The following is a 54,099-nucleotide window of genomic DNA, read 5'->3' as shown; positions in this document are numbered from 1 at the left end:
TCGCGGCCGAGCGGCGCGCCCGGGTCGCCCTGCGCCACGGCCTCGAAGTCGGTCGCCCCGTCGCCCACGACGAGCCCCAGCGGCAGGTCGGCGGCGATCACCTTCCACACCGCGCGGGACCGTGCCAGCTCCCGCTTCAGCCAGCGCAGCTGCTCCGCGCCGAGGATGCCCTGGGCGTCGGACGGCTGCCGACCGGGGGAGTTGGCGTTCCGGAACGTCCGCATGTCCAGCACGAACACGTCCAGCATCGGACCGTGCCGCACCACGCGGTGCATCCGGCCGCCGCGCGGGCTCTGCGTGGAGACCGGGAAGTACTCGCGGAACGCGCGCATCGAGCGGGCGGCCAGCACGTCCACGTCCTTCTCGGTGTAGCGCGCGTCGTCCAGGATCTGCCCGGGGTACCAGTTGTTGCGCACCTCGTGGTCGTCCCACTGCACGATCGAGGGGACCTGGGCGTTGAAGGCCCGCAGGTTGTGGTCCAGCAGGTTGTAGCGGAAGTTGCCCCGGTACTCGTCGAGGGTCTCCGCGACCTTGGACTTCTCCGGCGTCGTGACGTTGCGCCACACCCGCCCGTCGGGCAGCGTCACGCTGGGCTCGATCACGCCGTCCGCGTAGATGTTGTCGCCGCTGCACAGGAAGAAGTCCGGGTCGAGACGGCGCATCTCCTCGTACACCCGGTAGCCGCCTATGTCCGGGTTGATGCCCCAGCCCTGTCCCGCGATGTCGCCGGACCACAGGAACCGCGCTCCGGCGCGCCGCCGCGCGGGAGCCGTGCGGAACGTCCCGTACACCGGCTCGCCGGAGCGGCGCGGGTCGTAGGGGTCCTGGAGGGTCACCCGGTAGTGGATCTGCTCGCCCGAAGGCAGGCCGTGCAGCGGGACCGTCCCGGTGAAGTCGGTGCCGGGCCCGAGCAGCGGACCGTGCCACCGGCGGGTCCTGCGGAACGACTCGGTGGCCGAGGTCTCGACCGTCATCAGGGCGGGCCGGTCGGACCGGACCCACACCTCGCCCGACGACGAGGTGACGTCACCGACCTGTACGCCCCACGCGGCGCGCGGCCGTCCGGAACGGGCGAAGGCCGGAGCGGCGGTCGCCGCGGTCGCGGTCGCCGCGGCGGGCAGCGCGAGTACGGCGGACGCGGCGAGCGAACCGCGCAGGACGGAACGGCGGGGGAATTGCATCGACATCGACTGCGACACCTCTCGGGTACGGGCTGTTGTGCAGTGCCATGACTAGCGCCCGCCGGCGGCGCCCGTACGAACCCCGGATGAACAACCCCGCACGCCCCTCAACGCCCCGCCAGCAGGCGCACCCCCCGTGCGATCTCGGAAGGCGCCAGGTGGGCGTACCCGATCACCAGCCGTACGGCCCCGTCGTCGTGCCGTGCGGTGCCGCATTCCGACAGCGGCCGCAGTGCCACCCCTGCCGCCTTCGCGCGCCGCAGGAAGGCGTCTTCGGGACCGTGCCGCGCGGGCAGCGTGACGATGAGGTGCAGGCCCGCCGCGATCCCGCTCACCCCCGCGCCGGGGAAGTGCTCGGCGAGCGCGTCGATCAGCGCGTCGCGCCGCTCCCGGTAGGCGCGCTGGCAGCGGCGCAGCTGCCGGTCGTAGTCCCCGTGCTCGACGAAGTCCGTGAACAGCCTCTGGTCCAGGACGGGATGGCCCAGGTCCATGTACCGCTTGCGCTCGACGACCTCCGCCAGCAGCCGCTCCGGCACGAGCAGCCAGCCGAGCCGCATCCCGGGGGCGAGGGACTTGCTGACCGAGCCGGCGTAGGCGACGTGCTCCGGATCGAGGCCCTGGAGGGCGCCGACGGGGGCCCGGTCGTAGCGGAAGTCGCCGTCGTAGTCGTCCTCGATCACCAGCCCGTCCGTGTCCCGCGCCCAGTCGAGGAGTTCGGCGCGCCGGGCGGCCGAGTAGGCGATGCCGGAGGGGTACTGGTGGGCGGGCGTCACCACCACCGCGCGCACGTTCGAGCGGTGCAGCTGCTCGATCCCGATCCCTTCGGAGTCGATCGGCAGGTCCGTCGTGCCCAGTCCGGCCGCCGCGAACAGCGGGACGTGCCCGGGGCTCCCGGGGTCCTCCACACCGATGGTCCGCAGCCCGTGACCGTGCAGGACGGAACCGAGCACCGTCATCGCCTGGGACACGCCCGAACAGACCACGATCCGCTCCGGGTCGGCGACGGCGCCGCGCCGCCGGGCCAGCAGCGCGGCGAGCGCGGTCCGCAGCTCGGGCAGCCCGCGCGGATCGGGATAGCCCAGGGCGCGGTGTTCGAGGCGGGCGAGAGCCGTCTTGTGCGCCGCGGCCCACGCGGTGCGCGGGAAGAGCGCCAGGTCGGGCGTCCCGGGGAGGAAGCTCACCAGCGCGCCGGGAGCACGCGGCGCCAGGTCCCGCGCCCCGCGCGCCGCCCCGCGCACCGCACCGCCCACCCACGTGCCGGCGCCCCGCCCGCTGCGCAGGTAGCCCTCGGCCGTCAGCTGTTCGTACGCCTCGGTGACCAGACCGCGCGACACCCCCAGATCGGCGGCGAGTTCACGGCTGGAGGGCAGCCGGGTCCCGGCCGAGAGGCGCCCCGACCGTACGGCGTCGCGCAGCGCGGACTGCAGGGCCCGCCCCCGCTGTCTGGCCGGTGCGGACGCGGCGGGCAGCAGCAGCTCCCAGGCGGCGTTCCACCCGGGACGGGACGCCCAGCCCTCGCCACCGTCCTCGTCCCTGCCCCCGGCGTCCGCCCCGGCCGTCGAATTGGTCCCCGATGGAGTCATGGAAGTGGACCTTAAACCGGACCGCCGTGCTGCCTAGCGTCGACCCCATGAACGTCAACACCCTGCGCGGGGCGCTCCTCGTCACCGTTGCCTACGCCCTCGTCGGGGCCTCCTTCACCGCCAACAGCGTCCTCGGCGACTACCCGTACGCGGGCGGCCAGGCCGTCCGCTACGCGCTCGCCGTGCTGCTCCTGCTGCCGCTCCTCGGGGGCCGTGCCGCCCTCGCGCCGCTCCGGTCGCTGGGTGCCCGCCTGTGGTGCCGTGTCGCCCTGCTCGCCGCCGTCGGCATGGTCGGCTTCAACCTGGCGATCCTGGCCGCGGAGCGCACGGCCGAGCCCGCCGTGCCCGGTGTCTTCGTCGGCTGCGCGCCGGTCATCGTCGCCGTGCTCGTACCGCTGTTCGCCGGCCGCAGGCTCGCCGGGCCCGTGCTGTACGGCGCCCTGCTCGTCGCCGTAGGGGCCTTCGTCGTCCAGGGGTGGGGCCGCACCGACGGGCCGGGCATCCTGTGGTCCGTCGCGGCCCTCGGCGGAGAGGTCGGCTTCGCCGTACTGGCCGGTCCGGTGCTGAAGGAGCTCGGCCCCCGGCTGATGACGGCCACGGTGTGCGCGGTCGCCGCCGTCGAGTCGACGCTCGTCGGACTGGTCGTGGACGGCGGCGCGTTCGTACGGATGCCCACCGGACAGGAGGGCGTGGCGCTCCTGTGGCAGGCGGCCGTCGTCACCGTGGTCGGTTTCGTCCTGTGGTACATGGGCCTCCAGCGCATCGGCACCGAGCGCGCCACACTCTTCACCGGCATGATCCCCGTCGCCGCCGCCCTCACCGCACCCCTCGTCGGCACGGGCACGTTCGGCGCGGCACAGGCGGCGGGCGGCGTACTGGTCGGTGCGGGCGCGGTGCTGGGATCAGGACTGTTCGGCCGGGCGACTGCCGTCCAGGACGACGCGGGCGACGAGCGCGGGGTCGTCGTGCATGGGGACGTGGCCGCATCGGGGGAGGCGGACCAGGCGGGCGGCGGGGATCACGTGTTTGGCCCTGATCCCTTGGCGGCGCAGCAGCAGCCGGTCCCTGGTGCCCCAGGCGACGGTGACCGGGATGTCCGGCAGGTCGTCGGTGAAGCGCACCGTGTGCCCGGCCGCGAGGGTCTGGTGGAAGCCGGTGGCCCCGCGCAGTGCGAGGGTCTCCGCGACGGCGGCCTGCGGTGAACGCTTCGCGGGGCGCGCGTAGATGGTGCTGGTGAGCGCGGTGCGGCCGGCGGCCGAACGGGACAGCCACTCGATGAGCGGCACCGGCATGGCCGTGGCGGCCGCCCGCATCCCGCGCAGCGTCGTGAAGGCGTAGCGCCGCTCCGCCTCGCTCCAGAAGCCGGCCGGGGACAGCGCGGTCACCGACCGTACGAGCTTCTCCCGGCCCAGGCCGAGCGCGAGCAGCCCGCCGAGGGAGTTGCCCGCGACGTGCGGGCGCTCGACGCCCAGGGCCGTGCAGAGCGCGGCGAGCACGGGCACGACCGTCGCCAGGTCGTACGGGACGCCCTCAGGCAGCCCTGGGGACTCGCCGAAGCCCGGCAGGTCGACGGCGATGACGTCGCGCTCGGCGGCGAGGATCGGGAACACCGGGTCCCAGGCCTGCCGGTGGTGCCCGATGCCGTGGAGCAGCAGCAGCGGCTCTCCCGTCCCAGCCCGTTCGTACGCCACGGACACCGTGCTGCTTCCCCGGGGGGAGTCGATCGCGAACGAGACCCGCGCGGCCATGATGCTGCTCCCAGTGGTCGGGCGATCCTGCCCGGCGTGCCGCTCGCACACGCTCCGCGCAGAAGCTGTCTAGACACTCCGTCAATAACAATTACCCTTCAGTAGCTTCGAGTTCAAGGGGTCGGCGGGTCCTCCTGGACACCGGCGGTCCCCTTCGGTTGGGATGGACGGGTGAGCGTCGAAACCGTGACCGATGTCTTTGAAGAGCACCGGCCCGTACTGACCGGGGTCGCCTACCGGATGCTCGGCCGGATCGCCGACGCGGAGGACGTGGTGCAGGAGGCGTGGCTGCGCTGGTCGGCGGAGGGCCGTGCGGACGTCCGCGAACCGCGCGCCTTCCTCGTGCGGATCACCACCAGGCTGGCCGTCGACCGGCTGCGCCAGAGCCGGGCCCGCCGCGAGGCGTACGTCGGCCCCTGGCTGCCCGAGCCCGTCGTCACCGACTTCGGGCCCACCGTCCCGGACGCGGCCGAGCGGGCGGTGCTCGCCGAGTCGGTCTCGCTGGCCGTCCTCGTCGTCCTGGAGTCCCTCTCGCCGCTCGAACGCGCGGTCTTCGTGCTGCGCGAGGCGTTCGGCTTCCCGTTCGCCCAGATCGCCGCCGCGCTCGACCGTTCGGAGGCGGCCGTGCGCCAGCTCGCGGGCCGCGCCAGGCGCCACGTCGAGGAGCGCAGGCCCCGCTACGACGTCGACCCGGCCGAACGCCGCGACCTGACGCTGCGGTTCCTGGCCGCTGCGGGCGGCGGTGACCTCGACGCGCTGCTGTCGATGCTCGCGCCCGACGTACGGCTGGTGGGCGACAGCGGCGGCAAGTCCCGCGCCCCGCGGCGGGTCATCGAGGGCGCGGACAAGGTCGGACGCTTCATCGCCGCGGTCTCACCGGACGGCGCGCGGGGCGCCGAAATCCGCCTCCTGGAGCTCAACGGCGCGCCCGGGGTGCTGGTCCTCGTCGACGGGAAGCCGGACAGCGTCCTGCAAGTGGAAGTGCGGGACGGCGTGGTGCAATGCGTCTACATCATCCGTAACCCGGACAAACTCGGGGCATTCGCCGCCGTGTAGTCCTCGGTGACCCCTCCTGTCCCACCGAACCCCGCGTCCGCGCCGGACGCGGGGTTTTTCGTTCGCACGCTCTTCACCAGCGTACGAACGTCTCGTGAACGCTCTGCGGATCAGGGCGGTTCCACTCCGTGACGGGTCGATGATTGGTCTTGACCAAGGGGGTGCGCCGCCTTATCGTCGCGAGTTAAGGCAGGAACCTTTAATAAACAAGGGCACGAAATAGCCGCCGGGGACACGGCGATTGCGGAGGATCAGGGTGGGGACCACGCAGCTGGGTTCGGTGGCGGAGCCGAAGTACTGGCACCTCAAGACCGTGCTCACCGAAGCACTGGACACGGACTTCTCGGTGGGAGAGATCCTGCCCAACGAGCGCGACCTGGCGGCCCGGTTCGGCGTCGCCCGCGCCACGCTCCGCCAGGCGCTCGAACAACTGGAGCTGGAAGGCCGGCTCCAGCGCCGCAGGGGCGTCGGTACCACGGTCGCCCCGCCGCGCGTCGGCGTGGCCGTCCCCACGGCCAGGCCCGACTGGACCGGCGCCGTCGGCGAGGACTGGCAGCCCGTCGACTGCACGGCGACGGCGGTCCCCGCGGCCGTCGCCAAGCTCCTCGACCTCGACATCGAAGCGGTCGAGGCGGGCACGCCCGTGCACACGGTCCGTCGCATCAGGCTCAGCCACGGCCAGCCCGTCGCCGCCGAACTGCTCTACGTCCCCGGCTCCTCCGTGCCCGACCTGAGCGCGATCGACGCGCCCGCGGGGCCCGTCAGGGCGCGCAGCGTCCTGCGCGAGCTGGAGCGCGTCGGCCTGGAGGGCCAGGACCGCGCCGTGGAGCTCGGCTCCGCGAGCGCCGACGACGCCAAGGAGCTCGACCGGCTGCCCGGCGCCCCCGTCCTGGTCGTCACCACCCGCTACTTCGCACGCGGCGGCACGGCGGCGGTCTCCGTCGCCACGTACCGTGCGGACACCTGCCGCCTGACCTTCGGGGACTCCGGCGCGGTGGAGATCAGCCACGAACAGGAGCGTCGCGCTTCCTGAAGCCCGGTACGCGAACCGCGCCGTCGGCCCGTCGCACTCAGCGCCGGGCCGTCGCCGTTCCCTCGACCGCGAACAGCTGCTCCTCGACGTGGTCCAGCGCGAGCCGCAGCGCACCCGTCGCCACCGCCGCCTCTCCGAGCAGCGAGAGCGCCACCCTCGGGGGCCGCAGGCAGTACCGCGCCAGCTCGCTGCGCAGCGGGTCCAGGACGCCGTCCAGACCGGCCGCCCAGCCACCCACGACCACCAGCTCGGGGTCCAGGGCCAGCACCAGCGCCGCCACGTCGTGCACCAGCCGCTGGATGAAGCGCTCGACCGCGGCCTGCGCCCGTACGTCGCCCTCCTTGGCCAGCGCGAAGACCTCCGCCACCGCCTGCTCGTCCAGCGGGTGCAGCGGCTCGTCGGTGGTCGACAGCAGGTGCTCGGGCGTCACGTCGCGCCCCAGCAGGTGCAGCGCCCCGATCTCGCCCGCGCCGCCGCCGAACCCCCGGTGCAGCCTGCCGCCGATCAGCGACCCGGCCCCGGGGCTCAGCCCCGCCAGCACCATCACGATGTCGTCGGAGTCGGTGGCCGCGCCCTTCCAGTGCTCGGCGACGGCCGCCGCGTTGGCGTCGTTCTCCACCAGCACGGGGCAGCGGAACGAGCGCCGCAGCCGCTCGCCCAGCGCGAGCCCCGTCCATCCGGGCAGCGCCGTGCCCAGCCGTACGGTCCCGTCGGCCTCCACGATGCCCGGCGTGCCGACGCCCACCGCGCGCAGCGAGGAGCGCGGCACGGAGGCCCTGCGCAGCACGTCGGCGACGACGCCGCGCATCTTCTCCAGCCGCTCGTCGGCGGACGCGGTCTCCGACACGTCGCGGGACTCGGCGCCGACGATCCGCCCGTCCAGTCCTGAGATCAGCGCGGCGACCCGGTGCGGACCGATCTCGATGCCCAGCAGGTAACCGGCCTCCGCACGGAACCTGAACCGGCGGGCCGGGCGGCCCTGACGCCGGGTCTCGCCCTCCTCGGGGCCGGTCTCCAGCACGAGGCCCGCCTCGATCAGCCCCTCCATGACCCCTTCGACGGTGGGCCGGGAGAGTCCCGTGACGCGGGTCAGGTCCGTGAGAGTGGGGGAATCGGCGCTCCGCAGCGCGTGCAGCACCACGGCGGAATTGATCCGCCGCAGCAATGAGGGATCCCCACCGGTCAGCCGCCCCACGGTGTGTCCTCCCAGGTCGTGGCGTGTCTGCCGGATCGTACTCGCTGGCCGCGAGCACTGCGAGTCACTGTTGCGCAACCCCGCGCTCAAGGGGTGGCCGGCGCTCCGCGGCCGGCGCTCAGCTCGGCGACACGAACCCCGACTCGTACGCGGCGATCACCGCTTGCGTACGGTCCCGCGCACCCAGTTTCGACAGCACGGCACTGACGTGGGTCTTCACCGTCTCCGTCCCCACGATCAGCTTGGCGGCGATCTCCGCGTTGGACAGCCCGCGCGCCATCAGCCGCAGCACCGCCCCCTCGCGCTCCGTGAGCGCGGCGCGCTCCATGGCGGCCCTGGCCCCGCTGCTGCCGTACTCGGCGGCCAGGGACCGCACCGCGGCGGGGAACAGCAGCGACTCGCCCTCGGCGACCACCCGCACCGCGTTCACGATCTCCGCGGGGCGCGAGCGCTTGAGCAGGAACCCGTCGGCCCCCGCGCGCAGCGCCTCGTACACGAACTCGTCGTTCTCGAAGGTCGTCACGACCAGGATCTTCGGCGGCTCGTCCACCGAGCGCAGCACCACCCGCGTCGCCTCGATGCCGTCCATCAGGGGCATCCGCACGTCCATCGCGACCACGTCGGGCCGCAGCCGCCGCACCAGCGGCACCACCGAGGCGCCGTCGGCGGCCTCGCCGACGACCTCGATGTCGGGCTGCGCCTCCAGGACGGCGCGCAGACCCGCGCGCACCAGGGGCTCGTCGTCGACCAGAAGAACGGTAACCGGCATCGGGTCACCCTATGCGGTCCACCGGAAGGCTCGCCCGTACCGTCCACTCGCCCCCGAAGGGACCGGTCTTCGCGCTCCCGCCCAGCAGCGCGGCCCGCTCCCTGATGCCCCGCAGGCCGCTGCCGCCGCTCGGTCCCGGTACCGCCGAACCCTCCGCACCCAGCGGATTGGTCACGCTCAGCTCCAGACGGCCGTCGCCGACGGCGATGCGCACGCGCGCCGGTACGGGCCCCGAGTGCCGCACGACATTGGTGAGCGCCTCCTGGAGGATGCGGTAGCCCTCCCGCGAGACGGGACCGGGCACATCGGGCAGCGCGCCCGTCACCTCGGTCTCCAGCCGCACGCCCGAGGCGCGCGCCGAGTCGAAGAGCCGGTCGGCCTCGGCGAGCGAAGGACGTTGGGACGTGGGTTTCCGCTCCTCGCGCAGCACCCGCAGCACCCGCTCCAGGTCCTCCAGAGCCTCCCTGCCCGTGTCCTCGATCGCGGCCAGCGCGCGCTCGGTGAAGGCGGGGTCGCCCGCCGCCCTGGCCGCGCCCGCCTGGACGACGGCCACGGTCAGCGCGTGCCCGATCGAGTCGTGCAGTTCGCGCGCGATGCGGTTGCGTTCCAGGAGCTGTTCGGTGCGCTCCTCCAGTGCGGCCAGCCGGTCCTTGGGGGAGGGGCCGAGCAGCCGGCACGCCAGGGCCGTGATCAGGTCGCCGAGCGCGGGGAGGGCGAGCAGTCCGGCCAGCAGGGGCACGGGGGCCGCCAGCGCCCACGCCGGGTGGGGCGGCAGGAAGGTCAGGTACTCCGCGTCGGACGGCGGCCCGCCGTCCGCCATAGCGGCCAGGTCGAACGCGACGATCGGCAACCACACGCTCACGGCCACCGCGCCGAGGGCCAGGAGCACGCGGGCCTCGATCCACAGCACCATCCGGCCCCGCTCGGCCCAGGTGACCGCGCGCGTCGTGGAGATCCGCGCGTCGGGACGCCCCCGCTCGTCGGGAGTGAGCAACAGCTGCGCCTGCACGCCCTCTTCGATCCGCAGGGCGGGGATCAGCCCGACGGGCATCAGGAACAGCAGGGGGACGTACCAGCCGTTCGGCGCGATGTAGACCCACACGCCGTACAGCAGCACGGGCAGGCACAGGTGGATCCAGCGGGTGTACGTGACGGGCTGGGCCAGCCTGCGCAGATAGCGGAGCATTCCGTCATCGTGCCAGGTGGGACCAGGGGCCCGGCTCCCCCGTGCGGGGGAGACGATCTCCACGGGCGGGGGAGGCCCGGAACCCCTGCCTGCGGCCAGGGTTGAGCCATGACCAGCATCCACGTCCAGGACCTCACCAAGGACTACGGCGCCAAGCGCGCCGTCGACGGCCTCACGCTCACCGTGCGGCCCGGCCGGGTCACCGGGTTCCTCGGCCCCAACGGTGCGGGCAAGTCCACCACCATGCGGCTCGCCCTCGGCCTCGACCGGCCCACGTCGGGCACCGCGACCATCGGCGGCCTGCCCTACCGGGAACTGGCCGAACCGCTGCGCACGGTCGGCGCGCTGCTCGACGCACAGGCCGCCCACGGCTCGCGGACCGCCCGCGACCACCTGCTGGCGCTGGCCGTCAGCAACCGGCTTCCCGCGCGGCGCGTGGACGAGGTGCTGGAGGAGGCGGGCATCGCGGGCGTGGCCCGCAAGCGGATCAAGACCTTCTCGCTGGGCATGCGCCAGCGCCTGGGCATCGCCGCCGCGCTGCTCGGCGACCCCGAGGTGGTCCTGCTCGACGAGCCGTCCAACGGCCTGGACCCCGAGGGCATCATCTGGATCCGCGAACTGCTCAAGCGGCTGGCGGGCGAGGGCCGCACCGTCCTGGTCTCCAGCCACCTGATGAACGAGACGGCGTCCTTCGCCGACCACCTCGTGGTGCTCGGCAGGGGGAGGCTCCTCGCGGACACCCCGCTCAAGGAGTTCCTGGACGGCCGCAGCCGGCCGCGCGTCAGGCTGCGCACCACCGAGCCTGGCAGGCTGTGCGCGGCGCTGCTCCGCAAGGGCTACGAGGCCCGTCAGGGCGACGACGGGCGCTGGACGGTCGACGGGGCCAGGGCCGAGGAGATCGGCGCGCTCGCGGCCCGCGAGGGCGTCCCGCTCGTCGAACTCACCGACGAGCAGGCCACGCTGGAACAGGCGTACCTGTCCCTCACGTCGGACGAGGCCGAATTCACGACGTCCACCGCGCCGTTCACTGCGCCCTTCACCGCGCCATCCACCACGACCACGAACCCGGAGGGCTGACCGATGTCCACCACCGCCGTGCTCCACTCCGAGTGGATCAAGCTCAAGTCGGTCCGCTCCGTGGCCGGATCACTGGTCTCGGTCTTCGCCGTCACGCTCGCCGTCACCCTGCTCGCCTTCTCCACCATCGGGCAGGCCGAGGCCGACAACGAGGGCTACGACCCCGTGTTCGGGGCCTTCTACGCCCTCAACTTCGGCCAGATCGCGGCCATCAGCTTCGGCGCGACCGCCCTGTCGTCCGAATTCCTCGACGGCGCCCTGCGGATCTCGCTCGCGGCCGTCCCGCGCAGAGGGCTCTTCTTCGCGGCCAAGACCGGCGTCGTCGGAGCGCTCGCGCTCGCGGTGGGCCTCGCCACCGGCTTCGGCACGTTCCTCGTCGGACAGGCCTTCATGGGCGAGTACGCGATCGGGCTCGGCGATCCGGGAGCGCTGCGCGCCTGCGTCGGCAGCGGCGTCTACCTGGCGCTCATGGCACTGTTCGCCGCCGGACTCACCGCCGTACTGCGCAGCGGGGTCGCCGTGTTGAGCATCCTCATCCCGTTCGTCCTGATCGTCTCCTTCGTCGTCGGCGACGTCGCGGGCGGAGCCGCCCAGTACTTCCCCGACAAGGCGGGACAGCAGGTGCTGCGGCTGCACCCGGAGGGGGCGCTCGGCGCCTGGACGGGACTCGGGGTGACCGCGCTGTGGGCGGCGGCGGCGCTGCTCGCGGGCTGGTGGACGCTGCGGCGCAGGGATGCCTGATCCGCCGCACTGCCCTTCGACGGACAGGGGTCGATTGTCAGTGCCCGGCGGTTTACTGACGACATGACCGCAGCCCAGTACGCGCGTCTCATCGACCGGCTGTGCTCCCGGGGCTTCCCCGCGGAGCGCGGCCCGTCAGGCCTGGGCCTCAGCGGTCCCGGCTACCACACGGCGTGCCTCAGCCACGACGACGAGGGGCGGCGCGGGGACGCCGCCGACCGCCTCGCGCGGCGCGCCCAGTGCCTGGCGGAGCACGAGGCGCTGCTCGAACTGCTGGGCAGGCGCTGGGGCGAGCCCCGGCTGGTCAGCCTCTGGAGCGCGCAGGCCCGCTTCCTCGCGGGGGACGCGATCCCCGACCCCTGGGCCGAGTTCGCGCTGGGCTTCGACTTCCTGCACCTGTGGCGGGTGGAAGGGCACTGGATAGCCGTCGGCATGGCCCTGGACGAGAACGGCCCCGGCTGGGAGCTGAGCGTCGCCGTGACGGAGGTCGCCCCGCCGTAGCGACGCCCGGGCTCGCACTCTCAGCCGGGCGCCGCGCCTTGGCTCGCCCCTCAGGTTGCCGCGCCTCGGCTCGCACCCTCAGCCGGTCGCCGCCGCGCGCAGCCGCGCGTACTCCTCGGCCATCGTCTCCACCGTCCAGTGCGCGTTGAGCCCGCTCAAAGCATTGGAAACTATGCCCAACATAGTACAATTAGGGCATAGCAGATGAAAGCGGACATAAACCCCATAATCGTTGCCCCGTACGCCCGTATCTCAGATACGGATGAGGAGCGTGCTCCCGGTCTTGACCGGCAGCTTCGTACTGTACTGCCACTCATCGAAACGCGCGGCGGTACAGCAACACGCGAGTACATCGACAACGACAAGTCTGCATATAAGCCGGAGGTCATCCGTGACGAAGGATTTGAACCCTGGCTTCAAGACTTCACCGCCGGTAGGAATGATGGCATTGCTGGTTGGGATCTCGACCGCATCTTCCGTCAGCCCTCCGACCTTGAACGCGTAATCAAGGCGTACCTCCACGCGTACGTAGCAGCCGCCTTCCTCCTGTCGGGCTTCTTGAGGAGTAGCGCGCCGCCGCCCAATGCGACGGCGCCAATCGCCCACGGAGAGATGCCAGTCTGCCGCCCCAGGAGCTTGACCAGCCCCACCGCGCCCCTCGCCGGAAGAACGGCAGTGTTCACCGTGACGGCCTGGTCCCTCACGCCTTCGGCAATGTCGAGGACTGACTTCGCCGCTCGTTGCCAGTCCTTCGGGGCGAACCCAGGCTTCTTGAGGTGCCGGTCATCAGAGAACACGACGCATGGCGCAATGAGCTTGGCCAGCCACCCTGTTGGCACGTCGTCGGTGTCGGTGATCGCCAAGACCTGTTCGTCGGGGCCGTCGACGTCCGACATCGTGACGAACCGCAGCGCCGGTAGGTACTCGGCTTCAAAGTGGGCACGGAGGGTGGCAAGCGGCACCAGGCCGCGCTTGGCCATCTTCGAGAGGTGTTCGTACGTCTCATCAAGGACGTGGTCGGCAGCATAGAGAGTGGCGGTGCCGTCATCGCTCATCCGCAACAGCCGCGACCGGAACCCCTTACGGCAGTCGTTCTCGATGCTGCTCAACAGCGCGTTGGTGTCGACGACGGCGACCAGATGCGGCGCGCTTGAACTGTAGGGATCAAGCGGCGTGCGTCTCGCAAGTGGTGGTATCTGGTCGTCTGTCATGGACCAACGGTAGTGGTCGGATGGGATAGCGTCATTGGGTTTCACGCGGGCTGAAGAACGCGTCGTAGCCGCCGCCGGGGCCGGACAGACAGCGTTCAGCCCCGGCGGTCGAACCCCCGTCAGTTGATCGTGAACGACCTTCGGTTTTTGAGGAGGGCGTCACCGTTGTTGAACAGGGCGAAGAAGTCACCAAAGGCCGGGACCACATGGCCCGCGCCTCGCGCTGCAAGTCCTCGGTCGCGAAGCACCTCGATCACGTACCTCGCCAGCGCCGTACAAAGGAAGGTGCCCTCTTTTGCTACATACTCACTGTTGTGCTCGGCCATAGCCGCTTCTTCGACGCTGCTTACCGGGGTACCGTCCTCCGTCATGGAGCGGATCAGCATCTTGTTGCCCAGGAGCTCCGCCACCGTACTTACCTTGGCCGCAACTCGAACTGTTCGCCGCGCAGGCCGCTTGGCGAGCAACGGCTGCCCTACGACCTGAAACCAGCGAGCTACCGGGTCAAGCGAGGGAGCTTTTCCTGAGAGGACATCAAGGTTGTAGTACCGAGTCGTCTTCGCGAACTCGGCAAGGAACACCACCGCGTCGCCGATGATGTCCGGGTGCGGCAACTGCCAATCAAGTTCGCTCTGATCGAGCTTCGCCCGGATCGCTTGTACGGCATCAAGCAGCTTGCTCAAGTCATGACCGTAGGCACTTCTAAGTTGCTGGTCGCTCGGGAACTTCCCGTCTTCCACAAGGGAGTCGAGCAAGATGGTCAATTTCATGACCCGCTCCAGCCCGATCGTGTAGTTGAAGAACCCCCCGTAATACTTCTCCGTCTGCTGGTAATTGGCCTTTCTCAACGTGGTGAGCCCAACACACAAGGTCTGGGCTGCAAGCCCCGCCTCGTGCAGTAGCGGTTGGAAAATCGGCGAATCCCACGGACTTGCTACCGACTTGGTGTTTGTCATGAGGCGTGCCTCTCGTACGTCAGTCCCTATCCTGGCCAACCGTAGCGACTAGATACGCGAGGATTCACCTGATTTTTTGGACTCCTACGGGAGGACGAAAGCCACGCTGTACTTGGCCCGCGTCACCGCGACATAGAGCTTCGCCTTGTCCCCTGCTTGGTCGGGGTCTCTCGTCTTGTAGTACTTACCCATGGGGACCGTCGGGAAGATGAGCACTCGGTCGAAGGTGCTGCCCTTCGCAGTGCCCATGTTCATCGCGGCCAGCCCACACGTATCGGAGTTCTTGTTGTAGCGCAGCACGACCGGCGCATACTGCTCGGCGTACTCTCGCACCTCCGACTTCTTGATCGCGAAGACTCCATCGTGTCCGGTGACTTCGGTGTTCTTGGAAACCGTACGCGCAAGGTCTGGATACAAGTCATCCGCGAAATCGCAGATATCTTGGTGACAGCGGTAGCTCTCTACGCGGTTTTCCACAAGGCACAGGTCGGCTCGCTCGCCCAACCACTCAACGATTCCACTTCCCTTGAACTTCTTATTCTTGGCGGCGTTGTTGGTCGCGAAAGTTGCCTGACGCGGGTCACCCACGACGGTGACAGCAATCGGCGACTTCATCAGAAGCTCTAGGAGTTCCAGGTCGTACCCAGCCATGTCCTGGATTTCATCAATATAGATGTGGTCGTACATCCGCGAGAGGCGGTCGACGACCATGCCCTTACTCAGCCTATTGGCCTCGAAGGAAAAAGCTGAAACGCCATCCCTATAGGCAGCCTTACTACGGTCTAGGTAGTACTGCGCGGGTTTACTCTTCGGGATGTACCTTGAGCGCTGCCCCACGAAGTTGAGCCCAGCCATCATCCCTGCTTCACCGAGGACAAAGCTCTGGTACGGGCGGGCGCATTCGTTCAGAAGAAAGGAGAACCATCCCATGACCGTGACATGGCCTGGAAGTACCCCGGTGCCTGCGCTCAGTCGGTTCACGATCTGATGCAGGTTCTCGTTGGTGTAGGTCGTCACCAACACGCGCTTGCTCGGATCTGCAACGACGCAGTCGATGATGTGCTGGGTCTTCCGAGAGCCGGCCGCCGCGATGACGGCCAGGTTATTAGGCGACTGCATCCCTGATGTACTCCGGCATATTGATGGTCTGGTCGCTGGAGAAAATCGTTAGAGCACAGGTTGTCTTCCGGTCCTCCATGTGCTCAAGAAGGTCTGCTTCGGAAGTGAAATTCTCCCCGAGGATGGCGTTCATTGCGGCGAGACCGTTCGCCTTTAGAAGCTGCGGCTCAAGGGTCTTGTACGCCTTATCCTGTCCCACGTGAACAGAGATGTTCGGGAAGGCAGTGTGAGCGGCGTACTTTTGCTGAACATCTGCGGCCTCTGTGCCGTCGTTGTCCCTCACAACGGCGACCACATTGCCGGTGAGTGATGCGATATCCAGGAACCGACGAAATGCCAGTCCACGAACGCTGATTACGTCTACGCCGTCTTCAATGGGCAGGCAACCATGAACGTCCTTGTAGGCCCGCTGGACGATGAGTTCATCGGATGGGCCTTCTACAAGGATTGAGCGTCGAGCAAGCACAAGGCGTAGGGTGTCGTAGCCCGAAAGCTTGCGGAAGTAGTCCTGTGTGTCGACAGGAAGGCTGTCGAGCCGGAAGCCTTCCGTCTCTGACAATAGGACGAGCTTTTCGAGCCTAAGCTTGTTGAGTACGTACGAGCTGTGTGTGGTAATGAAGACCTGCTTACCCGCGCACTTGTCGCTGATCTTTTTGACCAGCTTGCCCAAGTTGGAGAATGGCAGGTGATTCTCCGGTTCCTCGACGAGAACGATGTGAGCGTCTTCCACCTTCTTGTTAAGAGCAAGGAGGATCTTGAGCGTGCTCTGCTCACCCTTGCCGACATACTGAAAGGGCAGCTCGTCGAGATGCGGAATAATACTGCTTTCCCAGCTCGACTTCTGTGACACGTCGATGCCAAGTGTCAGCTCGCGGTCACTTACGTCACTGGGAGCGCCACGCAGTTTCTCATTGATCTTCACGATTGAGTCATCCGCTGCAAAATTCTCACGGAGACTGCGATAGGCGCGTGTTAGCTTTACGCGTTCGTCCGGCGCAAGGTGCGAGTTGATGATTCCGTTTAGATAGTAGTCGACACCACTCTGAAGATGGATGTTAGAAGCGTCGATCAGGGAGGCCGTGGCAGGAATGCTGCGGAAGGTGATGCCATTCCCCGAGAAGGCCAGCCAGTCAACCTTGTAATACTCCGTGGGAACCAATCGAACCTGAGTCGGGTCTTTGATGAACTCCTTGTACTCAGGCTCGTAATCCGGGTTAAGTGCGACACGGATACGCACACCCGACTCATTGGCCTTCAGGAGATTATTGGTTCCCATCAGCTCAGCAGGAGCCGTCTTGCTGTCGAGGAAGAGGTCAATGATGATTTCTGGCGGCCTGGCTTCTCGCCCCTCCCGCAGGGCGGCGATGTACTCGGCAGCGGCATCTTGATGGAACAGGTACGGCGACAATTCCTGGGCAAGCAGTCGGCTTCGAAGCCTGCCAGTGAGCGTAAGGCTGATCGCTTCCAAAATCGTCGACTTACCCGCGTCGTTGTCGCCCACCAAGATGTTCATCTTGGGGTCAAAATCAAGCTTGAAGCTGCGAAATGCGCGGTAGTTCTGGATGACGATTTTTGAAAGCATATATCCCCCATTTTAAATCTTTCATCGTTCAAAGGCGAGCATTAACTCAATCGACGGAATCGCTCCGTCGCTCGCGTCCCCACCGCTGCGCCTTCGAACAAGTGGCGAGGATCGTAACAGTCGCCACGACAGTTGCAGGAGTAGAACCGACAAACTTCTTAGTGATACCTACCCTTTTGGAACATGAGTGCGAATCGCAAGTCGGGTGTCACTTGAGCCACTCGTCTACTACGCAGCAAGACGCCACCCAGATCAAAGGATCAAGGCGGCGTCTTCGCGTGCGGGGTAAGTGAGGGTTCATCCGGCGTGGGCCCATCCGTAGATGTCGCTCGCCTCATACAGCAGCGCCCCGGCATCCTCCGTGATCGCCTCCAAGACAAGGAGCTGCATCAGCGGATGCTCCGTGATCTGCTCCAGGGACAGCATGATCACGTGGTGGATGTTGTCGCGGATAAGTCGACGTACCAACCGGCTCGGCGCTATGCCGGGGCCTTCTTCGTAGTGGGTGTGTACCAGCCGCAAGTCGTGCGCCTCGGCGAACTTGATGATCCCGTTCTCGATGAGCGCCAACTCGTGGTCGTCAGTGTCGTGGCGCAGGCGGATGTATCCGAACGCCTTCAGTGCATCAGTCATGGGGAGCCCGTTCTACGGCGTCAGTTCAGAGGAGTCGACAGAGGCCATCAAGGACGCGCTGCATCAGCGCGATGGACGCCTGGTCCTTCACGGGACCGTCCTGCGGCTTGAGGTCATCCGGCACACGCAGTTGAAGCGTGGAGCCATCAAGGGCGGGATTCGGGAGCTGAGCCGTCGCGATCATCGCCCAGACGATCTTGCCTCCGGCCGGCGGTCGGTAGATGCCCCAGTTCTTCGAGAGCGCCTCGACGAGGTGAAGTCCGCGCCCACCTTCCGCCTCCGCGGTGACGGTTTGCTTCACCGGTTCATCCGAACTGCGGTCCCACACCTCGACGAACAGTTCATCGCCCACGACTCGCAGCTGTATGGCCATGACGTGCTGGGCGGTGATCTCCCAAGGTTTCGGCTGCCGACCGGGGAGACCCGTCGCCTTGACGGCGTTGCTGACGAGCTCGCTCATCATGAGCGCGGCGTCGTCGGCGAAGTCGTTCAGCTTCCAATACTCCAGCGTCTGGTAGACGAACTCACGCGCAACCGGTACGGCGGAAGCAACGGCAACAAGGTGTAGTCGGGACACGTGCAGCGTCCTCACGGTGGAAGCTGTCGCGGTCATCGGTCGCCGCCGTTCTTCACCACGGTCGGCGGGTATGACGACGGCTCCTCCATCGGCGCGACGATCCAGACCTGACCACCGATGTCCTGCTCAAGCACTTCCTTGGAAAGATCCGACAGTACGGGTAGTTGGTTGAGGTGTTCGCTGGTCGGCACGATCACGTGGCGGATGTCGTGACCTTGGCAGTAGGCCATCAGAGCGTTGAGGGCGAGCGTTCGTTGCCATCGCTTCTCGACGAACACCATCGACAGCGCAAGACCTTCGCGTTCAGCGAAGGCCGCCATGTTCGCGACGTGCTGTTGTTCAGATTGGTCGTCGTCTGACATCCGAAGCCGCAGATACCCGACGCACAGCGGGGCGGGTGTAGTCACGGCGTCTTTGCCCCTTGCACGATCCACAGCCGCGCACCGAGTTCCTTTTCGATGTGTTCGCGCATGGCTGCTTGCAGTCCAGGCAGCCGGGCGAAGTGCCACAGCGACGGCACGATGACGTGTTTGACCTCGGTGGTCTTGAGTGCGTCCACGAGCGTGAAGAACGCCGACTCTTCCTCGGCACCGAGCCGTTCGATGAACAGCCGCTCCAACTCAAAGCCCTCGCGGCTGGCGTGCGTTTCCAACTCCCGCCTGACTGCCTCATTTTCGTCTTGGCCGTCATCACTTGGCGTTAGCCGCATGTACCCGTACATGGAAGGTGGCATCCGTTCCTCCTGGGGGACTGGAACGGCTGGCGAGCAGCGGCACGGGGATTCCATCTGCTCGCCAACCTGTCCGCTAGAGAAGCGGTTTGACCTGCAAAGACACCACAGCAAACGTGCGGCACTCCTGCCGCATCCATGAGGGATTCACAGTGCTGGCCTGCACGGATGCCACTTGCACGGTTATGGTGAACACTCGCCCCCGCACGGAGGGATGGGCGATGGCAGCGAAGCGGATGGGTCTCGTCCGGAGTCGTAAAGCGGCAGGCCACACGCAAGAGAGCCTGGCCGAGATTCTTGGTGTCGAGCGCTCGACGGTGGGTCGGTGGGAGTCTGCCGAGACGGAGCCGCAAGCTTGGTTACGGCCAAAACTTGCTCGGGCACTCAAGGTGTCGAACGAGGAGCTTCAAGGGCTACTCGACGACATCACCGTCACCGACTCACGCCCCAGCGAGCGGATGACGTATGCGCTGGAAAATCCAGCGGCGGCCGATCTCATGGTGGTCGCCTACCTCCACGAGCAGTTGCGGAAGCTGGATGAGGCATACGACCAAGAGACGTCAACCGCCCTGCTAGGTCGTGCCGGTCAGCTTCACGGTCAGGTGCGCTTCCTCCGCGAGAACGCCGCCAACCCGCGTGTGCGTCGGGCGCTGTACGAAGTTGAAGCCGACTCGGCCACGATCATGGGGCAGCTCTGTTGGGACGTTTCCCAACGTCGCGACCACCATGCGCCGGTTCAGTACTTCAAGGAAGCCGTCGAAGCTGCCCGTCATGCCCGCGACCCACTGACGGAGTCATACGCCATCCTCCGCATGAGCTTCGTTGCGCTCTACGGAGAGAAGAACGCCGAGCGTGGCGTGATGCTCGCCGAGCAAGCAGCTGACGCCGCCCGGATGGTCAGTCCGGCGCTGACTGGGTTGAGCCTGCTTCACGTTGCTGAGGGGCACGCCATGACCGGCGCACTCTCTGAGTGTGAGTCTGCACTGAAGAAGGCTGACGCTCAGTTTGACCGTGTCCACCCCGATGATCTGGCGGCACCCTTCTACACCGTCAACGAGTACAACCGCCTCGCGGGCTCCTGCTACCTCTTCCTCGACCTCCCCGAGCGGGCCGAACCGATCTTGCGTACGACCTCACGAGCACTCGCCAGTAAGAAGAAATCTCAAGCCATCGCACTAGGGAACCTGACCCTGGCACTCATCCGTCAGCGGAAGCTCGACGAGGCGGCGAGCGTCATGCACCGCACTATTGATGCCGTCGAGCTGACGCGTGGTGGGGGTGGTCTTAACCTGGCCTTCTCTGCTGGGCGCGAGTTGCGGCAGTGGCGAATGGAACCATGGGCAGCAGACATTCATGATCGACTGCTCGCCCTGATGTAGAACGGGTGGGACGTTGACGGACATCGACCAGGCGAAGCAGGCCGTACGCGAGCGGGTGTGGCGACGACTCATTGACGGCGGCGGTGCACCGGCTGACTCGTACGGGAAGATTCCCGGCTTCTACGGCTCGGAGGCAACGGCCGAGCAACTGGCGACGCTGGATGAGTGGAGCCGAGCTACCACCGTCAAGGCCAACCCAGATTGGGCACAACTTCCCGTACGCGTCCGCGCCCTGAAGGACGGCAAGCTCCTTTACATGGCAGTGCCGCGCATGGCGTCGCTCGAACCCTTCTACCTGCTCGATCCGAAGGACCTCGGGCTTCCGCCGGAGGAAGCTGCCGAGAAGAAGGGCGCGGCTCAGGTTGCCCGCCGGCTTGCGCCAGAGTCGATGGAATCTATCGACGTGGTGGTGTGTGGCAGTGTCGCCGTGAACCGCTCGGGGGCGCGCATCGGGAAGGGTGCCGGGTACTCCGACCTTGAGGTTGCGCTCTTGATCGAAGCGGGTCTCGTGACGGATCAGACGGTGATCGTCGCACCGGTTCACGCGCTTCAGGTTGTCGACGACGACATCCCCGAGACCGAGCACGATTTCTCCGTGGACTACATCGTCACGCCCGACGAAGTGATCCCGTGCGGTAACCGGCGTCGGCCGTCGGGGTTGGTGTGGAGCGACCTCACCGCCGAGAAGATCGCGGCGATTCCGGCGCTGGCAGCACGGGCCGGGCGGGGGTAGCCGTAGCTGTCCCCGGGGGGCACTAGACGGCTAAACTAGCCCTCGGGGCCACCCGCACACGACGCGTCGGGTAGCCCTGTGACCAGCCGAAACGCACGAAACGCATCCGTCAGTTTGGGTGTAGTCCACAGCGCATTGAGCCCGCTGGGGTTGGGCAGCGCCCAGAGCCGGGTGGTGCCGATGGTCCGCTCCTGCGGCCCTATCCGCGCCGTGCGGTCGCCGAAGGCCGTGCGGTACGCGGTGACACCGGCCACCGCGAGCCAGCGGGGCCGCAGCCGCTCGACCTTCTCGACCAGGATCCGCCCGCCCTCGCGGAACTCCTCGTCGCCGATCTCGTCGGCCCGCGCGGTCGCCCGCGCCACGACGTTGGTGATGCCGAGCCCGTACGACGGCAGCTCGTCCTGCTCGGACGGGAGCAGCAGGCGCGGCGTGAAGCCCGACAGGTGCAGCACGGGCCAGAAGCGGTTGCCGGGCCTGGCGAAGTGGTGGCCCGTCGCGGCGGTCATCAGCCCGGGGTTGATGCCGCAGAACAGCACCGAGAGGCCGTCCGCGACCACGTCGTCGACGAGGCGGTCGCGGGCGGCCTCCAGCTCCTCACGCGTGAAGCGGGGCACGTGCGGTGTCCGGCGTCAGAGGATCGCGCCCGGCGCGTACCCGGCGGCGTCGGGGTGCTGCTTGGCGATCTCCTCGATGCGGGCGACGACGGACGCGACCTGGTCGGCGGCGGCGCCCGTGAAGGAGAGCTTGTCCGCCATCAGCTCGTCGAGCTGCGCCCGGTCCAGCGGGATGCGCGCGTCGGCGGCCAGCTTGTCGAGCAGTTCGTTGCGCTCGGCGCCCTGCTCGCGCATGGCGAGCGCGGAGGCGACCGCGTGCTCCTTGATCGCCTCGTGGGCCTCCTCGCGGCCCACCCCGGCGCGCACGGCGCCCATCAGGACCTTCGTGGTGGCCAGGAACGGCAGGTAGCGGTCCAGCTCGCGCGCGACGACGGCGGGGAACGCGCCGAACTCGTCGAGCACGGTCAGGAAGGTCTCCAGGAGGCCGTCGAACGCGAAGAACGCGTCCGGCAGCGCGACCCGGCGCACCACCGAGCAGGAGACGTCGCCCTCGTTCCACTGGTCGCCCGCCAGCTCGCCGGTCATCGACGCGTAGCCGCGCAGGATCACCATCAGGCCGTTGACGCGCTCGCAGGAGCGGGTGTTCATCTTGTGCGGCATCGCGGACGAGCCGACCTGGCCGGGCTTGAAGCCCTCGGTCACCAGCTCGTGCCCGGCCATCAGCCGGATCGTCTTGGCGATCGAGGAGGGCGCGGCGGCCAGCTGCACGAGCGCGGTGACCACGTCGTAGTCCAGCGAGCGCGGGTAGACCTGGCCGACCGAGGTGAAGGCGTGGGCGAAGCCGAGGTGGCCCGCGATGCGCTGCTCCAGGTCGGCGAGCTTCGCCGCGTCGCCGCCGAGCAGGTCCAGCATGTCCTGGGCGGTGCCGACGGGGCCCTTGATGCCGCGCAGCGGGTAGCGGCCGAGCAGGTCCTCCAGGCGCGCGTACGCGACCAGCAGCTCGTCGGACGCGGTGGCGAAGCGCTTGCCGAGGGTGGTGGCCTGGGCGGCGACGTTGTGCGAGCGGCCCGCCATGACCAGCTCGGCGTACTCGGCGGAGAGCTTGCCCAGGCGCGCCAGGACGGCGACCGTGCGGTCCCGCATCAGCTCCAGCGAGAGCCTGACCTGGAGCTGCTCGACGTTCTCCGTCAGGTCGCGGGAGGTCATGCCCTTGTGGACGTGCTCGTGGCCGGCGAGGGCGTTGAACTCCTCGATGCGGGCCTTCACGTCGTGGCGCGTGACCTTCTCGCGCTCGGCGATCGACGCCAGGTCGACCTGGTCGACGACGCGCTCGTAGTCGGCGATCGCGGCGTCCGGCACCTCGATCCCGAGGTCCTTCTGGGCGCGCAGCACGGCGAGCCACAGCTGGCGCTCCAGCTTCACCTTCTGCTCGGGGGACCACAGGACGGCCAGCTCCGCGGAGGCGTAGCGGCCGGCCAGGACATTGGGGATGCGGGGCTTAGCAGCAGTCACGTGACCAGATTCTACTGGCGATACGTGCAGGCCAGCGCCACGGTCCCGATTGTCGTTTCGTACGAGAGTGCTAGCGGAGATCCTCGAAGGGCGCCAGGTCGGGGCGCTTCGCCGGGCGGCCGTCGCCCGACGACCTGCCGGTGAGCCGGCGTCCGATCCACGGCACGAGGTGCTGCCGCGCGAACCGCGCGTCCGCCGTCCGCCGCGTCAGCCAGCCCGGCGGCACCGCGGGCGGCAGCGGGGCCCGCCAGTCCTCCTCGGGCGGCAGGCCGAGCGCCTGCCAGACCGCCTCGGCCACCCTGCGGTGCCCCTCCGCCGTCAGGTGCAGCCGGTCCACGTCCCAGAGGCGCTGGTCGCCGAGGACTTCCGCGCCGTACAGGTCGACGACGACCGCGCCGTGCCGGGCGGCCAGTGCCTCGATGAGGCCGAACAGCTCCTCCATGCGCGGCCTGAACCGCTCCATCACCGGGCCGTTGCGCCCGGGGCTGCGCATCAGCACCAGGCGCCCGCAGGACGGCGCCAGCTTCTCGACGGCCTCCTCCAGGCGGGCGCGCACCAGACCCATGTCGCACTTGGGCCGCAGCGTGTCGTTGAGCCCGCCCACCAGCGTCACCACGTCCGCGCCCATCCCGGCGGCGGGGTCCACCTGCTCGTCGACGATCTGCCCGATGAGCTTGCCGCGCACGGCGAGGTTGGCGTACCGGAAGCCGGGCGTGCGGGCCGCGAGCCTGGCGGCGAGCAGGTCGGCCCAGCCGCGGTACGAGCCGTCCGGCAGCAGATCGGACATGCCCTCGGTGAACGAGTCGCCGACCGCGACGAGACTGGTGTAGGAGGCATTCGGTTCCATGGCGGTGCGATGGTACAACGCGCCCCTGTCGGTGGCCCGGGTTCCGCGGTATGCCGGGTGCATGGCCACAAGCTCAGAGCTGTTCGAGAAGAAGTTCTGGATCGCGACCACCGAACGCGCGATCCGCACGTTCGCCCAGTCGCTCGCCGCCGTCCTGCTCGCGGGCGCTTCGACCCTGCTCGACGTGGAGTGGACCGCCGCGCTCGCGACGGCCGGTCTGGCGACGCTGCTCGCCGTCCTGACCGCGGTCGGCGCCTCGCAGGTGGGCCCGAGCGGGCCCGGCCTGGCCGAAACCGTACGGTCCAGGCTCAGCCCCGCGCCCGCCACGGGCGCGGAGCCCGTCGCCGCTCCCGCCGCGGAAACGGCCCCCGCCACGGAAACGGCTCCCACCGCGGAAACGGCCCCCGCCACGGGACCGGCGCCCGCCGCGGAAAAGGCCGCCACGGGAACGGCCCCCGCCGCGGGGGCGGGGGCCGCGGACGCGCCGGACTCCGGCGCGGCAGGACAGAGCGCGGTGACCTAGGAGGGCCGGCCCACCAGCTCCCGCAGGACGTCCTCCATCGCGACCAGGCCCACGGGCCGGCCGTCCTCGTCCAGGACCGCCGCCAGGTGCGTGCGGCTGCGGCGCATCGCCGTCAGGACGTCGTCCAGCGGCGTCTGGGCCCGCACCCGGGCGATCGGGCGCATCGCGGACGCCGGGAAGGGGACGTCGCGCGGGGCCGCGTCCAGTGCGTCCTTCACGTGGAGGTAGCCCAGGATCTGCTTCTCGGGGTCGACGACGGGGAAGCGGGAGAACCCGGACTCCGCCGAGAGCCGCTCCAGCTGCTCGGGCGTGGTGCCCGCCTTCGCGTACACCACGCGCTCCACCGGCATGACCACCTCGCGCACCGGCCTGCGGCCCAGCTCCAGCGCGTCGTGCAGCCGCTCGGCCGCCCGGTCGTCGAGCAGTCCGGCGTCCCCGGCGTCCGTCACCAGACGGGCCAGCTCGTCGTCCGAGAACGTCGCGGAGACCTCGTCCTTGACCTCCACCTTCAGCAGCCTGAGCAGCGTGTTGGCGAAGGCGTTGATGGTGAAGATCACCGGGCGCAGCGCCCTGGCCAGCGTCACCAGCGGCGGGCCGAGCAGCAGCGCGGTCCGCGCGGGCTCGGCCAGCGCGATGTTCTTCGGCACCATCTCGCCGAGCAGCATGTGCAGGTACGTCGCCACGGCGAGCGCGATCACGAACGAGATCGGGTGCACCAGGCCGTGCGGCACGCCCACCGCGTCGAACACCGGCTCCAGCAGGTGCGCGATCGCGGGCTCGGCGACGATGCCGAGCACCAGGGTGCAGAGCGTGATGCCCAGCTGCGCGGCGGCGAGCAGCGCCGAGACGTGCTCCAGACCCCACAGGACGCTGCGCGCCCGCCGGTTCCCGGCCTCGGCCTCGGGCTCGATCTGGCTGCGGCGCACGGAGATCAGGGCGAACTCCGCGCCGACGAAGAAGGCGTTGACGACCAGCGTCAGGAAGCCGACGAGGAGTTGGATCGCGATCATCGTCCGGCCTCCCCGGCGTCGTCGGGCGCGTCGGCCCGTTCCTGCGGTGCGTGCATCAGGACGCGCGCCGCCCGGCGCCCGGAGGCGTCCACCACGTCGAGCCGCCATCCGGCGAGCTCGACCGAGTCGCCCTCGGCCGGGATGCGGCCCAGCTCGGTGGCGATCAGCCCGGCCAGGGTCTCGTACGGGCCCTCGGGCACCCGCAGTCCGACCGTCTCCAGCTGGTCGGTGCGGGCCGCGCCGTCGGCGGACCACAGCGCGCGGCCCTCGGTGTCCTCGCCGGTCCGTGCCAGGTCGGGGGTCTCGTGCGGGTCGTGCTCGTCGCGGACCTCGCCGACGACCTCCTCGACGATGTCCTCCAGCGTGACGACACCGGCCGTGCCGCCGTACTCGTCGATCACGACGGCCATCGTGGCCTTGCCCGACAGCCGGTCGAGCAGCCGGTCCACGGTCAGCGTCTCGGGGACGAGCGGGGGCTCGCGCAGCAGGTCGGCGACCGGGAAGCGGTGCCTGCGCTCGGCCGGAACGGCCAGCACGTCCTTGATGTGCGCGATGCCGACGACCGTGTCGAGGCTGCCCCGGTAGACGGGGAAGCGGGAGAGTCCCGTGGCGCGGGTCGCGTTGGCGACGTCCTCGGCGGTGGCCTGCACGTCGAGCGCGGTCACCTGCACGCGCGGGGTCATCACGTTCTCGGCCGTCAGCTCGGCCAGATTGAGGGTGCGTACGAACAGCTCGGCCGTGTCGGGTTCGAGGGCGCCCTCCTTCGCGGAGTGCCGCGCGAGCGCCACCAGCTCCTGCGGGGAGCGGGCGGACGCCAGCTCCTCGGCGGGCTCCATGCCCAGGCGGCGCACCAGCTTGTTCGCCGTGTTGTTCAGGTGGCCGATGAGCGGCTTGAACGCGGCGGTGAACGCCCGCTGCGGGGTCGCGACCACCTTGGCCACGGCCAGCGGGGACGAGATCGCCCAGTTCTTCGGCACGAGTTCGCCGACCACCATCAGGAAGACGGTGGACAGCGCAGTGCCGAGCACGAGCGCGAGCGACGAGGTCACGGAGTCGGAGAGGCCGAGCGCGCCGACCGGGCCCTTGATGAGCTTGGCGATCGAGGGCTCGGAGAGCATGCCGACGACCAGGTTGGTGACGGTGATGCCGAGCTGCGCGCCGGAGAGCTGGAACGTCAGGCCGCGTACGGCCTTCAGGGCGCTCGCCGCGCCGCGCTCGCCGCGCTCCACGGCCCTTTCGAGGTCGCCGCGCTCGACGGTGGTGAGTGAGAACTCGGCCGCGACGAAGGCGCCGCAGGCGAGCGAGAGCAGTACCGCCACGAGGAGCAGGAGCACTTCGGTCATCGGTTCACCTCCGTCCCATGATCGGGCAGGGCCGGGCGGTTCGCGCGATGTCGGGTACTGGGAGGCTCGCCCATGGGCGGACGCTCACACCTTTCGAAAGAGGAGACGAATGTTCCACTCATGGTAAAGGAGCGGCAAAGCGACCCGCCCGTCGGGAAGGCATCTGCGTACGGCGGGACGGCGGACGCTACAGCGGCTTCACCCAGCGCCGCCAGTGGTCCTGGCGCTCGTACCCCGCGGCGCCCCAGGCCGCGTGGGCCCGCTCGTTCGCCTCCAAGACCATCGCGTCCGCGCGCCGCCCGCCCAACTCCGCGAAGCGCCGCTCGGCCGCCGCGAGCAGCGCCCGGGAGATTCCCCGGCGGCGGTGCTCCGGATGGACGGCCAGCCGGTAGAGCGAGCACCGCCAGCCGTCGAACCCGGCGATGACGGTGCCCACCAGCTCCCCGTCCAGCTCGGCCAGCAGCAGGGCGCCGGGGTCGGTGGCGACCAGCCGCTCGACGCCGCCGCGGTCGTCGCTGATGCTCGTGCCCTCGGCCGCCGTCTTCCAGAACGCCAGCACGGCATCGAGGTCGGCGGGGACGGCGGCCCGCATTCGAAGGTCGTCCATGAGAGGCATCCCACCACCGGGCGGCCGGCCGCGTCGACGGGTTTCCACCGTGCGGACGCCCCGCCGAGCCGTGCGCACGCCCCGCCCCGCCGTGCGCACGCCCCGCTCAGGGGTGTCCGCACGGCCCCGGAGCGGTGCCTCACTCGCCGGACAGCTCCGCGATCGCCGGTGCGAAGGACTCCATGGAGTGCTCCAGCACGGCGAAGTACGTGAAGCCGTACCGCTCCCGCCGCTCCCGCAGCTGGTCCGCGACGTCGCCCGCGCTGCCGAGCGCCAGCATCGGCAGCGCGGCCACCTGCTCCTCGGCCAGGTGCGGGGCCAGCGCCGCCAGCTCCCGTACCCTGGCCCGCCGGTCGTCCGTGACCTCGGCGAACTGGAGCAGCAGGTTCAGCTCCACGGGCTCCGGCCGGCCCTCGGCCAGCTTCCGGAACGTCTCGACGCGCTCCGCCAGCTCCTCGGCGGTGTGCGCGACGAGCGCCCCGTTCCTGTCCTCCCGGCCCCCGGTGAAGGCCATCGTCCGCGCGTGCTCGGCGGCGATCCGCAGCACCCGGTCGCCGTTCCCGCCGATCAGCAGCGGCGGGCGCGGGCGCTGCACGGCCGCGGGGACGTGCCCCTCGTCGCGGGTCAGCCGGTCCCACTCCTCGACGGTGTGCCGCAGCCGGTCCACCCGCCCGCCCGCCGACCTGAAGGCGATCCCGGAGCGTTCGTGCTCCTCGCGCACGTAGCCGGTGCCGAGGCCCAGCTCGAACCTGCCGTCGGTGAGCGCGTCCGTGCCCGCGGCCTCCCTGGCCAGCAGGTGCGGGTTCCAGAAGGCGGCGTTCAGCACGAACGTGCCGAGCCTGGGCCGCTCGGTGGCCTCGGCGGCGGCCACCAGGGCGGGGAAGGGCGCGGGCATCCCCAGGTGGTCGGGCACCAGGATCACGTCGTAGCCCAGCGCCTCCGCCCTGCGGCACTTCTCGCGCCACTGCGCGCCCCCGGCGGGCGTCATCAGGTTGACTCCGAAACGGAACGGCCTGCTCATGCGGTCTCCTCGTCCTGAGGTCGGCGGGGCCGGGGCCGGCCGCGCTCACTCGTGCGCGATCGCGGCCAGTACGTTCATCCGCGAGGCCCGCAGCGCGGGCAGCACCGCCGCCACGAGCCCCACCACCACCGAGCCCACGACCACCGTCACCAAGGTCCACCACGGGACGGCGAAGGCGGTCAGTCCCTGGAGCGCCAGGACCTGCTGGATCGCCACGCCCCACACCATGCCGAGCGCCAGGCCCAGCACGGCGCCGAACACCGCGATCACCACCGACTCCAGCCGGATCATGCGCCGCAGCTGCACCCGCGAGAGCCCGATGGCGCGCAGCAGCCCGATCTCCCGGGTCCGCTCCACCACCGACAGGGCCAGGGTGTTCACCACGCCGAGCACGGCGATCACGATCGCCAGGCCCAGCAGCGCGTACACCAGGTACAGCAGGACCGCGATCTGGTCGCGGATCAGCTCCTTGTAGTCGGCCTGGTCCCTGACCTGCACCTGCGGATACGGGTCGAGGGCCCGCTCCAGCTCGGCGCGCAGCCGCCCGGCGTCCTCGCCGCTCCTGGCGTTGACGTACACCGTGGCGTCCTCGCCGCCCGGCAGATGGCGCTCCAGCGTGGCCATCCCCATGAACAGCCCGCCCCGCGCGGCGAATCCGCCGCCCTGGGGCATGTCGGTGAACGCCGTGACCCGCAGCCGGGCCCTGCGGTCGGACGGGAACTCCACCGCGACCGTCGAGCCGATCCGCACGCCGTGGTCGGCGGCGAACTCCTCGTCCATGCCGATGGTGTCGCGGCCCAGCGCGTCGGCGGTCGAGCCGCGCGCGTAGGTGAGGTGGGCGACCTCGTCGAGCTGGGGGTCGTACGCGAGGGCCGTCGTCTCCACGCGCTTGCCGTCCGGCAGCGTGACCGCGAGCGGCGCGAACCGCTGGCGCACCACGAGCCCCGCGCCCTCGACTCCCCTGATCTTCTGGGTGACTTCGTTCGGGAAGGGCAGGAAGTTGCTGTTCTGCACGGTGAAGTCGGCGCCGAGCGTCCTGTCGATCTGCTCGTCGAACGAGGCCGTCATCGACGCGCTCGCCACCGAGAGGCCGCCGACCAGCGCGAGCCCCACCATCAGCGCGGACGCGGTCGCCCCGGTGCGCCGGGGGTTGCGCAGCGCGTTGCGCTGGCTCATCCGGCCCACGGGCCCGTACACCCGGGGGAACGCCCCGCCCAGCACCCGCACCACGGGCCGCACCAGCAGCGGCCCCGCCACCACCGTCGCGACCAGCGTCAGCAGCACCCCGAGGCCCAGCAGCGAGGAGGCGGTGGCCGTGTCCCCGCTCACCGCGCACCCGGCGAGCGCCGCCGCCCCGGCCGCCGCCAGCAGGGTGCCCGCCGTGGCGCGGACCTTGAGCGGCCGTCCCGTGCCCGCCACCTCGGCGTCCGCGAGCGCGGCCATGGGGGAGACCTTGGCGGCGCGGCGCGCCGGGAGGTAGGCGGCGACGAAGGTGACGCCGACCCCGACGGCGTACGCGGCGATCGGCGTGACCGCGGAGACCACCATCTCGGTCGCCCGCAGGTTCATCCCGAAGGTGCCGATCAGCTCGATCAGCCCGGCCGCGAGCCCCACGCCCGCGGCGAGGCCGAGCGTCGAGCCGACCAGGCCGAGCAGCAGCGCCTCAAGCAGCACCGAGCGGCGCACCTGGCGGCGGTCGGCGCCGAGCGCCCGCATCAGCCCCAACTCACGGGTGCGCTGGGCGATCAGCATCGAGAAGGTGTTGACGATCAGGAAGATCCCGACGAGGACGGCGACCCCGGCGAAGCCCAGCATCACGTACTTGATCACGTCGAGGAAGCCGCCGAGGTCGGACGCGGCGGACTCCGCGGACTCGTCGGCGGTCTTCAGGTCGTACGTGTCGCCCAGCGCGCCCGCGACCTCGCGCTTCAACTGCTCGTCGCTCGTGCCGTCCGTCGCGGTCAGCGAGATCGAGGTCGCGGCCGCGGGGTCGCCGAGCAGCTTGCGCTGGGCGGTCGGGGTGTCCAGGAACAGCAGCGCGGCACCGGGGTTGGTGGTGGTGAAGGTGGCGATCCCGACGACCTCGACCCGGAACGAGCCGGGCTTGGCCAGCACCGTCAGGCCGTCCCCGATCCCCACGTGCTTCTTGTCGGCGGTGTCCGCGTCGAGCATCGCCTCGCCGGGGCCGCGCGGTGCGCGGCCGCTGGTCAGCTCCACCGGACTGCGGTCGGTGGGGTACCAGTTGGTGGCGATGGTCGGGGCGCCGCTGGTCGGCCCCACCGACTCGTTGTCGCGGTCGACGACCGTGACGTTGTCCACCGACACGTCGATGCTCACCTGCGCCACGCCCCGGACCGCGCGCAGCCGCTCGGTGAGCGAGGCGGGCACGGTCCGCAGCACCCCGGACGGCAGCCCTTCGTCGATGTCGTCCTTCGGGGCGACGGTCACGTCGGCCGACGTGGAGGCGAAGAGCCGGTCGAAGGTACGGGAGACGGTGTCGGAGAAGATCAGCGAACCGGCCACGAACGCCACCGACAGGATCACCGCGAGCGCGGACAGCAGCAGCCGTCCCTTGTGCGCGAAGAAGCTGCGCAGAGTCGCCTTGAGCACCTCGGGCCTCCCGTCAGCTCTTGCGGAGCGCGTCGAACCGCTTCATCCGCTCCAGCACCGCGTCGGCCGACGGCTTCGGCATCGAGTCGACGATGCGGCCGTCGCCGAGGAAGAGCACCAGGTCGGCGCGGGCGGCGGCGCCCGGGTCGTGGGTCACCATCACCACCGTCTGCGCCAACTCGTCGACCGCCTCCCGCAGGAAGCCGAGCACTTCGGCGCCCGCGCGGGAGTCGAGGTTCCCGGTCGGCTCGTCCGCGAAGATCAGTTCGGGCCGCGCGGCCAGCGCCCGCGCGCACGCGACGCGCTGCTGCTGGCCGCCGGAGAGCTGGGCGGGCCGGTGCTTGAGCCGGTCGCGCAGGCCCAGCGTGTCGACGACCCGGTCCACCCAGGCGCGGTCGGGCCTGCGGCCCGCGATGTCCATCGGCAGCGTGATGTTCTCGGCGGCCGTCAACGTCGGCAGCAGGTTGAACGACTGGAACATGAATCCGATCCGGTCCCGCCGCAGCCGGGTGAGCTCGCGCTCCTTCAGCCCGGTGATCTCCGTGTCGCCGAGCCAGACCTGCCCCGCCGACACGGTGTCGAGCCCCGCGAGGCAGTGCATCACCGTCGACTTGCCGGAGCCGGACGGGCCCATCACGGCGGTGAACCTGCCGCGCGCGACGTCCACGTCGACGGAGTCCACCGCCAGGACGGTCGTCTCGCCCGTGCCGTAGGCCTTGGTCAGACCGCGTGCCCTGGCCGCGAGCGGGACGCCCGCCGCGAGTCCGTGTGCGGGCGCGGTCGCTGGTGTGGACAAGGCTGCCTCCCGGGGCGTGGACGTACCAACTCCCGTACAGAAGGCGAGAGTAGAGGTGGCGCGTCGCTCCCGGTATCCCTCGCCGGTACCGTCCCGGGGTCGGCGGCCGGACCGGTGCGCGGGGCACGGAGCGCTCGCCTTGCCGGTGCTAGCGCGTGGACGCTAGCGTGTTGGAGTGCCGAAGACTCAGTTGAACGTACGAGTGGAAGAGGCCACCGCGGAGGCCGCGCGCCAGCGCGCGTCGCAGCGCGGCATGAGCGTCAACCGCTACATCGAAGAGCTGGTCCAGCAGGACGCGGGAGAGCTGGGCCGCACCTTCGTCGACGCCGCCGCCGACTTCATGCAGCGGTACGGGGCCGTCTTCGCGGGCGAGTCCGGGGGGAGACCGGAGTCGTCCGGGGGGCCGGGGACGGCCGGGGAAGCCGGGCGGGACGGTGCTGGTCCGCGTTGAGCCTCTCGATCGACATCTCCTGGCTCCTCGTGGTCGCCGAGCACAAGACTCCGGGTGACCCGCAGGTCACCGACTGGGGCGCGCTCGTCGCCGCCGTCAGCCGCCACGAAGCGGAGATCTTCGGCGCGCCCGTCTACGGAGATCCGTACACCAGGGCGGCGGCCCTCCTGCAACTCCTGCTCCACGTGCCCGCGTTGGAGCACTCCAACGCGATGTTCGCGAGCGCCGTCGCGTACGGCTACCTCGTCGCCAGCGGGGTCAAGGTCGTCACCTCGCCCGAGCGGGTGCGCGATCTGGCGCGGCTGGTGACGGAGGGGAAGGCGGAGGTGCGGGCGATCGCCGGGGAGCTGCGGCAGTGGAGTGAGTGAACTTCCCTCCTGGTGAGGAGGGTTGTGTGGGTAGTGTGCGCATCATGATGCGAATACATGTGCGACGCATGACTGTTGCGGTGGCCGCGGCCGGTGCCGTGGCCGTGATCGGGATCGGCGGCGCGATCGCCGCGAGCGACGGCGGGCGAGCCCCGGCGGCCGCCGCGGCCGCGGTCGACCCCACGCCCGATCCCACGCCCGACCCGGGGACGGCGTCCGACGGCGGCACCTACACCGGCGGCTCGGTCGGCGTGACCGAGGGCAGCGGCGGTGCGGACAGCGGCACCGCCACCGGAAGCGGCGGGTCCACCGAGGGCAGCGGCGGCACGGTGGGCGTGAGCGAGGGCGGCGACGGCACGGCGGGCGAGACCGGCGGCGACGTCGGCAGCACCGGCTCCACCGCCGAAGGCATGACCGTCGGGGGCAGCGGCGAGGGCTCCGCGATCGGCGGGACCTCGGGCGGCGGCACCACCATCGAGGAGCTGGAACAGCGCATCGCCGCGCTGGAGGGGCGCGTCGACTCGAAGGTGAGCAAGGCGGAGCTGGCCGCGGCGCTGCGGGCCCTGGCCGCGCAGATCGAGGGCGAACCGACCGTCCCCGGCACCTCGGGCGGCACGGCCGCGACGGGCGGCTCGGGCGGCACGGGCGGCGCGACTCCCCAGCCCAGCGCCGCCCCCAGGCCGCGCCCTGCCGGGCGCGGCTAACCCGGTACGTCCGTGTCCGCGGTCCCCGGTCGCACCGCCGTACCCAGCACGCACGGGGACGACGGCAGCCGGGGTCCTTTCGGGGGGACGTTCAGTCTGCGGTACGTCTCCACGACGAACCCCGCCCGCACCAGTGCGGCGAGCGGATCCCGTGCCGTGTGGCAGCCGCCGAAGAGCAGCGGCCACACGGTGCGGTCCAGGGCGCGCTGGGTGCGGGCCAGCACCCGCCCCTCGGCCCGGCCGTGCTCGAAGAACCGCAGCTCACCACCGGGGCGCAGCACGCGCGTGATCTCCGCGAGCGCCCGGGGCACGCTGCGTACCGAACACAGCGTCAGCGAGAGGACCGCCGCGTCGAACGCCTCGCTCTTGACCGGCAGCGCTTCCGCCGCGCCCGGCACGACGTCCACGGGCACGTCCGCGCGCAGCGCCGCGCGCACCGCGTGCCTGCGCAGCAGGCGTTCCGGTTCGATGGCCACGACCTCGGAGACCGCGCCCGGGTAGTGGGCGAAGTTGAGTCCGTTGCCCGCGCCGATCTCGATGACCCGCCCGGAGAGACCGGACAGCAGCTCGGCGCGGTGGGCCGCGATGCCCGCGCGGTCGTCCGCCGTGACGCTGAAGCGGACGTAGAAGCGGGCGAACAGGGGATGGTGGACGGCGTCCTTGGGGACGCTGGGGCGGCGCGAGTGCATCGCGGACCTCCTTGGCCGGCGCGGGTGTTCGGCGCTCTTCCCGGGTCTTCCCCGTACGGCGCCGAAGTCACCGCCCCATCGCCCCATCGCGCGGCCGTGCCGCCGCGTCACCGCCGCGCGACGTCGTCCACGGACCAGGTGCCGCCGAGGGAAGGGGCCAGCCAGCCGGGCGCCGCGGCCCGGAAGGCGTCGGGGGCGAGGGCGCCGGCGCCCTCGGGGACCGCGCCGAGCAGCGGGACCCCGGCGGAGCTGGGGAGGTCGGCGAGGTTGCAGCGCTCGGCGAGGCCGGGGGCGGCGGGCCAGCTGCCGATCACCACGCCGAGCGGGGTCAGGGCGCGGGCGCGCAGGGCCTCGGTGGTGAGCGTGGTGACGTTGAGCGTGCCGAGGCCCGCGGTCGCGACGACCAGCACGGGGGCGGCGAGCAGCCGGGCGGCGTCCGCGAGGGTGGAGCCCGCGTCGTCGAAGCGCACGAGGAGGCCGCCCGCGCCCTCCACGAGCACGAGGTCGTGCGCTGCGGCCAGCTTCTCGGCCGCCTCCGCGACGTCCTCGGGGCGGAGCTGGGGCATGCCCGCGCGGCGGGCCGCGGTGTCGGGGGCCAGCGGTTCGGGGTACCGGACGAGTTCGGCCTTGGTGACGGCGGACCCGGCGAGCCGGGCCACCTCGTCGACGTCCCCCGGCTCACCGGGGGCGACGCCCGTCTGCGCGGGCTTGAGCACCGCGACGGAACGGCCCTGGGCGAGGGCGGCGGTGGCGAGGGCGGCGGTGGCGACGGTCTTGCCGATCTCGGTGCCGGTGCCGCTGATGACGATGACGGGCATGGGGGCGCTCCTGTCGTTGGTGGTGGAAGGGGATGGGCGGGTGGCGGGTGCGGGTTCGCCTGCGGCGGGCGGTCCCCCTGCTCGCCCCTTCCCGAGCCCCGTGCGGGGCTCGGGGAACTGCGCGAGGGTGAGGCACACGTGCGACGTACCCACCCCGCGGCAGCGGGCTCGCCCCCGGCAGGGTTCCGGGAAGGGGCTGGTAGGGGACCGCCCCGCGCAGCGGAACCCGCACCGCCCCCCGTAGACCTACCCCGCCGCCGCTGCCGCGCGCACCGCGCGCGTGATGCGGGCCAGGTCGTCCGCGCCGGTCACGTACGGCGGCATCGCGTACACCAGGTCGCGGAACGGCCGCAGCCAGACCCCTTCCCGCACCGCCGCCCGCGTCGCCGCGGCCATGTCGACCTCGTGGTCGAGCTGGACGACGCCGATGCCGCCCAGCACCCGCACCTCCCGTACGCTCGGCAGCTCCGCCGCCTCCGCGAGGCCGCCCAGCAGCCCCGCCTCCAGGCGCTTGACCTCCGTCCGCCAGTCCCTGCCCAGCAGCAGGTCGATGGAGGCGAGCGCCACCGCGCAGGCCAGCGGGTTGCCCATGAACGTCGGCCCGTGCGCCAGCACCGGCACCTCGCCGCGCGAGATGCCATCGGCCACCCGAGAGCTGCACAGCGTGGCCGCCAGCGTGACGTATCCGCCGGTCAGCGCCTTGCCGAGGCACATCACATCGGGCGAGACCCCGGTGTGGTCCGCCGCGAACAGCTCGCCCGTCCGCCCGAAACCGGTCGCGATCTCGTCGAACACCAGCAGCACGCCGTGCTCGTCGCACGCCTCCCTGAGCACCCGCAGGTACTCGGGGGAGTGGAAGCGCATCCCGCCCGCGCCCTGCACGACGGGCTCGACGATCACCGCGGCGACCTCGTGGGCGTGCTGGGCGACCGTGGCGCGCAGATGGTCCGCGTACGACTCCTGGTACGCGTTGGGCGGCGCGTCGGCGAAGACCTGCCGGGGCAGCACTCCCTGCCACAGCTGGTGCATCCCGCCCTCCGGGTCGCACACCGCCATCGGCTGCCAGGTGTCGCCGTGGTACCCGCCGCGCCAGGTGAGCAGCCGCCGCTTCTCCGGACGGCCCACCGAACGCCAGTACTGGAGGCACATCTTCACCGCGACCTCGACGGACACGGAGCCCGAGTCGCAGAGGAAGACGTGCTGGAGCGGCTCCGGCGTGAGCTCGACCAGCTTCGCCGCGAGCGCCACGGCGGGCTCGTGGGTGAGCCCGCCGAACATCACGTGGCTCATCCGGTCCAGCTGCGCGCGCGCCGCCTCGTTGAGCACCGGGTGGTTGTACCCGTGGACCGCCGACCACCAGGAGGACATGCCGTCCACCAACTCGTCCTGGCCGTGGACCGGTTCGGCGAGCCTGAGGCGCACCCCGGACGCGGACTCCACGACCAGCGGCTCCTCGCGGCCCGGCATGGGGCCGTACGGATGCCAGACGTGGGCCCGGTCCAGGGCGAGGAGTTCGCTGTTACGCATTGGGCGCCAGATCCGTCCCCGCTCCACGGCGGCGCACCGCCACCAGGTCAGGACGCGGCTGCTCGGCGTCGCGCGCCGCGGGCGCCGCTCCGGGGGCCGCGGCCGCCGCGCCGCCGCACGGCCCGCAGCCGCCGCCGGACGCCTCGTGCGAGCCGCAGCCGCCGTCCGACGCGTGCGAGCCGCAGCCGCCGCCGGAGGCGTGCGACCCGCAGCCGCCCGCCGCAGCGGCCTCGGCGAGGTCCGCCCGGTGCGCGGGCAGCGTGGTCTCGCCCGCGCCCTCCACCTCGAAGCCCGCGTCCGCGATCATGTCGAGGTCGGCCTGTCCCGCCTGGCCCTCGCTGGTCAGGTAGTCGCCCAGGAAGATGGAGTTGACCAGGTGCAGCGCGAGCGGCTGCATGGAGCGCAGGTGGACCTCGCGGCCGCCCGCGAGGCGCACCTCCACGTCGGGGCAGACGAACCTGGTCATGGCCAGGATGCGCAGACAGCGCTGCGGGGTGAGGTTCCACTCCTTGGCGAGCGGGGTGCCCTCGAACGGGATCAGGAAGTTCACCGGCACCGAGTCCGGGTCGAGCTCGCGCAGCGAGAAGACCACGTCGACCAGGTCCCCGTCGCTCTCGCCCATGCCCGCGATCAGCCCGGAGCAGGCCGAGAGCCCGGCCGCGTGCGCCTTCTGCACGGTGTCCACGCGGTCGGCGTAGGTGTGGGTCTTGGTGATCGCCCCGTACGTCGCCTCGGACGTGTTGAGGTTGTGGTTGTACGCGTCGGCGCCCGCGTCGCGCAGCCGCTCGGCCTGCCCGTCGGAGAGCAGCCCGAGGCAGGCGCACACCTCGACGCCCTCGTTCTGCTCCTTGATCGCCGCGATCGTCTCGGAGACCCGGTCCACGTCGCGGTCGGTCGGGCCGCGGCCGCTGGCGACCAGGCACACCCGCTTCGCGCCGCCCGCGACGCCCGCCGCAGCGGCCTTGGACGCCTCGTCCGGCTTCAGCCAGGTGTACTTGAGGATCTCGGCCTTGGAGCCGAGCCGCTGCGAGCAGTACGAGCAGTCCTCGGGGCAGAGCCCGGACTTCAGGTTGACGAGGTAGTTGAGCTTCACGCGCCGCCCGAACCACTGGCGCCGCACCTTTCCGGCCGCGGCCACCACATCGAGCAGCTCTTCGTCCGTGGTCGCCAGCACGGCGAGCGCTTCTTCGCGGGTCGGCAGCTCGCGCCGCAGGCCCTTCTCCACCAGCGTGTTCAGCAGGTCCATGGTGCCGATCTTTACGTACGGTCCGCCGCTCGACCAGGGAGGAACCGAACAACTCGGGGACTTTGAGGTGTGTGTATCGCCACACCCTGTGCGCATCTCGGGGCGGTTAGGGTCTGTCCGCTGCCTACAAAAAGGGGCCCGACCCATGGAACCGACGGATTCGCCGGACCCGTTCGACTGGCTCGACGGCGAAGCGCGCCGCAGGGAAGCCGCCGGGCTGGTGCGCGCGCTGCGCCCGAGGCCCGCCGACTCCGCTCTCCTGGACCTGGCGAGCAACGACTACCTCGGTCTCACGCGCCGCGCCGAGATCACCGGCGCGGCCGCCGCCGCGGCCCGCCGCTGGGGCGGCGGCGCCACCGGGTCGCGTCTGGTGACGGGCACGACCGAGCTGCACGCGGAGCTGGAGCGGGAGCTCGCGGAGTTCTGTGGCTTCGAGGCCGCGCTGGTCCTCTCGTCGGGCTACGCCGCCAACCTCGCCGCGCTCACCGCGCTCACCGGGCACGGCGGACTGATCGTCTCCGACGCGGCCAACCACGCCTCGATCGTGGACGGCTGCCGCCTCTCGCGCGCCGAGACCTCGGTCGTCGCGCACGCGGACCCCGATGCGGTGCGCAAGGCGCTGGACGCCCACCCCGGCCGCCGCGCGCTGGTCGTCAGCGACTCGGTCTTCTCGGTCGACGGGGACGCGGCGCCGCTGCCTGAGCTGGCCGCCGCCTGCGCCGAGCACGGGGCCGCCCTGCTGGTGGACGACGCCCACGGGCTCGGGGTGCTCGGCGACGGCGGGCGCGGGGCGATGGCGGGCGCGGGGCTCGCGGGGGCGCCGGGCGTCGTCGCGACGCTCACCCTCTCCAAGTCGCTTGGCAGCCAGGGCGGCGCGGTCCTGGGCCCCGCCAAGGTCATCGACCACCTGGTGAACACCGCCCGCACCTTCATCTTCGACACGGGCCTCGCGCCCGCCGCGGCGGGCGCCGCGCTCGCGGGCCTGCGGCTGCTGCGCGGCGAGCCGCGGCTCGCGGCCAGGGCGCGGGAGGTGGCGGGGGAACTGTACGCGGGTCTCACGGCGGCGGGGCTCACCGCGGCGCGGCCCGACGCGGCCGTGGTCTCGGTGCGCGCGCCGTCGCCCGAGTCGGCGCTTGGCTGGGCGGCCGACTGCCGGGCTGCCGGTCTGGTGGTGGGCTGTTTCAGACCGCCTTCGGTGCCGGACGGCATCTCGCGGCTGCGGCTGACCGCCCGAGCGGACCTGACGGATCGTCAAATCGAGGAGGCCGTCGCGAAGATCGTCGCGACGGCGCCGCCGGGGGCGTTCGGCTGAGCGCCGGTGTCCGACGCCTGCCGGGCGGGCATCCCGCCCGGCAGACGTCCGTGGACGAGCGCGTGCGGTGCTCCTTCAGGCCGACGCGTGCTCGCGGAGCGCGCCGACGAACGAGTCCCAGGCCGTCGCGGAGAACGTGAGCGGCGCCCTGCCGGGGCTCTTGGAGTCCCGGACGGCGGTGACGCCTGGGCCGTACCGGGCGAAGGTGTCCGCCGGGGCCGCCGCGGTGAACCGGGCGGCCTCGACGCAGTTGTTCATTCCCGTGCTGTGGCTGCTGCGCAGCCAGCGCACTTCGCTGTGCGGTGCGGGGCAAGCAGACATGGCGGAGTGCCTCCCTGTGTGCCGGACCGCGTGCCGGGGGTGACGTGCCGGCGGCGCATCGGGGCTACGTGTCGGCGCAGATCCCGGCGATGCGGTCCAACGAGTCCTCGGGGGAAAGGGCGTGTTGCTGCATCGTGCGGAAGGCGGCGCAGTACGCCTCCAGGTCTTCTTTCCGTTCGAGGTAGAGGCTACTCGTCAAATGGTCGAGAACAACCACATCCAGATCAGCAATGTTCGGAAAGGAGAAGATTACGAAAGAGCCGGTGAGGCCGATATAGCCCCCCACCGCGAAGGGCAGCACCTGGAGCCGCACTTGGGGCAGTTCCGCCACTCGCGTCAGATGCCTTAACTGCTCCCGCATCGCATGCGGCCCACCCACCTCACGCCGCAGCACGGCCTCGTCCAGCACCGCGCTCAGGCTCAGCGGCGGATCGGCCCGCAGCACCGCCTGGCGGGCCATCCGCACGTCGACCAGCGACTCGATCTTGGCGGCCGGCAGGCTCTCCAGCGAGGCGCGGGTGACCGCGCGGGCGTAGGCGGGCGTCTGGAGCAGCCCCGGCACCACGGAGGTCTCAAGCGTGCGCGCGGTGCGCGCCTGCGACTCCAGACTGATGAAGTCCCGGTACTGGGGCGGGATCAGCCCCCGGTACGCGTGCCACCAGCCGTCCCCGCCCGTGTCCGCCGCTCCGGCCAGTGCCCCGAGCAGCGAGCGCAGCCGCGAGTCGTCCACGCCGTAGGCGTCGAGCAGGAGTTGGACGTCGGACGCTTTCACGCCACTGGCACCCGTCTCGATGCGGCTCACCTTCGACTGGTTCCAGCCCGCCAGGACCGCGGCCTCGCGGCTGGTGAGGCCGGCCGCCAGGCGCAGCAGGCGCAGTTCCTCGCCGAGCTTCCTGCGACGCACCGCCGGTCCGTGCCGCATGCCCCGCTCCCTTCGTTCGCCTGATTCGTTGAAGTGGTTCGTCAACGCCGCTCTTCGGTCTTCTCCCGCTTGGGGCGATGGGCCAGTGTGGCGCCCAAATACGGTCTCGCGTAGCAGAGTTCACCGCTTTGAGGGACAGATATATGCATATCTTGGTGGATGGGCGACGAGAACGGCACCATGAGTGGCACTCTGGCGCGAAGCACAATCCACGATCGTCGGCGCGGTTGGATGCGGATGGATCGTGATGGGAAAGGGGCAGCGTCGCCATGGCAGACCATCGAGAAGCGTCCGTCACCCTGCCGAGCGATCCGGTGTCGGTCTCCGCCGCGCGCAGACACGTCGCCGACGTCCTCGCGGAATGGGGGCTGCCGAGGAACGACGATGTTGCCGATACGATCCGGCTCATCGTCTCGGAGCTCGCCACGAACGCCGTACAGCACACCTTCGGGCAGTCGCCCACCTTCACGGTCGACATCGAGCTGGTGCGCGACGAGCAGCTGCGCATCGGCGTCACCGACAGCCATCCGCGCTGGCCGCAGCGGCTGCCCGCGGCGGTGCAGCAGGACAACGGCCGGGGCATGGTCATCATCCGCTCGCTGACCGCGGAGTGCGGCGGACGGCTCTCCGTCACGCCGACCGAGGAGGGCGGAAAGACCGTGTGGATCGCACTGCCCTGGAAGAGCCCGGTCCCCCGCTGAGGGCCGGGACGGCGGACGAGGGCGCCGGGAAAGCGGAAAACGGCGCCACCATCGCTGGTGGCGCCGTTCACGGTCGGGGCTAGCGCACCTGGCCGTACCAGACGTTCTTGGTCCAGATCCGCTCCAGCTTCACGCCGGAGCCGGGCTTCGGCGAGTGCCAGACCTTGTGGTTCCCGGCGTACAGGCCCACGTGGTACACACCGCCACCGCTGTGGAAGAAGACCAGGTCGCCCTTCTGCCGCTTGCTCCAGGAGATGTGCCGGGTCTTGTTGTACTGCTGCTGCGCGGTGCGCGGCAGCGTCTTGCCGGCCTTCTTGTACGAGTAGAGCGTCAGCCCCGAGCAGTCGAACCTGGAGGGTCCGGCCGCTCCGTACTGATACGGCGCTCCCTTCTTCGAGACGGCCACGCTCAGCGCCTTCGTCGCGTGCGACGAGGAAGCGGCCTGGGCCTCGGAGGCGCCGCCCGGAGCGAGCACCGTACCGCCGACGGCGGCGAGGGTGAGTGCCGAGACGGCACCGGCCCGGGACAGCACGGACGGAACACGTATATGCGCAGACATGCGCAACCCTTCGTCAGCCGCCTACGAAGGATGACCTGTCGGGTTCGGACAGGCGAAGATGCCCGGCCGCGCTCGCGCGCGGCTTCACCCCGAGGGACGGCCGTCCAACGACCGACCCGTACTGATTGGGTCCTCCACTCCTGCCGATCCACTCCTGTCGACCAGTCGTCCGGGGCAGCGGCAGGACTCGGCGTCCGCCCGGACCGCCCCGCCGCGGCGGCGGGGGCTTGTCGTCGACAGGGATCTTGACTCATGGAGTGCCGGAAATCCGAGCCGAAATGGCAGTTTGTGAGGCTCCTCACGACTGACCAGTTCGAGTGGACAGCGGCGATTTGAGGTTTCCCCGCTCGACCCTGACCGCCGTCGCACCAGCATCGGAACGATGCCTTCCGCCGGGCGTCCACCGGCGGGACGCAACTCCTCCGGGCCGCCGGAACCGCCTCTGACTACGTCGAACAGCCGATGCCCCCTGGTCACTTCCCGGTCATCCCACGGATGCCGGGGCCATCTCAATTCGTCGAAGCGGGCGGCACGGCGAGCCGCTGCGCCCTGCGTTCTCCGTCCAGGACGCGCAGGGCGCGCGCCAGGGTTGCGGCGTGCACCTGTGATTCACCTCGCTCGTGCATCAGGGTCAGCGCGTCCCGCAGGGCGAGCGAGTGCGAGGCGAGCGCCTGGGCGGCGCGCAGCGCGCTGTAGGTGTCGTGGCCGCGCGCCGGATTGATCCGGCCGAGCAGGTCGACGACGGCGAGGTAGCTGTCGACGAAGTCGCCCTCGGCGCGGGTGAGTGCGGGCAAAGGGTGCGGTTCGGGCGGAAACACCCCCGCTCACCCCCTGCGGGCGGGCAGGACGTGGTCGACCAGGCCGTACGCCTTGGCCTGGGCGGCGTCGAAGATCTTGTCCCGCTCCAGGTCGGCGGCGATCCGCTCGGGGCTCTGCCCGGTGTGCCGCACCAGGATCCCGGCCAGCTGCTCCCGCAGCCGCAGCAGCTCGCGCGCGTGGATGTCCAGGTCGGAGAGCTGGCCGTGCCGCGGCTCCTCGGCCGCGGGCTGGCTGACGAGGATCCGGGCGCCGGGCAGCGCCGTCCGCTTGCCCGGGGCGCCCGCGGCGAGCAGCACGGCCGCGGTCGACGCCGCCTGGCCGATGCAGGTCGTCGTCACGTCGCAGCCGACCGCCTGCATCGTGTCGTAGATCGCGGTCGCGGCGCTCAGCGAGCCGCCGGGGGAGTTGAGGTAGAGCTGGATGTCGCGGTCGGGGGCGGCGTACTCCAGGTACAGGAGCTGGGCGATCACGTCGTTGGCCGCCGTGTCGTCGACGGCGGTGCCGAGGAAGACGATCCGCTCCTCCAGCAGCTTCGAGTACGGGTCGAGGGTGCGGACCCCGGCGCTGGTGCGCTCGGTGAACTCCGGCAGTACGTAGCGGGCGGCGGGCTGGTTCACGGCATGCCTCTTCTCGGTCGCGGCTCAAGTCCGTCTGTAAAAAATGTACAGGACGTACAGGCCGTTATGATGGGGGCATGGCCCATGAGATTCCGGTGACCCAAGCCCGCGCAGAGCTCGCCGAACTGATCAACCGCGTCGTCTACGGCGGCGAGCGCGTGGTGCTGACCCGGCACGGAAAGCCGCTGGTCGCCCTGGTCTCCGCCGCCGACCTGGAGCGCCTCGAAGCCGAGCGGAACGCCCCCGAGGCCGTCGAGGAGGAAGTGATCAGTTCCGTCTCCTCGTACGGCTCGGTGCCTTCCGCTCCCGGCGAACAGGGCCGGTTCGGGCTGGCCGCCGAGCACCGCCCACCGGGATCGGTCGGCTAGGGGCGTCTCACACCCCTGCGGGCGAGGTCGTACGGGGCCGGGGTGCCGGGCCCGGGTCGGCGCCGCGCGCCGCCCTGCCCACCAGCACCCCCGTGAGCCCGAGGGCCGCCCACAGGGCGAGCACGCGCAGCGGTCCGGCCGCGCCCGCGCCGTCGAAGAACGCCACGGACCGCAGCAGCGACCCGCCGGCGCCCGGCGGCAGCCACTGGCCGAGCGCCCCGACGGGCTCGGGCAGCAGCTCGGGGGCGCTCGCCACGCCCGCGAACGGATTGCCGAGCAGCACCACCAGCAGCGCGCCGACCCCGATCCCGGCGGGCCCCAGCAGCGCGCCGAGCCCCGCCACCGTCGCACCGATCGCCAGCGCGGTGAGTCCGAGGGCCCCGGCCTCCGCCCACCAGTCGCCGGCCAGCACCCCGAGCCAGCTGTGCGCGAGCGCCGCGCCCACCAGCCCCACGAGGCAGGCCGCGCCCGTCAGGGCGAGCGCCGCGCGCCGCCCGCGCAGCCCGAGCAGGGTCACCGCGGCCCCGGCGGCGACCCCCGCCAGCGCCAGCGGCAGCACGCTCGACGCCAGGCCCGCGCCGCGCGGGTCGCCTGCGGGGGCGGGCACCACGTCCTCCACCCGGGGCGCGGCGCCCGGCGGGGCCTGGGCGGTCACCGCCTCGCGCAGCAGCTGGGCGACCACGGGGCTCGCGGCCGACGCGGTCAGCAGGCGCGGTCCGGCGGGGTCCGCGACCACGGCGCCGTACACGATCCGGTCCTCGACGGCGGCGCGGGCCGCGGCCCCGTCCGCGTACCGGTGGACCTCGAAGGCGCCCGCGTGCCGGGCGAGCCCGCGCTCGAAGGCCGCGGTCGCGGCGGGGGGACCCGCCACGCCCACGGGGAGGTCGCGCGGTGCGGTGCGGGCCGCGGGCCAGGCGAAGGCCCAGAGCGCGAGGGCGGCGAGCGCCGGTACCAGGAGGAGCACCGCGAGGGTGCGGCGGCCGGGGGGCGGGGAGGCGGACATCGGACGCTCCAATCGGGCTCTCTCTAAAGAGAATGATCGTTCGTTCTTCCTTGATGCCACCGTCCCGCCGTATCCCTCGCTTGTCAAGAAGGAACGTTCGCTTTACGTTGAGGGCCATGGCCCGCGTATCCCAGGAACACCTAGACGCCCGCCGCCGGCAGATCCTCGACGGCGCCGCCCGCTGCTTCACCCGCAACGGCTTCCACGCCACCTCCATGCAGGACGTGCTGCGCGAGGCCGATCTGTCGGCGGGCGCCGTCTACCGCTACTTCCGGGGCAAGGAAGAGCTGATCGGGGCCATCGTCACGGAGGTGCTTGACTCGCTGCGCGACACCTTCGAGACGGCCGCCCGGCAGAGCCCGCCCCCGCCGCCGGACGAGCTGCTCGCCGCCGTGATGTCCGAGGTGCTCGGCGCGCGCCCCGACGGCTTCCCCGGCCTGATCATCCAGGTGTGGACCGAGACGCTGCGCAACGAAGAGCTCGCCGCCGTGCTGAAGGGCGGCTTCGTGAAGGTCCGCGAGGCGTGGGTCAAGATCGTGCACGTCTACCAGGACGCCGGATCGATGGATCCCGGCGTGCCGGCCGAGGACGTCGCCCGCGTCATGATCGCCACGGCCCAGGGCTTCGCCGCCCAGCAGGCGCTCTTCGGCGAAGTCTCCGTCGACGTGCTGCGCAACGGGCTGCGCGGGCTGATGTCCATGGACGCGCAAAGAGCCAGTTAACGCGCCGGAAAAACTTCCGCCCTAACGTGCAATACCTCGCCGTCGGGCTCTTCGTCGCAGGTCAACAGAGTGTTGAAGGCGAGTAGGGTCCCGCTGCGCCCGGTCGATGTCCGGGTGGACGAGTGTGAGGTGGAAGCGTGCAACTGACCCCGCATGAGCAGGAACGCCTGCTCATCCATGTCGCCGCGGACGTGGCCCAGAAGCGCCGGGACCGCGGGCTGAGGCTCAATCACCCCGAGGCGGTCGCGCTGATCACCGCGCACGTCCTGGAGGGCGCTCGGGACGGCCGCAGCGTCGCCGAACTGATGGCGAGCGGGCGCAAGCTGCTGGGCCGCGAGGACGTCATGGACGGCATCGCCGAGATGATCCACGACGTGCAGGTCGAGGCGACCTTCCCGGACGGCACCAAGCTCGTCACCGTCCACGAGCCGATCGCCTGACGGGGGAGCGCCGGTGTTCATCGTTCCGGGAGAGATCCTGTACGGGGAAGGGCCCGTCGTCCTCAACGAGGGCCGCCCCGTCACCCGCACCACCGTCGTCAACGCCGCCGACCGGCCCGTCCAGGTCGGCTCGCACTACCACTTCGCCGAGGTCAACCCCGGTCTGGAGTTCGACCGCGCGGCCGCGCGCGGCCTGCGGCTCAACATCGCGGCCGGTACCGCCGTGCGCTTCGAGCCCGGCATTCCCGTCGAGGTCGAACTGGTCCCGCTCGCGGGCCTGCGCGTCGTCCCCGGCCTGCGCGGCGAGACCGGGGGAGCACTCGATGCCTGAGCTGGACAGGGCCGTCTACGCCGACCTCTTCGGTCCCACCGCGGGCGACCGCATCAGGCTCGCCGACACCGACCTCCTCGTCGAGATCGAGGAGGACCGCTCGGGCGGGCCCGGACGCGCCGGTGACGAGGCGGTGTTCGGCGGCGGCAAGGTCATCCGCGAGTCCATGGGGCAGGCGCGCACCACCCGCGCCGAAGGCGCACCCGACACCGTCATCACCGGCGCAGTGATCATCGACCACTGGGGCGTCGTCAAGGCCGACATCGGCATCCGCGACGGACGCATCACCGGCATCGGCAAGGCGGGCAACCCGGACACCATGGACGGGGTCCACCCGGACCTGGTCATCGGACCCGAGACCGAAGTGATCGCGGGCAACGGAAAGATCGTCACCGCCGGAGCCATAGACACCCACATCCACTTCATCTCGCCCACCGTCGTCGAGCAGGCGCTCGCCACCGGCATCACCACCCTCGTCGGCGGCGGCACGGGACCCGCCGAGGGCACCAAGGCGACCACCATCACCCCCGGCTCCTGGCACCTCGCCCGGATGTTCGCCGCGCTGGAGCACCACCCCGTCAACATCGGGCTGCTCGGCAAGGGCAACACCATGTCCCACGAGGCCATGCACGCCCAGCTGCGCGGCGGCGCGCTCGGCTTCAAGATCCACGAGGACTGGGGCGCCACGCCCGCCGTCATCGACGCCTGTCTGCGGGTCTGCGACCAAACGGGCGCCCAACTCGCCATCCACACCGACACGTTGAACGAAGCCGGGTTCGTCGGCGACACCCTCGCCGCCATCGCGGGCCGCTCCATCCACGCGTACCACACCGAGGGCGCGGGCGGCGGGCACGCCCCCGACATCATCACCGTCGTCTCGGAGCCGTACGTCCTGCCCAGCTCCACCAACCCCACCCGGCCGCACACCGTCAACACCATCGAGGAACACCTCGACATGCTGATGGTCTGCCACCACCTCAACCCGGCCGTCCCCGAGGACCTGGCCTTCGCCGAATCGCGCATCAGGCCGTCCACCATCGCGGCCGAGGACGTCCTGCACGACCTCGGCGCCATCTCGATCATCTCCTCCGACTCCCAGGCCATGGGCCGCGTCGGAGAGGTGATCATGCGGACCTGGCAGACCGCCCACGCCATGAAGAAACGGCGCGGCGCACTGCCGGGCGACGGACGCGCCGACAACCACCGGGCGCGCCGCTACGTCGCCAAGTACACCATCAACCCGGCCGTCGCCCAGGGTCTCGACGGCGAGATCGGCTCGGTGGAGACCGGCAAGCTCGCCGACCTGGTGCTCTGGAGCCCCGCGTTCTTCGGCGTGAAACCGGCCCTGGTCGTCAAGGGCGGCCAGATCGCCTACGCGCAGATGGGCGACGCCAACGCCTCCATCCCCACCCCGCAGCCCGTGCTGCCGCGCCCGATGTTCGGCGCGATCGGCCGCGCCCCCGCCGCCAACTCGCTGAACTTCACCTCCGAGGCGGCGATCGAGGACGGACTGCCCGAACGCCTCGGCCTCGGCAAGGAGTTCGTCCCCATCAAGAACACCCGCCGCGTCGGCAAGGTCGACATGCGCGAGAACGACGCGCTGACCAGGGTGGAGGTCGACCCCGACACCTTCACCGTCACGGTCGACGGAGAGGTGGTCGAGCCGTCGCCCGCCACCGAACTCCCCATGGCCCAGCGCTACTTCCTGTTCTGAGGGCGGCCGAACCGATGACACGTTCAGCCCTTCTCGTCCTCGCCGACGGACGGTTCCCCGCCGGGGGGCACGCCCACTCCGGCGGGGCCGAGGCCGCCGTCGCGGCCGGGCGGATCCGGGACGCCGCCACCCTCGCCGCGTTCTGCCGGGGGCGGCTGCACACCGCGGGCCTCACTGCCGCCGGGCTCGCCGCCGCTGCCGCCGCCGGGCTCGACCCGCTCGCGCTCGACGAGGCGGCCGACGCCCGGACGCCCTCGCCCGCGCTGCGCGCCGCCGCCCGCAGGCTCGGCCGCCAGATGATGCGGGCCGCCCGCGCCACCTGGCCGTCGCCCGAGCTGGACGCGCTCGCCGCGGCCCGCCCGCGCGGCGCGCACCAGCCCGTCGTGCTCGGGCTCGCCGCGCGGTCGGCGGGCCTGGGCCCCGAGGACGCCGCGCACTGCGCCGCGTACGAGACGGTCGGCGGGCCCGCGACCGCCGCGGTGCGGCTGCTGAGCCTGAACCCCTTCGACGCCACCGCCGTCCTCGCGCGCCTCGCGACCGACATGGACGAGGTGGTCGCCGAAGCGGTCGCCGCCGCCCGCGCGGGCATCGACGCGCTGCCCGCCGCGTCCGCCCCGCTGCTGGACATCACGGCCGAGGCGCACGCCGCCCGTCCCGTCCGCCTCTTCGCCTCCTGACCCCTGCCGCACCCCCACGCAAGGAGCCCCCGTGCACCTCGACCACTCCCACGACCACACCACCGCGATCAGCGCCGACGCCACGCGCCCCGACGGCACCCGCCGCGCCCTGCGCATCGGGCTCGGCGGCCCGGTCGGCTCCGGCAAGACCGCGACCGTCGCCGCGCTCTGCCGCGAACTGCGCGACCGGCTCTCGCTCGCCGTCGTCACCAACGACATCTACACCCGCGAGGACGCCGAGTTCCTGCTGCGCAACGCCGTCCTGCCGCCCGAGCGCATCCAGGCCGTCGAGACCGGCGCCTGCCCGCACACCGCGATCCGCGACGACATCTCCGCCAACCTCGAAGCCGTCGAGGACCTGGAGGACGCGGTCGGCCCGCTCGACCTGATCCTCGTCGAGTCCGGCGGCGACAACCTCACCGCCACGTTCTCCAAGGGCCTCGTCGACGCCCAGGTGTTCGTCATCGACGTGGCGGGCGGCGACGACATCCCGCGCAAGGGCGGCCCCGGCGTCACCACCGCCGACCTGCTCGTCGTCAACAAGACCGACCTCGCGCCGCACGTCGGCTCCGACCTCGCGCGCATGGCGCGCGACGCGAAGGAGCAGCGCGGCGAACTCCCCGTCGTCTTCACGTCGTTGAAGGGCGAGGACGGGGTGCGCCCGGTGGCCGACTGGGTGCGCGCACAGCTCGCGGCCTGGCGCGCATGAGCGTCACGGCGCCCGGTCCCAGTGCTGTTTCCAGTGCCGGTACGGGGGCCGGACCCGGCGCGGCTTCCGGACCCGGCGCGGCGGACGCGTCCCGTACGGCGGATGCCTTCCGTACGCGGGCCCGCGCCGCCGTCCGGGCCACGGCGCGCGTCGTCGCGTCCGGCGAGCGGCTCCCCGTACTGGAGAGCGAGGGGCCCCTCGCGCTGCGCCGCACCCGGGCCGTCGGCGCGGGCCGCACCCGCGTCACCGTCGTCGGCGCGATGAGCGCGCCGCTCGGCGGCGACCGGCTGGCCGTCGAGGTGACCGCGCGCGACGGGGCGCGGCTCACGGTCGACTCGGCCGCCGCGACCATCGCGCTGCCCGGCCGACTGCCGGACCGGGCCCACTACGACGTACGGCTCCATGTCGAAGGGGGCTCCGAACTCCGCTGGCTCCCCGAGCAGTTGATCTCGGCGCACCGCAGCGACCTGCGCATGACGACCCGCGTCGAACTCGCCGCCACCGCCCGCCTCGTGCTGCGCGAGGAGCAGGTGCTCGGCCGCCACGGCGAACCGCCCGGCACCCTCGCGACCCGCCTCACCGTCCACCGCGAAGGCCGCCCGCTGCTCGACCAGGAGCTGCGGTACGGCCCCGGGGCGCCGGACGGCTGGGACGGCGGCGCGGTCCTCGCAGGCCACCGCGCCACCGGTCAACTCCTCGTCGTGAAACCGGAGTTCGAGCACGCCAAGCCCGACGCCCGGATGCTGGGCGCCGCCGCGGCGCTCACCCCGCTCGCGGGCCCCGCCGTCCTGGTCACCGCGCTGGCCCCGGACGCGCTCCAACTGCGCAGGACCCTGGACGGGGTGCTGCGCTCGGAGGGCTGGTGACCTTCGAGCACCCTCGAACCAGGCGGATTCGGTCGGGCCGCCCGCCCGCCGCCGTGCACCGCTGAGCGGAACGGCGGGAACCGGCTATCGGTTCGGCAAAGAAACACGTGTGCGATCTGTTCACTCCGGCCCACAGGGCGAAAGGATCCCCCTCGCACGCCCAACCACCCCAGGGGGAGGTCCCTTTGAGACGCGCAGCTGCACTCTCTTCGGCCGGCGCTCTGATAGCAGGCACACTCATATCGGGCGCGATCGCCGCGCCGACCGCCACGGCGGACAACCGCCACCACGGCACGTCCGTGACGCACGGCGTGCGGATCGCCGCCGAGCGCGCGGCACGGCAGGGCATCGACTGGCAGGACTGTCCGGCCGAATGGGCACTGCCCAAGCCCGTCCAGTGCGGCTGGGTCACCGTCCCGCTCGACTACTCCCGCCCGAACGGCAGACAGATCAAGCTCGCCGTCGACCGCGCGGTCAGCACCGGCACCCGGGCCGAGCGCCAGGGCGCCCTCGTCTACAACCCCGGCGGCCCCGGCGGCTCGGGCATGCGCTTCCCGCTCCGGCTCACCACCAAGAACCCGGTGTGGGCCGACGCCGCCAAGGCGTACGACTTCGTGGGCTTCGACCCGCGCGGCGTCGGCCGCTCCACGCCGATCTCCTGCGTCGACCCCCAGGAGTACGCGAAGGCCCCCAAGCTCGATCCCGTTCCCGACAGCGAGGCCGACAAGCGCGCCCAGCGCAAGCTCGCCGCCGAGTACGCCCAGGGGTGCCAGGAGCGCAGCGGCTGGATGCTGCCGCAGATGCACACCCCCAACACCGCCCGCGACCTGGACGTCATCAGGGCCGCGCTCGGCGAGCGCAAGCTGAACTACGTCGGCGTCTCCTACGGCACCTACCTCGGCGCCGTCTACGCGACGCTCTTCCCGACGCACGTGCGCCGGATGGTCTTCGACAGCGCGGTCGACCCCTCCAGGGACAAGATCTGGTACGAGGTCAACCTCGACCAGGACGTCGCCTTCGAGGGCCGCCTGCGCGACTGGATGGTCTGGGTCGCCGAGAACGACGCGACCTTCCACATCGGCGCCACCGCGGACGAGGTCGCGGCGCAGTGGGACAGGCTCCGCGCGACGGCCAAGAAGCAGCCCGTCGGTGGCGTGGTCGGCCCGGCCGAGCTCGTCACGTACTTCCAGGGCGCCGCGTACTACGACTCCACCTGGGTCGGCATCGCCACCACCTGGAGCAAGTACCTCGCCGGTGACTCCGCCGACCTGATCGCCAACGCAGGTCCCGACATGGCGGACACCGCGGGGAACATCTCCGACGAGAACGGCAACGCCGTCTACACGGCCGTCGAGTGCGCGGACGCCCCGTGGCCCACCGACTGGCGCACGTGGAACCGGGACAACACCCGGCTGCACCGCGACTACCCGTTCCTCACCTGGGCCAACGCCTGGATGAACCTGCCGTGCGCCACCTGGCCCACCAAGCGCCAGGAGCCCACGAACGTCCGCACGGGCAAGGGCCTGCCGCCCGTGCTCATCGCCCAGTCGACGCGCGACGCCGCCACCCCGTACGAGGGCGCGCTCGAACTGCACAAGCGCCTCAAGGGCTCGCGCCTGATCACCGAGCGCGACGCGGGCTCGCACGGCATCACCAACCTGGTGAACCCGTGCCTCAACGACCGCGTCCGTAACTACCTGGTCGACGGCGTCCTGGACAGCCGTGACGTGACGTGCGCCCCGCACGCCACGCCCAAGCCGTAGCCCCGCGCACCAGGGGCGGCCGGGCACAGTTCCGGCCGCCCCTTCGCCCTGCGCGGATCAGCCGTCAGCGTCGCATCTTCGGGAACCGCTTCTTCTGCTGTTCGGCCTTCACGTCGGCGGCGTAGCGGTCCACGTACTCCTGCCCCGACAGGCCGAGGATCGCGTACATGATCTCGTCGGTGACGGCCCTGATCGCCGCCTTCTCGTCCTCCATGCCCGCGTACCGCGAGAAGTCCAGCGGCTCCCCGAACCGGATGCCCACCCGTCTGATCTTCGGCACGACCTGGCCGGGCGGCTGGATCTCGAACGTGCCGACCATCGCGCACGGCACCACGGGGACCTGCGCCCTGATCGCCATCACCGCGACCCCGACCTTGCCCTTGTAGAGCCGTCCGTCGTGCGAGCGGGTGCCCTCCGGATAGATCCCCAGCAGCTCGCCCTTGCCCAGCACCCCGAGGCCCTCGCGGATCGCGGCCTTCCCCGCCTCCTTGCCCGATCTGTCCACCGGGATCTGCCCCGCGCTGCGGAAGAAGGCGGCGGTCAGTCTGCCCTTCACGCCGGGCCCGGTGAAGTACTCGGCCTTGGCGAGGAAGGTGATGCGCCGCTTGAGGATGGCGGGCATCAGGAAGTGGTCGGAGAACGACAGGTGATTGCCCGCGACGATCGCGGCGCCTTCCTCGGGGACGTGCTCGATCCCCTCGATCCTGGGCCGGAAGAGCAGCCGCAGCAACGGCCCCAGAATCACGTACTTCATGAAGTAGTAGAACATCGCGCCCCGTCCTCCCGCGGCTCCCCTGAACCAGGTGACGACGCAGAGTAGTCGCTGGGGGACCGGGTGCGGAAGGCGCCGACCGGGGGAGAGGCGTGGGCCGTACGGGGGACGCGTCGGCGCGGCCGCTTGCCCGGGGCCCGCGCGCGGAGGTCTGGTGAACGCTCCGGCCCCCGTCCCCAGGGGGCCTCGTGACGTGCCGGAGTACCGATGAACCACCCCCGTGTCCGACCCCGCACCGCGGCCGCCCTGTCCGCCGCCGTGCTGCTCGCCCTGACGGCGGCCCCCGCGGCGACGGCCGCGGACCACGACGCGCGGACCGCGTCGCGCGGTCTCCTCCTCACCGTCTCCGGCAGTCAGAACACCTGGATCCGCGGCACCCTGCTGGACTGCCCGCCCCGCTTCAGCCCGCACCCGCAGGCGCGCGCCGCCTGCGACGCGATCACCTGGGCGCGCGGCGACCTGGACGCACTGCCCGGCGACCCGCACCCGTGCACCGACGAGTACGACCCGGTGACGGTCACCGCCGAGGGCACCTGGCGCTCCGGCCGGGTCAGCTGGAGCAGGACGTTCCCCAACGCCTGCGACATGGACGCGGCGACCGGACCCGTCTTCCGCTTCTGAGGTCCCGCGCCCGAGCGGCCGGTCAGCTGTCCTTGGCCGCCATGGTCCCGATCGTCAGCAGCCCCAGCACCACCCAGCCGAACCAGAGCCAGCCGTTGCTGCCGAGCGCCGCCGTATAGGCCGTGACCACCACGAGGGTCCCGACCGTCATGGCGCCCATCGCCTTCGCCGAACCGGACATGCGCGTACCCTCCTCGTCGGCCGCGCGGCCGTGGAGGCCATGGTGACCTGCGGACCCCGCCCCGCGCTACGGGCGGGAGCGCGCCACTGTCCGGTCGGCGACCCTCACCGCCCGCGCGACTGGAGGGAGGCGAGGTACGCGTTGTACTCCGCCAGCTCCTTGTCGCCGTTGCGGTCGGCCGCCCGGTCCGCGCGCTTGGCCTGCCGCTGTTCGGAGCGGTACCACTGGAAGACCAGCGCGATCAGCACGATCACGGACGGGATCTCGCTGAACGCCCAGGCGATGCCGCCCGCGGCGTTCTGGTCGGAGAGCGCGTCGATGCCGAGCGAGGCGGGCGGGTCCGCGTACACCTTGACCATCGGCTCGCTCGCCATCATCAGCGAGATGCCGAAGAACGCGTGGAACGGCATGCCCGCGAAGAGCTCCAGCATCCGCATCACGTAGCCGGGCCGGTGCGGCCCCGGGTCCACGCCCATGATCGGCCAGAAGAACACCAGGCCCACGGCGAGGAAGTGCACCATCATCGCGATGTGCCCGGCCGTGGACTCCATCAGGAAGTCGAAGAGCGGCGTGAAGTAGAGCGCGTACAGGCTCGCGATGAACAGCGGGATCGTGAAGACCGGGTGCGTGATGATCCGCATGTACCGGCTGTGCAGCAGCATCAGCAGCAGCTCGCGCGGACCCTTGCGGCCGCGCTTGGCCGACACCGGCAGCGCGCGCAGCGCGAGCGTGATCGGCGCGCCGAGCAGCAGCAGGATCGGCGACAGCATGGAGATGACCATGTGCTGCACCATGTGCACGCTAAACATGACCATGCCGTAGTCGTTGAGCTTGGTGCACATCACCAGCGCGATGCTCAGCACGCCCGCGACCCAGAAGACGGTCCGGCTCACCGGCCAGCTGTCGCCGCGCCTGCGCAGCCGCACCACCGCGTACCCGTACAGGCCGAGCCCGAGCAGACAGCCGACGAGGAAGAACGGGTCCGCCGAGAATTCGAGCCCCCGCCCCAGCGTGAACGGCGGCAGATCCATGTTCATGCCGTGCCCGCTGTGGTCCATCCGCTCA

Annotated in this window: 59 protein-coding genes, 3 pseudogenes and 1 riboswitch (1 of these 63 running past the window's edge); of the genes and pseudogenes, 25 read left to right on the top strand and 37 right to left on the bottom strand. The window is 71.1% G+C overall.

The genetic code is table 11. From position 1 onward, the window contains the following. Positions 1–1,181: the 5' portion of an alkaline phosphatase D family protein gene (locus ACIBNE_RS31565; protein WP_399277785.1), read on the bottom strand. The gene continues 394 nt to the left of window position 1, outside the view; 1,181 of the gene's 1,575 nt are visible here — the first part of the coding sequence; its start codon is at positions 1,179–1,181; its stop codon lies beyond the left edge, outside the window. Positions 1,182–1,288: 107 nt separating this feature from the next. Continuing rightward, complete coding sequence (locus tag ACIBNE_RS31560) at positions 1,289–2,764, bottom strand: PLP-dependent aminotransferase family protein (RefSeq protein WP_399277613.1); 1,476 nt, start codon at positions 2,762–2,764, stop codon at positions 1,289–1,291. Between ACIBNE_RS31560 and ACIBNE_RS31555 the strand changes: the two are divergent. Further along, positions 2,755–3,651 (top strand): annotated as a pseudogene (locus tag ACIBNE_RS31555) (DMT family transporter); the annotation flags it as partial. The gene ACIBNE_RS31560 and the pseudogene ACIBNE_RS31555 sit on opposite strands and share 10 nt — an antisense overlap. Positions 3,652–3,666: 15 nt before the next feature. Here ACIBNE_RS31555 and ACIBNE_RS31550 read toward each other — a convergent pair. Continuing rightward, positions 3,667–4,512, bottom strand: a complete 846-nt coding sequence (locus tag ACIBNE_RS31550) for an alpha/beta fold hydrolase (protein WP_399277611.1) — start codon at positions 4,510–4,512, stop codon at positions 3,667–3,669. A 171-nt stretch (positions 4,513–4,683) separates the two neighbouring features. On the opposite strand from ACIBNE_RS31550, the gene ACIBNE_RS31545 reads away from it, so the two are divergent. Further along, entirely contained in the window at positions 4,684–5,568 is an 885-nt protein-coding gene (locus ACIBNE_RS31545; RefSeq protein WP_399277609.1) for an RNA polymerase sigma-70 factor, read from the top strand. 256 nt (positions 5,569–5,824) lie between these two features. Then, positions 5,825–6,601, top strand: coding sequence for a GntR family transcriptional regulator (locus tag ACIBNE_RS31540; RefSeq protein ID WP_399277607.1), 777 nt, complete (start codon positions 5,825–5,827; stop codon positions 6,599–6,601). A 37-nt stretch (positions 6,602–6,638) separates the two neighbouring features. Here ACIBNE_RS31540 and ACIBNE_RS31535 read toward each other — a convergent pair whose 3' ends face one another. From ACIBNE_RS31535 to ACIBNE_RS31525, 3 genes are all read right to left on the bottom strand, one after another. Next, complete coding sequence (locus tag ACIBNE_RS31535) at positions 6,639–7,796, bottom strand: ROK family protein (RefSeq protein ID WP_399277605.1); 1,158 nt, start codon at positions 7,794–7,796, stop codon at positions 6,639–6,641. Positions 7,797–7,914: 118 nt separating this feature from the next. After that, complete coding sequence (locus ACIBNE_RS31530) at positions 7,915–8,565, bottom strand: response regulator (protein ID WP_399277604.1); 651 nt, start codon at positions 8,563–8,565, stop codon at positions 7,915–7,917. Between the two features lie 4 nt (positions 8,566–8,569). Next, positions 8,570–9,751 (bottom strand): sensor histidine kinase, encoded by a 1,182-nt coding sequence (locus tag ACIBNE_RS31525; protein WP_399277602.1) that lies wholly within the window; start codon positions 9,749–9,751, stop codon positions 8,570–8,572. 108 nt (positions 9,752–9,859) lie between these two features. Between ACIBNE_RS31525 and ACIBNE_RS31520 the strand changes: the two genes are divergently transcribed. The 3 genes from ACIBNE_RS31520 to ACIBNE_RS31510 all read left to right on the top strand — a co-directional run bounded on the left by ACIBNE_RS31520 (position 9,860) and on the right by ACIBNE_RS31510 (position 12,070). After that, positions 9,860–10,828, top strand: a complete 969-nt coding sequence (locus ACIBNE_RS31520; RefSeq protein ID WP_399277600.1) for an ABC transporter ATP-binding protein — start codon at positions 9,860–9,862, stop codon at positions 10,826–10,828. Between the two features lie 3 nt (positions 10,829–10,831). Beyond that, positions 10,832–11,569, top strand: a complete 738-nt coding sequence (locus tag ACIBNE_RS31515; RefSeq protein ID WP_399277598.1) for an ABC transporter permease — start codon at positions 10,832–10,834, stop codon at positions 11,567–11,569. Between the two features lie 63 nt (positions 11,570–11,632). Beyond that, the gene (locus ACIBNE_RS31510) at positions 11,633–12,070 is read left to right on the top strand and encodes a hypothetical protein (protein ID WP_399277596.1); all 438 of its coding nucleotides are present in this window, start codon (positions 11,633–11,635) and stop codon (positions 12,068–12,070) included. Positions 12,071–12,148: 78 nt separating this feature from the next. On the opposite strand, the pseudogene ACIBNE_RS31505 reads toward ACIBNE_RS31510, so the two are convergent. Next, a pseudogene (locus ACIBNE_RS31505) lies at positions 12,149–12,226 on the bottom strand (mismatch-specific DNA-glycosylase); the annotation flags it as partial. Between the two features lie 48 nt (positions 12,227–12,274). On the opposite strand from ACIBNE_RS31505, the pseudogene ACIBNE_RS31500 reads away from it, so the two are divergent. Beyond that, a pseudogene (locus tag ACIBNE_RS31500) lies at positions 12,275–12,523 on the top strand (hypothetical protein); the annotation flags it as partial. Between the two features lie 26 nt (positions 12,524–12,549). Here ACIBNE_RS31500 and ACIBNE_RS31495 read toward each other — a convergent pair. From ACIBNE_RS31495 to ACIBNE_RS31460, 8 genes are all read right to left on the bottom strand, one after another. After that, positions 12,550–13,281 (bottom strand): hypothetical protein, encoded by a 732-nt coding sequence (locus ACIBNE_RS31495; protein ID WP_399277794.1) that lies wholly within the window; start codon positions 13,279–13,281, stop codon positions 12,550–12,552. Between the two features lie 119 nt (positions 13,282–13,400). Then, positions 13,401–14,237, bottom strand: coding sequence for a hypothetical protein (locus ACIBNE_RS31490; protein WP_399277594.1), 837 nt, complete (start codon positions 14,235–14,237; stop codon positions 13,401–13,403). Positions 14,238–14,321: 84 nt separating this feature from the next. Beyond that, on the bottom strand, positions 14,322–15,356 hold the full coding sequence (locus tag ACIBNE_RS31485; protein ID WP_399277592.1) for a UvrD-helicase domain-containing protein: 1,035 nt from the start codon (positions 15,354–15,356) through the stop codon (positions 14,322–14,324). Next, positions 15,343–16,938, bottom strand: coding sequence for an ATP-dependent nuclease (locus ACIBNE_RS31480; protein ID WP_399277590.1), 1,596 nt, complete (start codon positions 16,936–16,938; stop codon positions 15,343–15,345). Before ACIBNE_RS31480 ends, ACIBNE_RS31485 begins: the two co-directional genes overlap by 14 nt. 297 nt (positions 16,939–17,235) lie before the next feature. Next, positions 17,236–17,571 (bottom strand): hypothetical protein, encoded by a 336-nt coding sequence (locus ACIBNE_RS31475; RefSeq protein WP_399277588.1) that lies wholly within the window; start codon positions 17,569–17,571, stop codon positions 17,236–17,238. 25 nt (positions 17,572–17,596) lie between these two features. Then, positions 17,597–18,184 carry an ATP-binding protein gene (locus ACIBNE_RS31470; RefSeq protein WP_399277586.1) on the bottom strand — a complete coding sequence of 196 codons (588 nt, stop codon included), beginning with the start codon at positions 18,182–18,184 and terminating at the stop codon, positions 17,597–17,599. Continuing rightward, complete coding sequence (locus ACIBNE_RS31465; RefSeq protein WP_399277585.1) at positions 18,181–18,555, bottom strand: hypothetical protein; 375 nt, start codon at positions 18,553–18,555, stop codon at positions 18,181–18,183. The genes ACIBNE_RS31470 and ACIBNE_RS31465 overlap by 4 nt, the downstream gene beginning before the upstream one ends. After that, positions 18,552–18,881: a recombinase family protein gene (locus ACIBNE_RS31460; protein ID WP_399277583.1), complete on the bottom strand. Its 330-nt coding sequence runs from the start codon at positions 18,879–18,881 to the stop codon at positions 18,552–18,554. The genes ACIBNE_RS31465 and ACIBNE_RS31460 overlap by 4 nt, the downstream gene beginning before the upstream one ends. Before the next feature lie 218 nt (positions 18,882–19,099). Between ACIBNE_RS31460 and ACIBNE_RS31455 the strand changes: the two genes are divergently transcribed. Both ACIBNE_RS31455 and ACIBNE_RS31450 read left to right on the top strand, forming a co-directional pair. Continuing rightward, on the top strand, positions 19,100–20,257 hold the full coding sequence (locus ACIBNE_RS31455) for a helix-turn-helix transcriptional regulator (RefSeq protein WP_399277582.1): 1,158 nt from the start codon (positions 19,100–19,102) through the stop codon (positions 20,255–20,257). 13 nt (positions 20,258–20,270) lie between these two features. After that, on the top strand, positions 20,271–20,990 hold the full coding sequence (locus tag ACIBNE_RS31450; RefSeq protein WP_399277581.1) for a 5-formyltetrahydrofolate cyclo-ligase: 720 nt from the start codon (positions 20,271–20,273) through the stop codon (positions 20,988–20,990). A gap of 35 nt (positions 20,991–21,025) precedes the next feature. On the opposite strand, the gene mug is transcribed toward ACIBNE_RS31450, so the two are convergent. From mug to ACIBNE_RS31435, 3 genes are all read right to left on the bottom strand, one after another. Then, entirely contained in the window at positions 21,026–21,604 is a 579-nt protein-coding gene (gene mug / locus ACIBNE_RS31445; protein ID WP_399277580.1) for a G/U mismatch-specific DNA glycosylase, read from the bottom strand. A 15-nt stretch (positions 21,605–21,619) separates the two neighbouring features. After that, complete coding sequence (purB, locus tag ACIBNE_RS31440; RefSeq protein WP_399277578.1) at positions 21,620–23,056, bottom strand: adenylosuccinate lyase; 1,437 nt, start codon at positions 23,054–23,056, stop codon at positions 21,620–21,622. A gap of 70 nt (positions 23,057–23,126) precedes the next feature. Beyond that, entirely contained in the window at positions 23,127–23,903 is a 777-nt protein-coding gene (locus ACIBNE_RS31435) for an SGNH/GDSL hydrolase family protein (RefSeq protein WP_399277576.1), read from the bottom strand. A gap of 61 nt (positions 23,904–23,964) precedes the next feature. Here ACIBNE_RS31435 and ACIBNE_RS31430 point away from each other — a divergent pair, with 61 nt between their 5' ends. Next, complete coding sequence (locus ACIBNE_RS31430; RefSeq protein ID WP_399277575.1) at positions 23,965–24,426, top strand: holin; 462 nt, start codon at positions 23,965–23,967, stop codon at positions 24,424–24,426. Here ACIBNE_RS31430 and ACIBNE_RS31425 read toward each other — a convergent pair. The 6 genes from ACIBNE_RS31425 to ACIBNE_RS31400 all read right to left on the bottom strand — a co-directional run bounded on the left by ACIBNE_RS31425 (position 24,423) and on the right by ACIBNE_RS31400 (position 31,813). After that, positions 24,423–25,436 (bottom strand): hemolysin family protein, encoded by a 1,014-nt coding sequence (locus ACIBNE_RS31425; protein ID WP_399277574.1) that lies wholly within the window; start codon positions 25,434–25,436, stop codon positions 24,423–24,425. The genes ACIBNE_RS31430 and ACIBNE_RS31425 overlap by 4 nt on opposite strands. Further along, the gene (locus ACIBNE_RS31420) at positions 25,433–26,779 is read right to left on the bottom strand and encodes a hemolysin family protein (protein WP_399277572.1); all 1,347 of its coding nucleotides are present in this window, start codon (positions 26,777–26,779) and stop codon (positions 25,433–25,435) included. Before ACIBNE_RS31420 ends, ACIBNE_RS31425 begins: the two co-directional genes overlap by 4 nt. 187 nt (positions 26,780–26,966) lie before the next feature. Next, positions 26,967–27,386, bottom strand: a complete 420-nt coding sequence (locus tag ACIBNE_RS31415) for a GNAT family N-acetyltransferase (protein WP_399277570.1) — start codon at positions 27,384–27,386, stop codon at positions 26,967–26,969. Positions 27,387–27,525: 139 nt separating this feature from the next. After that, complete coding sequence (locus ACIBNE_RS31410) at positions 27,526–28,407, bottom strand: TIGR03621 family F420-dependent LLM class oxidoreductase (protein WP_399277568.1); 882 nt, start codon at positions 28,405–28,407, stop codon at positions 27,526–27,528. 45 nt (positions 28,408–28,452) lie between these two features. Next, complete coding sequence (locus tag ACIBNE_RS31405) at positions 28,453–31,017, bottom strand: ABC transporter permease (protein WP_399277566.1); 2,565 nt, start codon at positions 31,015–31,017, stop codon at positions 28,453–28,455. A 13-nt stretch (positions 31,018–31,030) separates the two neighbouring features. Further along, the gene (locus ACIBNE_RS31400; RefSeq protein ID WP_399277564.1) at positions 31,031–31,813 is read right to left on the bottom strand and encodes an ABC transporter ATP-binding protein; all 783 of its coding nucleotides are present in this window, start codon (positions 31,811–31,813) and stop codon (positions 31,031–31,033) included. 175 nt (positions 31,814–31,988) lie between these two features. Between ACIBNE_RS31400 and ACIBNE_RS31395 the strand changes: the two genes are divergently transcribed. The 3 genes from ACIBNE_RS31395 to ACIBNE_RS31385 all read left to right on the top strand — a co-directional run bounded on the left by ACIBNE_RS31395 (position 31,989) and on the right by ACIBNE_RS31385 (position 33,336). Next, complete coding sequence (locus ACIBNE_RS31395; RefSeq protein WP_399277562.1) at positions 31,989–32,264, top strand: antitoxin; 276 nt, start codon at positions 31,989–31,991, stop codon at positions 32,262–32,264. Next, entirely contained in the window at positions 32,261–32,632 is a 372-nt protein-coding gene (locus ACIBNE_RS31390; RefSeq protein WP_399277560.1) for a fic family toxin-antitoxin system, toxin component, read from the top strand. Before ACIBNE_RS31395 ends, ACIBNE_RS31390 begins: the two co-directional genes overlap by 4 nt. A 68-nt stretch (positions 32,633–32,700) precedes the next feature. Then, entirely contained in the window at positions 32,701–33,336 is a 636-nt protein-coding gene (locus tag ACIBNE_RS31385; RefSeq protein ID WP_399277557.1) for a hypothetical protein, read from the top strand. Here the strand turns inward: ACIBNE_RS31385 and ACIBNE_RS31380 are convergent. From ACIBNE_RS31380 to bioB, 4 genes are all read right to left on the bottom strand, one after another. After that, positions 33,333–34,025, bottom strand: a complete 693-nt coding sequence (locus tag ACIBNE_RS31380; RefSeq protein WP_399277555.1) for a class I SAM-dependent methyltransferase — start codon at positions 34,023–34,025, stop codon at positions 33,333–33,335. The two genes, ACIBNE_RS31385 and ACIBNE_RS31380, sit on opposite strands and share 4 nt — an antisense overlap. 107 nt (positions 34,026–34,132) lie before the next feature. Beyond that, positions 34,133–34,843, bottom strand: a complete 711-nt coding sequence (gene bioD / locus ACIBNE_RS31375) for a dethiobiotin synthase (protein WP_399277554.1) — start codon at positions 34,841–34,843, stop codon at positions 34,133–34,135. Positions 34,844–35,089: 246 nt separating this feature from the next. Beyond that, a complete protein-coding gene (locus ACIBNE_RS31370; RefSeq protein WP_399277553.1) occupies positions 35,090–36,370 on the bottom strand; it encodes an adenosylmethionine--8-amino-7-oxononanoate transaminase in 1,281 nt (426 codons plus the stop codon). Continuing rightward, positions 36,363–37,616 carry a biotin synthase BioB gene (bioB, locus tag ACIBNE_RS31365; protein WP_399277551.1) on the bottom strand — a complete coding sequence of 418 codons (1,254 nt, stop codon included), beginning with the start codon at positions 37,614–37,616 and terminating at the stop codon, positions 36,363–36,365. The genes ACIBNE_RS31370 and bioB overlap by 8 nt, the downstream gene beginning before the upstream one ends. Positions 37,617–37,761: 145 nt before the next feature. Between bioB and ACIBNE_RS31360 the strand changes: the two genes are divergently transcribed. Beyond that, positions 37,762–38,928 carry an aminotransferase class I/II-fold pyridoxal phosphate-dependent enzyme gene (locus tag ACIBNE_RS31360; protein ID WP_399277549.1) on the top strand — a complete coding sequence of 389 codons (1,167 nt, stop codon included), beginning with the start codon at positions 37,762–37,764 and terminating at the stop codon, positions 38,926–38,928. A 75-nt stretch (positions 38,929–39,003) separates the two neighbouring features. Here the strand turns inward: ACIBNE_RS31360 and ACIBNE_RS31355 are convergent, their stop codons facing one another. Then, a complete protein-coding gene (locus tag ACIBNE_RS31355) occupies positions 39,004–39,249 on the bottom strand; it encodes a DUF397 domain-containing protein (RefSeq protein ID WP_399277547.1) in 246 nt (81 codons plus the stop codon). A 64-nt stretch (positions 39,250–39,313) separates the two neighbouring features. Beyond that, positions 39,314–40,171, bottom strand: a complete 858-nt coding sequence (locus ACIBNE_RS31350) for a helix-turn-helix domain-containing protein (protein ID WP_399277546.1) — start codon at positions 40,169–40,171, stop codon at positions 39,314–39,316. Positions 40,172–40,440: 269 nt separating this feature from the next. Here ACIBNE_RS31350 and ACIBNE_RS31345 point away from each other — a divergent pair, with 269 nt between their 5' ends. Further along, positions 40,441–40,872 (top strand): ATP-binding protein, encoded by a 432-nt coding sequence (locus tag ACIBNE_RS31345; protein ID WP_399277544.1) that lies wholly within the window; start codon positions 40,441–40,443, stop codon positions 40,870–40,872. Between the two features lie 79 nt (positions 40,873–40,951). On the opposite strand, the gene ACIBNE_RS31340 is transcribed toward ACIBNE_RS31345, so the two are convergent. From ACIBNE_RS31340 to ACIBNE_RS31330, 3 genes are all read right to left on the bottom strand, one after another. Next, positions 40,952–41,431, bottom strand: a complete 480-nt coding sequence (locus tag ACIBNE_RS31340; RefSeq protein WP_399277542.1) for a C40 family peptidase — start codon at positions 41,429–41,431, stop codon at positions 40,952–40,954. Between the two features lie 3 nt (positions 41,432–41,434). Continuing rightward, a riboswitch (cyclic di-AMP (ydaO/yuaA leader) is annotated at positions 41,435–41,634 on the bottom strand. A 306-nt stretch (positions 41,635–41,940) separates the two neighbouring features. Beyond that, entirely contained in the window at positions 41,941–42,249 is a 309-nt protein-coding gene (locus tag ACIBNE_RS31335) for a hypothetical protein (protein WP_399277540.1), read from the bottom strand. Between the two features lie 6 nt (positions 42,250–42,255). Continuing rightward, on the bottom strand, positions 42,256–42,867 hold the full coding sequence (locus ACIBNE_RS31330) for an ATP-dependent Clp protease proteolytic subunit (RefSeq protein ID WP_399277538.1): 612 nt from the start codon (positions 42,865–42,867) through the stop codon (positions 42,256–42,258). 77 nt (positions 42,868–42,944) lie between these two features. Here ACIBNE_RS31330 and ACIBNE_RS31325 point away from each other — a divergent pair, with 77 nt between their 5' ends. Next, the gene (locus tag ACIBNE_RS31325; protein ID WP_399277536.1) at positions 42,945–43,235 is read left to right on the top strand and encodes a type II toxin-antitoxin system Phd/YefM family antitoxin; all 291 of its coding nucleotides are present in this window, start codon (positions 42,945–42,947) and stop codon (positions 43,233–43,235) included. Between the two features lie 7 nt (positions 43,236–43,242). Here ACIBNE_RS31325 and ACIBNE_RS31320 read toward each other — a convergent pair whose 3' ends face one another. Beyond that, positions 43,243–44,238 (bottom strand): ABC transporter permease, encoded by a 996-nt coding sequence (locus tag ACIBNE_RS31320; protein ID WP_399277535.1) that lies wholly within the window; start codon positions 44,236–44,238, stop codon positions 43,243–43,245. Positions 44,239–44,354: 116 nt separating this feature from the next. On the opposite strand from ACIBNE_RS31320, the gene ACIBNE_RS31315 reads away from it, so the two are divergent. The 8 genes from ACIBNE_RS31315 to ACIBNE_RS31280 all read left to right on the top strand — a co-directional run bounded on the left by ACIBNE_RS31315 (position 44,355) and on the right by ACIBNE_RS31280 (position 51,460). Further along, entirely contained in the window at positions 44,355–44,960 is a 606-nt protein-coding gene (locus tag ACIBNE_RS31315) for a TetR/AcrR family transcriptional regulator (RefSeq protein ID WP_399277534.1), read from the top strand. A gap of 137 nt (positions 44,961–45,097) precedes the next feature. Next, entirely contained in the window at positions 45,098–45,400 is a 303-nt protein-coding gene (locus ACIBNE_RS31310; protein ID WP_399277532.1) for an urease subunit gamma, read from the top strand. Between the two features lie 19 nt (positions 45,401–45,419). After that, positions 45,420–45,731: an urease subunit beta gene (locus ACIBNE_RS31305; RefSeq protein WP_399277783.1), complete on the top strand. Its 312-nt coding sequence runs from the start codon at positions 45,420–45,422 to the stop codon at positions 45,729–45,731. Then, on the top strand, positions 45,724–47,445 hold the full coding sequence (locus ACIBNE_RS31300; protein ID WP_399277530.1) for an urease subunit alpha: 1,722 nt from the start codon (positions 45,724–45,726) through the stop codon (positions 47,443–47,445). The genes ACIBNE_RS31305 and ACIBNE_RS31300 overlap by 8 nt, the downstream gene beginning before the upstream one ends. A 14-nt stretch (positions 47,446–47,459) precedes the next feature. Continuing rightward, positions 47,460–48,122 (top strand): urease accessory protein UreF, encoded by a 663-nt coding sequence (locus ACIBNE_RS31295; protein ID WP_399277528.1) that lies wholly within the window; start codon positions 47,460–47,462, stop codon positions 48,120–48,122. A gap of 31 nt (positions 48,123–48,153) precedes the next feature. Next, positions 48,154–48,831, top strand: a complete 678-nt coding sequence (gene ureG / locus ACIBNE_RS31290) for an urease accessory protein UreG (RefSeq protein ID WP_399277527.1) — start codon at positions 48,154–48,156, stop codon at positions 48,829–48,831. Further along, complete coding sequence (locus ACIBNE_RS31285) at positions 48,828–49,697, top strand: urease accessory protein UreD (protein ID WP_399277525.1); 870 nt, start codon at positions 48,828–48,830, stop codon at positions 49,695–49,697. The genes ureG and ACIBNE_RS31285 overlap by 4 nt, the downstream gene beginning before the upstream one ends. A 185-nt stretch (positions 49,698–49,882) precedes the next feature. Then, the gene (locus ACIBNE_RS31280) at positions 49,883–51,460 is read left to right on the top strand and encodes an alpha/beta hydrolase (protein WP_399277523.1); all 1,578 of its coding nucleotides are present in this window, start codon (positions 49,883–49,885) and stop codon (positions 51,458–51,460) included. A gap of 64 nt (positions 51,461–51,524) precedes the next feature. Here ACIBNE_RS31280 and ACIBNE_RS31275 read toward each other — a convergent pair whose 3' ends face one another. Then, positions 51,525–52,229, bottom strand: a complete 705-nt coding sequence (locus ACIBNE_RS31275) for a lysophospholipid acyltransferase family protein (protein WP_399277521.1) — start codon at positions 52,227–52,229, stop codon at positions 51,525–51,527. Between the two features lie 210 nt (positions 52,230–52,439). Between ACIBNE_RS31275 and ACIBNE_RS31270 the strand changes: the two genes are divergently transcribed. Beyond that, positions 52,440–52,853 (top strand): SSI family serine proteinase inhibitor, encoded by a 414-nt coding sequence (locus ACIBNE_RS31270; RefSeq protein WP_399277519.1) that lies wholly within the window; start codon positions 52,440–52,442, stop codon positions 52,851–52,853. Between the two features lie 22 nt (positions 52,854–52,875). Here ACIBNE_RS31270 and ACIBNE_RS31265 read toward each other — a convergent pair whose 3' ends face one another. Next, positions 52,876–53,034, bottom strand: a complete 159-nt coding sequence (locus ACIBNE_RS31265; protein ID WP_399277517.1) for a hypothetical protein — start codon at positions 53,032–53,034, stop codon at positions 52,876–52,878. A gap of 104 nt (positions 53,035–53,138) precedes the next feature. After that, a complete protein-coding gene (locus ACIBNE_RS31260) occupies positions 53,139–54,092 on the bottom strand; it encodes a cytochrome c oxidase assembly protein (RefSeq protein ID WP_399277515.1) in 954 nt (317 codons plus the stop codon). Between the last annotated feature and the right edge of the window lie 7 nt (positions 54,093–54,099).

Origin of the sequence: Streptomyces sp. NPDC050504, from assembly GCF_044458065.1 — a bacterium.
In the GTDB taxonomy this organism is placed as follows: Bacteria; Actinomycetota; Actinomycetes; order Streptomycetales; family Streptomycetaceae; genus Streptomyces.
The sequence above is the reverse complement of the archived record's forward strand: the minus strand, read 5'-3'. Positions and strand labels throughout refer to the sequence as shown.

Excerpts from the sequence above, each read along its gene's own strand:
- ACIBNE_RS31560 (WP_399277613.1), bottom strand. The coding sequence starts at position 2,764 with ATGACTCCATCGGGGACCAATTCGACGGCCGGGGCGGACGCCGGGGGC.
- ACIBNE_RS31550 (WP_399277611.1), bottom strand. The coding sequence starts at position 4,512 with ATGGCCGCGCGGGTCTCGTTCGCGATCGACTCCCCCCGGGGAAGCAGC.
- ACIBNE_RS31530 (WP_399277604.1), bottom strand. The coding sequence starts at position 8,565 with ATGCCGGTTACCGTTCTTCTGGTCGACGACGAGCCCCTGGTGCGCGCG.
- ACIBNE_RS31525 (WP_399277602.1), bottom strand. The coding sequence starts at position 9,751 with ATGCTCCGCTATCTGCGCAGGCTGGCCCAGCCCGTCACGTACACCCGC.
- ACIBNE_RS31520 (WP_399277600.1), top strand. The coding sequence starts at position 9,860 with ATGACCAGCATCCACGTCCAGGACCTCACCAAGGACTACGGCGCCAAG.
- ACIBNE_RS31515 (WP_399277598.1), top strand. The coding sequence starts at position 10,832 with ATGTCCACCACCGCCGTGCTCCACTCCGAGTGGATCAAGCTCAAGTCG.
- ACIBNE_RS31510 (WP_399277596.1), top strand. The coding sequence starts at position 11,633 with ATGACCGCAGCCCAGTACGCGCGTCTCATCGACCGGCTGTGCTCCCGG.
- ACIBNE_RS31495 (WP_399277794.1), bottom strand. The coding sequence starts at position 13,281 with ATGACAGACGACCAGATACCACCACTTGCGAGACGCACGCCGCTTGAT.
- ACIBNE_RS31490 (WP_399277594.1), bottom strand. The coding sequence starts at position 14,237 with ATGACAAACACCAAGTCGGTAGCAAGTCCGTGGGATTCGCCGATTTTC.
- ACIBNE_RS31485 (WP_399277592.1), bottom strand. The coding sequence starts at position 15,356 with ATGCAGTCGCCTAATAACCTGGCCGTCATCGCGGCGGCCGGCTCTCGG.
- ACIBNE_RS31480 (WP_399277590.1), bottom strand. The coding sequence starts at position 16,938 with ATGCTTTCAAAAATCGTCATCCAGAACTACCGCGCATTTCGCAGCTTC.
- ACIBNE_RS31475 (WP_399277588.1), bottom strand. The coding sequence starts at position 17,571 with ATGACTGATGCACTGAAGGCGTTCGGATACATCCGCCTGCGCCACGAC.
- ACIBNE_RS31470 (WP_399277586.1), bottom strand. The coding sequence starts at position 18,184 with ATGACCGCGACAGCTTCCACCGTGAGGACGCTGCACGTGTCCCGACTA.
- ACIBNE_RS31460 (WP_399277583.1), bottom strand. The coding sequence starts at position 18,881 with ATGCCACCTTCCATGTACGGGTACATGCGGCTAACGCCAAGTGATGAC.
- ACIBNE_RS31455 (WP_399277582.1), top strand. The coding sequence starts at position 19,100 with ATGGCAGCGAAGCGGATGGGTCTCGTCCGGAGTCGTAAAGCGGCAGGC.
- ACIBNE_RS31435 (WP_399277576.1), bottom strand. The coding sequence starts at position 23,903 with ATGGAACCGAATGCCTCCTACACCAGTCTCGTCGCGGTCGGCGACTCG.
- ACIBNE_RS31430 (WP_399277575.1), top strand. The coding sequence starts at position 23,965 with ATGGCCACAAGCTCAGAGCTGTTCGAGAAGAAGTTCTGGATCGCGACC.
- ACIBNE_RS31425 (WP_399277574.1), bottom strand. The coding sequence starts at position 25,436 with ATGATCGCGATCCAACTCCTCGTCGGCTTCCTGACGCTGGTCGTCAAC.
- ACIBNE_RS31420 (WP_399277572.1), bottom strand. The coding sequence starts at position 26,779 with ATGACCGAAGTGCTCCTGCTCCTCGTGGCGGTACTGCTCTCGCTCGCC.
- ACIBNE_RS31415 (WP_399277570.1), bottom strand. The coding sequence starts at position 27,386 with ATGGACGACCTTCGAATGCGGGCCGCCGTCCCCGCCGACCTCGATGCC.
- ACIBNE_RS31410 (WP_399277568.1), bottom strand. The coding sequence starts at position 28,407 with ATGAGCAGGCCGTTCCGTTTCGGAGTCAACCTGATGACGCCCGCCGGG.
- ACIBNE_RS31385 (WP_399277557.1), top strand. The coding sequence starts at position 32,701 with ATGACTGTTGCGGTGGCCGCGGCCGGTGCCGTGGCCGTGATCGGGATC.
- ACIBNE_RS31380 (WP_399277555.1), bottom strand. The coding sequence starts at position 34,025 with ATGCACTCGCGCCGCCCCAGCGTCCCCAAGGACGCCGTCCACCATCCC.
- bioD (WP_399277554.1), bottom strand. The coding sequence starts at position 34,843 with ATGCCCGTCATCGTCATCAGCGGCACCGGCACCGAGATCGGCAAGACC.
- ACIBNE_RS31370 (WP_399277553.1), bottom strand. The coding sequence starts at position 36,370 with ATGCGTAACAGCGAACTCCTCGCCCTGGACCGGGCCCACGTCTGGCAT.
- bioB (WP_399277551.1), bottom strand. The coding sequence starts at position 37,616 with ATGGACCTGCTGAACACGCTGGTGGAGAAGGGCCTGCGGCGCGAGCTG.
- ACIBNE_RS31360 (WP_399277549.1), top strand. The coding sequence starts at position 37,762 with ATGGAACCGACGGATTCGCCGGACCCGTTCGACTGGCTCGACGGCGAA.
- ACIBNE_RS31355 (WP_399277547.1), bottom strand. The coding sequence starts at position 39,249 with ATGTCTGCTTGCCCCGCACCGCACAGCGAAGTGCGCTGGCTGCGCAGC.
- ACIBNE_RS31350 (WP_399277546.1), bottom strand. The coding sequence starts at position 40,171 with ATGCGGCACGGACCGGCGGTGCGTCGCAGGAAGCTCGGCGAGGAACTG.
- ACIBNE_RS31345 (WP_399277544.1), top strand. The coding sequence starts at position 40,441 with ATGGCAGACCATCGAGAAGCGTCCGTCACCCTGCCGAGCGATCCGGTG.
- ACIBNE_RS31340 (WP_399277542.1), bottom strand. The coding sequence starts at position 41,431 with ATGTCTGCGCATATACGTGTTCCGTCCGTGCTGTCCCGGGCCGGTGCC.
- ACIBNE_RS31325 (WP_399277536.1), top strand. The coding sequence starts at position 42,945 with ATGGCCCATGAGATTCCGGTGACCCAAGCCCGCGCAGAGCTCGCCGAA.
- ACIBNE_RS31320 (WP_399277535.1), bottom strand. The coding sequence starts at position 44,238 with ATGTCCGCCTCCCCGCCCCCCGGCCGCCGCACCCTCGCGGTGCTCCTC.
- ACIBNE_RS31315 (WP_399277534.1), top strand. The coding sequence starts at position 44,355 with ATGGCCCGCGTATCCCAGGAACACCTAGACGCCCGCCGCCGGCAGATC.
- ACIBNE_RS31300 (WP_399277530.1), top strand. The coding sequence starts at position 45,724 with ATGCCTGAGCTGGACAGGGCCGTCTACGCCGACCTCTTCGGTCCCACC.
- ACIBNE_RS31295 (WP_399277528.1), top strand. The coding sequence starts at position 47,460 with ATGACACGTTCAGCCCTTCTCGTCCTCGCCGACGGACGGTTCCCCGCC.
- ACIBNE_RS31285 (WP_399277525.1), top strand. The coding sequence starts at position 48,828 with ATGAGCGTCACGGCGCCCGGTCCCAGTGCTGTTTCCAGTGCCGGTACG.
- ACIBNE_RS31275 (WP_399277521.1), bottom strand. The coding sequence starts at position 52,229 with ATGTTCTACTACTTCATGAAGTACGTGATTCTGGGGCCGTTGCTGCGG.
- ACIBNE_RS31270 (WP_399277519.1), top strand. The coding sequence starts at position 52,440 with ATGAACCACCCCCGTGTCCGACCCCGCACCGCGGCCGCCCTGTCCGCC.
- ACIBNE_RS31265 (WP_399277517.1), bottom strand. The coding sequence starts at position 53,034 with ATGTCCGGTTCGGCGAAGGCGATGGGCGCCATGACGGTCGGGACCCTC.
- ACIBNE_RS31260 (WP_399277515.1), bottom strand. The coding sequence starts at position 54,092 with ATGGACCACAGCGGGCACGGCATGAACATGGATCTGCCGCCGTTCACG.